General features: G+C 63.5%; 40 protein-coding genes. 17 read left to right on the top strand and 23 right to left on the bottom strand.

The genetic code is table 11. The annotated features are described in order from the left end of the window. Positions 1-203: hypothetical protein (locus OXK16_13165; protein ID MDE0376894.1), on the bottom strand; the 203-nt coding region annotated here is incomplete at its 3' end. Between the two features lie 377 nt (positions 204-580). Here OXK16_13165 and OXK16_13160 point away from each other — a divergent pair. The 6 genes from OXK16_13160 (at position 581) to OXK16_13135 (ending at position 6,320) form a co-directional block, all read left to right on the top strand. Next, positions 581-1,150: a hypothetical protein gene (locus OXK16_13160; protein ID MDE0376893.1), complete on the top strand. Its 570-nt coding sequence runs from the start codon at positions 581-583 to the stop codon at positions 1,148-1,150. Positions 1,151-1,513: 363 nt separating this feature from the next. Then, complete coding sequence (locus tag OXK16_13155) at positions 1,514-2,053, top strand: MarR family transcriptional regulator (GenBank protein ID MDE0376892.1); 540 nt, start codon at positions 1,514-1,516, stop codon at positions 2,051-2,053. Continuing rightward, the gene (locus OXK16_13150; GenBank protein MDE0376891.1) at positions 2,050-3,213 is read left to right on the top strand and encodes a Gfo/Idh/MocA family oxidoreductase; all 1,164 of its coding nucleotides are present in this window, start codon (positions 2,050-2,052) and stop codon (positions 3,211-3,213) included. Before OXK16_13155 ends, OXK16_13150 begins: the two co-directional genes overlap by 4 nt. A gap of 111 nt (positions 3,214-3,324) precedes the next feature. Beyond that, positions 3,325-4,053 carry a cysteine hydrolase gene (locus OXK16_13145; protein ID MDE0376890.1) on the top strand — a complete coding sequence of 243 codons (729 nt, stop codon included), beginning with the start codon at positions 3,325-3,327 and terminating at the stop codon, positions 4,051-4,053. Positions 4,054-4,069: 16 nt separating this feature from the next. Continuing rightward, positions 4,070-5,236: a M24 family metallopeptidase gene (locus tag OXK16_13140; protein ID MDE0376889.1), complete on the top strand. Its 1,167-nt coding sequence runs from the start codon at positions 4,070-4,072 to the stop codon at positions 5,234-5,236. Beyond that, on the top strand, positions 5,229-6,320 hold the full coding sequence (locus OXK16_13135) for a zinc-binding dehydrogenase (protein ID MDE0376888.1): 1,092 nt from the start codon (positions 5,229-5,231) through the stop codon (positions 6,318-6,320). Before OXK16_13140 ends, OXK16_13135 begins: the two co-directional genes overlap by 8 nt. A gap of 202 nt (positions 6,321-6,522) precedes the next feature. Here the strand turns inward: OXK16_13135 and OXK16_13130 are convergent, their stop codons facing one another. Next, complete coding sequence (locus OXK16_13130) at positions 6,523-6,822, bottom strand: HigA family addiction module antitoxin (protein MDE0376887.1); 300 nt, start codon at positions 6,820-6,822, stop codon at positions 6,523-6,525. Positions 6,823-7,200: 378 nt separating this feature from the next. Between OXK16_13130 and OXK16_13125 the strand changes: the two genes are divergently transcribed. Together OXK16_13125 and OXK16_13120 are read left to right on the top strand one after the other, a co-directional pair. Further along, positions 7,201-8,340, top strand: a complete 1,140-nt coding sequence (locus tag OXK16_13125) for a DegT/DnrJ/EryC1/StrS family aminotransferase (protein MDE0376886.1) — start codon at positions 7,201-7,203, stop codon at positions 8,338-8,340. 5 nt (positions 8,341-8,345) lie between these two features. Then, positions 8,346-9,179 (top strand): alpha/beta hydrolase, encoded by an 834-nt coding sequence (locus OXK16_13120; protein ID MDE0376885.1) that lies wholly within the window; start codon positions 8,346-8,348, stop codon positions 9,177-9,179. An 86-nt stretch (positions 9,180-9,265) separates the two neighbouring features. Here the strand turns inward: OXK16_13120 and OXK16_13115 are convergent, their stop codons facing one another. Then, the gene (locus OXK16_13115) at positions 9,266-9,670 is read right to left on the bottom strand and encodes a PIN domain nuclease (GenBank protein MDE0376884.1); all 405 of its coding nucleotides are present in this window, start codon (positions 9,668-9,670) and stop codon (positions 9,266-9,268) included. Further along, a complete protein-coding gene (locus OXK16_13110; protein MDE0376883.1) occupies positions 9,667-9,885 on the bottom strand; it encodes an antitoxin in 219 nt (72 codons plus the stop codon). Before OXK16_13110 ends, OXK16_13115 begins: the two co-directional genes overlap by 4 nt. Positions 9,886-10,051: 166 nt before the next feature. Here OXK16_13110 and OXK16_13105 point away from each other — a divergent pair, with 166 nt between their 5' ends. Then, positions 10,052-10,891 (top strand): alpha/beta hydrolase, encoded by an 840-nt coding sequence (locus tag OXK16_13105; GenBank protein ID MDE0376882.1) that lies wholly within the window; start codon positions 10,052-10,054, stop codon positions 10,889-10,891. A gap of 94 nt (positions 10,892-10,985) precedes the next feature. Beyond that, positions 10,986-11,819, top strand: coding sequence for an alpha/beta hydrolase (locus OXK16_13100; GenBank protein ID MDE0376881.1), 834 nt, complete (start codon positions 10,986-10,988; stop codon positions 11,817-11,819). 154 nt (positions 11,820-11,973) lie between these two features. Here OXK16_13100 and OXK16_13095 read toward each other — a convergent pair whose 3' ends face one another. The 15 genes from OXK16_13095 to OXK16_13025 form a co-directional block, all read right to left on the bottom strand. Then, positions 11,974-12,990 carry an SPFH domain-containing protein gene (locus OXK16_13095; GenBank protein ID MDE0376880.1) on the bottom strand — a complete coding sequence of 339 codons (1,017 nt, stop codon included), beginning with the start codon at positions 12,988-12,990 and terminating at the stop codon, positions 11,974-11,976. A gap of 260 nt (positions 12,991-13,250) precedes the next feature. Continuing rightward, the gene (locus OXK16_13090; protein MDE0376879.1) at positions 13,251-13,649 is read right to left on the bottom strand and encodes a PaREP1 family protein; all 399 of its coding nucleotides are present in this window, start codon (positions 13,647-13,649) and stop codon (positions 13,251-13,253) included. A gap of 11 nt (positions 13,650-13,660) precedes the next feature. Further along, the gene (locus tag OXK16_13085) at positions 13,661-14,011 is read right to left on the bottom strand and encodes a PaREP1 family protein (GenBank protein MDE0376878.1); all 351 of its coding nucleotides are present in this window, start codon (positions 14,009-14,011) and stop codon (positions 13,661-13,663) included. Between the two features lie 148 nt (positions 14,012-14,159). Then, positions 14,160-15,074 (bottom strand): DMT family transporter, encoded by a 915-nt coding sequence (locus tag OXK16_13080; protein ID MDE0376877.1) that lies wholly within the window; start codon positions 15,072-15,074, stop codon positions 14,160-14,162. 54 nt (positions 15,075-15,128) lie between these two features. Further along, positions 15,129-16,328, bottom strand: a complete 1,200-nt coding sequence (locus OXK16_13075) for an ABC transporter permease subunit (GenBank protein MDE0376876.1) — start codon at positions 16,326-16,328, stop codon at positions 15,129-15,131. Between the two features lie 14 nt (positions 16,329-16,342). Then, on the bottom strand, positions 16,343-17,119 hold the full coding sequence (locus tag OXK16_13070) for an ABC transporter ATP-binding protein (GenBank protein MDE0376875.1): 777 nt from the start codon (positions 17,117-17,119) through the stop codon (positions 16,343-16,345). A 16-nt stretch (positions 17,120-17,135) separates the two neighbouring features. Beyond that, positions 17,136-18,218, bottom strand: a complete 1,083-nt coding sequence (locus OXK16_13065) for an ABC transporter permease subunit (GenBank protein MDE0376874.1) — start codon at positions 18,216-18,218, stop codon at positions 17,136-17,138. A gap of 176 nt (positions 18,219-18,394) precedes the next feature. After that, positions 18,395-20,197: a hypothetical protein gene (locus tag OXK16_13060; GenBank protein ID MDE0376873.1), complete on the bottom strand. Its 1,803-nt coding sequence runs from the start codon at positions 20,195-20,197 to the stop codon at positions 18,395-18,397. Between the two features lie 190 nt (positions 20,198-20,387). Continuing rightward, the gene (locus OXK16_13055; protein ID MDE0376872.1) at positions 20,388-21,161 is read right to left on the bottom strand and encodes an SDR family NAD(P)-dependent oxidoreductase; all 774 of its coding nucleotides are present in this window, start codon (positions 21,159-21,161) and stop codon (positions 20,388-20,390) included. Then, on the bottom strand, positions 21,158-22,042 hold the full coding sequence (locus tag OXK16_13050; protein ID MDE0376871.1) for an ABC transporter permease: 885 nt from the start codon (positions 22,040-22,042) through the stop codon (positions 21,158-21,160). The genes OXK16_13055 and OXK16_13050 overlap by 4 nt, the downstream gene beginning before the upstream one ends. An 8-nt stretch (positions 22,043-22,050) precedes the next feature. Then, positions 22,051-22,983 carry an ABC transporter permease gene (locus tag OXK16_13045; protein ID MDE0376870.1) on the bottom strand — a complete coding sequence of 311 codons (933 nt, stop codon included), beginning with the start codon at positions 22,981-22,983 and terminating at the stop codon, positions 22,051-22,053. A gap of 120 nt (positions 22,984-23,103) precedes the next feature. Next, positions 23,104-25,062: an ABC transporter substrate-binding protein gene (locus tag OXK16_13040; protein MDE0376869.1), complete on the bottom strand. Its 1,959-nt coding sequence runs from the start codon at positions 25,060-25,062 to the stop codon at positions 23,104-23,106. A 147-nt stretch (positions 25,063-25,209) separates the two neighbouring features. Next, on the bottom strand, positions 25,210-26,229 hold the full coding sequence (locus OXK16_13035; protein MDE0376868.1) for an ABC transporter ATP-binding protein: 1,020 nt from the start codon (positions 26,227-26,229) through the stop codon (positions 25,210-25,212). Then, positions 26,229-27,623, bottom strand: a complete 1,395-nt coding sequence (locus tag OXK16_13030; GenBank protein ID MDE0376867.1) for a neutral/alkaline non-lysosomal ceramidase N-terminal domain-containing protein — start codon at positions 27,621-27,623, stop codon at positions 26,229-26,231. Before OXK16_13030 ends, OXK16_13035 begins: the two co-directional genes overlap by 1 nt. Positions 27,624-27,671: 48 nt before the next feature. Further along, positions 27,672-28,427 (bottom strand): SDR family NAD(P)-dependent oxidoreductase, encoded by a 756-nt coding sequence (locus OXK16_13025; GenBank protein MDE0376866.1) that lies wholly within the window; start codon positions 28,425-28,427, stop codon positions 27,672-27,674. Positions 28,428-28,714: 287 nt separating this feature from the next. Between OXK16_13025 and OXK16_13020 the strand changes: the two genes are divergently transcribed. Further along, a complete protein-coding gene (locus tag OXK16_13020) occupies positions 28,715-29,455 on the top strand; it encodes a 4'-phosphopantetheinyl transferase superfamily protein (protein MDE0376865.1) in 741 nt (246 codons plus the stop codon). A 1,154-nt stretch (positions 29,456-30,609) separates the two neighbouring features. On the opposite strand, the gene OXK16_13015 is transcribed toward OXK16_13020, so the two are convergent. Both OXK16_13015 and OXK16_13010 read right to left on the bottom strand, forming a co-directional pair. Then, positions 30,610-30,855, bottom strand: a complete 246-nt coding sequence (locus OXK16_13015) for an acyl carrier protein (GenBank protein ID MDE0376864.1) — start codon at positions 30,853-30,855, stop codon at positions 30,610-30,612. Between the two features lie 117 nt (positions 30,856-30,972). After that, the gene (locus OXK16_13010) at positions 30,973-32,709 is read right to left on the bottom strand and encodes a hypothetical protein (protein MDE0376863.1); all 1,737 of its coding nucleotides are present in this window, start codon (positions 32,707-32,709) and stop codon (positions 30,973-30,975) included. 247 nt (positions 32,710-32,956) lie between these two features. Between OXK16_13010 and OXK16_13005 the strand changes: the two genes are divergently transcribed. The 5 genes from OXK16_13005 to OXK16_12985 all read left to right on the top strand — a co-directional run bounded on the left by OXK16_13005 (position 32,957) and on the right by OXK16_12985 (position 38,746). Beyond that, positions 32,957-34,783: an AMP-binding protein gene (locus OXK16_13005; GenBank protein ID MDE0376862.1), complete on the top strand. Its 1,827-nt coding sequence runs from the start codon at positions 32,957-32,959 to the stop codon at positions 34,781-34,783. A 49-nt stretch (positions 34,784-34,832) separates the two neighbouring features. Further along, entirely contained in the window at positions 34,833-35,804 is a 972-nt protein-coding gene (locus OXK16_13000) for a branched-chain amino acid ABC transporter permease (protein MDE0376861.1), read from the top strand. Further along, on the top strand, positions 35,801-37,042 hold the full coding sequence (locus tag OXK16_12995) for a branched-chain amino acid ABC transporter permease (protein MDE0376860.1): 1,242 nt from the start codon (positions 35,801-35,803) through the stop codon (positions 37,040-37,042). The genes OXK16_13000 and OXK16_12995 overlap by 4 nt, the downstream gene beginning before the upstream one ends. 118 nt (positions 37,043-37,160) lie before the next feature. After that, complete coding sequence (locus tag OXK16_12990; protein MDE0376859.1) at positions 37,161-37,949, top strand: ABC transporter ATP-binding protein; 789 nt, start codon at positions 37,161-37,163, stop codon at positions 37,947-37,949. Next, a complete protein-coding gene (locus tag OXK16_12985) occupies positions 37,946-38,746 on the top strand; it encodes an ABC transporter ATP-binding protein (protein ID MDE0376858.1) in 801 nt (266 codons plus the stop codon). The genes OXK16_12990 and OXK16_12985 overlap by 4 nt, the downstream gene beginning before the upstream one ends. A gap of 343 nt (positions 38,747-39,089) precedes the next feature. Here the strand turns inward: OXK16_12985 and OXK16_12980 are convergent, their stop codons facing one another. Further along, positions 39,090-39,677, bottom strand: coding sequence for a hypothetical protein (locus OXK16_12980; protein ID MDE0376857.1), 588 nt, complete (start codon positions 39,675-39,677; stop codon positions 39,090-39,092). A 641-nt stretch (positions 39,678-40,318) separates the two neighbouring features. Continuing rightward, positions 40,319-41,503 carry a DUF222 domain-containing protein gene (locus OXK16_12975; GenBank protein ID MDE0376856.1) on the bottom strand — a complete coding sequence of 395 codons (1,185 nt, stop codon included), beginning with the start codon at positions 41,501-41,503 and terminating at the stop codon, positions 40,319-40,321. A gap of 502 nt (positions 41,504-42,005) precedes the next feature. Between OXK16_12975 and OXK16_12970 the strand changes: the two genes are divergently transcribed. Further along, positions 42,006-43,821: type I polyketide synthase (locus OXK16_12970; protein MDE0376855.1), on the top strand; the 1,816-nt coding region annotated here is incomplete at its 3' end.

The raw sequence follows: 43,821 nt of genomic DNA, 5'->3' as shown, positions 1-43,821 counted from the left end.
TCTTCTTTTTTTTTGTGGGGCCCCACCCCCTGGGGGGTGGCCAGCCCCCATGCGGTGTCCGGGTTGCGGCCCCCCCCCCCCCCGCTTTGGGGGGGGGGGGGGGGGGGGGTGTCGGTGGTATGGATGATCGACGTGCCGCTCATCGCGAGCGCCAGCACGATCAACAACACGATGACGAGGGCCATGACCCGACTCTTCTTCATCGCCCTGATGCTATCCAGGGTGACAACTCATCGGTGGTCCCCCGGTTTCGTGGAGTCAGCACTTGAATCAGTGGAGCGACGGGTGGGTGGGTGGGGGCTTGGGGGTACCATTCATTCTCCCGGAACCGTCCCCCGGCTCCTTTGTCTCTCGATGAACAGAAAGACACTGGCGGCTGTCTCCCGATGAACACAAAGACACAAGCGGTAGTGAAGCACCCGACTTTCGTGCGAAGTTTGTTCAAGACATCGGTTCCAGCCGGAGGTTTGATTACGGCTTATTAGCTAAACGTTTAGCAATCTATTAATATGTATGTCGTAACGTACACAGCCGGAGGGAGGGAGTGGTGATGAAACGAACACTAGTAGGCTTGGTCTTGTTGGCTGTGCTGGTCGGACTGATAGTCCCGGCAGTCGGCCAACCCGACACAGAAGCAGCCGAGCCGTTGAGCGGTGACCTCACCGTCACAGCCAACTTCGTTGGAGTGACGGTCGATGGGCATGTTCCTAACCCGACCGAAACAGGGTCCGTCACGTACACGCTGGCTGACGATGGCACATCCGAAGTTCTTTGGGCGTCCTCGGCGGATGCTTTGGAGGACGGCGTGGTGGCCCGGTGGACCGGAACCCTCACCGACTCGCAGGTCGGAGCCGCAAGGGACTACGTGCGTAGGGTCATCGTCTGCACTGTTGAAGCTGATCGGCCCACCTACAACGAGGACATCGACGGTATGGACTCGTCAGGGTGGCAGGTTTGCACAGGCAACTGGTACAAGCACAAGGTGAAGGGCTGGTTGCAGTACAGGTATGTGTACACATGGCGCACTGGCGACAAGGCCGATTCCGGCTGGGAGTACCAGGATGAGACTGTCCTGGCGTTACATGTCGAGGGAATGTCCCGGTGTGAAACTGACGGACTGGCGGACGAAGGCGAGAGGGTATGTGCGTAACCACTCTGGCGGTTCGGAATGGTCGTCAGCTATTTCACCGACTGCGAAAAAGATGCAGTGCTCCCCGTAAGGATCAACGGGGGACATGGGGGAGGGAGCCTGCCGAGGGCTCCCTCCCCCTCTTTTTGGGGGGCTAAGCCGGGGGTCTTCCGCATCGGTGCGCCAACTCTGACACCTGGCGCCTGGCGTGGTTGTCCGCACGCGGTGCGCCAACCTCCTGCGTGCGAGTCGGGTCGTTACGCCAACCGGTTGCTCTGTGTGTCGACATCGACAAACGATCCGTCGCGGGGACTGAGCTATCCGACGAGCACCAGTAGTAGATTGATTAACATACAACACCCAAGGATTCGGTTTCGAGCACTGATGCGGACGATAGAGGGGGTCAGGATGACGGACTCGATCAGGCCGGTTGGCGACGATCCGGTCGACTGGAAGATATCGAACTGGGAGCAGATCCTTCCCGGTACGGCATTCGACAGGATCGAGGCGGCCGCTCGGCTACTACAACTCGCTGATGCCCTCAACGAAGCGATGGACCTGATTGCCATACAGGAAGGCTTGGTCAACCAGAGCGACTACCAGGTCCTGTCGGTCCTGCGACTCGCTCACCACGAGGGGCGGTTGATGACCGCGACCGACGTAGCGAACAGACTCGATATGACCACCGCGACGATGGTGAACCGGGTCGACCGGCTGGAGAGGCTCGGCTACGCCGAACGCACTCCACACCCGACCGATCGAAGGGCGGCCGGACTTGCTATCACACCGGAAGGGACAGCGTGCGCCCAGCGCATGGTCCTGCGCCGTACCGAGGAACGGGAACGAAGGCTCGCTGTCCTGACCGACGAGGAACGCGCTGCTCTGACAGCGGTCCTGAGGAAACTCGCCACCGCGTGGGCATGACGAACGCACCCTCTAACCGGTCCGATGGCCAGAACAGCGCGGGTCAGCGGATCACCGGCGACCCTGTGCGGGTGGGAGTGGTGGGCGCCAGCCCTCCCGGGTTCGGCGATCGCGCCCATCTGCCGGCCCTGCAGTCCGCCCCCGGACTGGTCCTGGAGGCCGTATGCACGACCCGGGAGGAGACTGCCAGAGCAGCCGCCGACCGTTGGGGGGCCCCGAAGTGGTACGCGGGCATAGACGACCTGTGCAACGATCCCGAAGTCGACATCGTCACGGTGGCGGTCCGGCCCCGTTTCCACCACCCGCTGTCCATGGCGGCCCTTCGAGCGGGCAAGGCGGTGTTCTGCGAGTGGCCCCTGGCCCTCGACACCACCGAGGCACGGGAGATGGCTACGCAGGCCAGCCAGGATGGCATCCCGACCGCGGTCGGGTTGCAGGGCCGCTTCTCCCCGGCGATCGCCTGGGCACGCCGATTGGTGGCCGATGGCGCAGTGGGCAGACCCCTGTCGTTCGTGGTCACCCAGATGCTGTCCAAGTTCGATGTCGATCGCGACCGTGCCTGGCTGGTGCGCCATGAGGAGGCCAGCGGCGCCCTGTTCGTGGCCTTCGGCCATGTGATCGACTCGGTCCGTTACATCCTGGGAGAGGTGCAGAGTATCTCCGCTCGCCAGTTGACCCTTTCCCCTGCCGGGGTGTACACCGACGGCGGATCCTTCGAGTGGAAGACGGCCGACACCGTGATGGCCATGACCGAACTGGCAGGAGGCGTCGTCGGGACGGCCTATGTCTCCAACACCGTCTCGCCGCCGCAGGGCTATTCGCTGCGGATCCTCGGGGAGGAGGGGCAGATCCTGCTGGCGGCTCCTTCCTACTACCAATTCAGTCCCGTGAAGGTCTCGGTCGGCCCGATGGCGTTGTCGGTAGGGGGCGGAGAATCCGGACGTTTGGAGGAGGTCGAGATTCCCGCCGATTACTTCTCGGACACTCCGATCACGGAAGGACATTCTGCCTACAACGTGGCCAGGTCTCTCACCGATTTCGCTGAGTCGATCAGGGAGGGACGTCGTTTCCGGCCCGACTTCCACGACGGTGTGGACCTTCATCGTCTTCTCGACGCGGTCATGCTCTCGAGCCGCGAGGGCCGAAGGGTGACGGTGTAGATAGACCCTTTCCGGCGAGCCGTATACTTGGCGCCGGCCGGAGGTGGATCTGTTGCAGCAAGCAACTCCGTTCCGCATGAACCGGCAAGTCTCTACGAAAGGCTGAGAACCTTGGACCTGCACGACCCCTTCTACGACCTGTTCCCCCGACCCTCCTTTCCCTCCATCGAACCGGGGAAGACGGCGCTCCTCACCATCGACCTGCAGTATCTGGATGCTCATGCGGACGGGTGGATTGGCAGGATCGCCCAGGCCGCCGGCAAGCCGGAGACCATGCAGGAACGTTGGGACAACATCAACGGCATCCTTCCCAACGTGCGCCGGTGCCAGGACGCCTTCCGCGATGCGGGAGAGGAAGTCATCCACGTCCGGGTCGCCTACCGGACCGCTGACGGTCGGGACGCAGGTAAGGCATTCATGCCGTCCGCAGAACTCGAACCGGTACCCCGCGAGCCCTACGATGACGAGCTCCTGCCGGAGGTGGCCGCGCAGGGCGACGAGATGATCTTCTCCAAGACCTCCTCCAGCGTGTTCAACTCCAGCGCCATCGACAACGTTCTCAAGCGGATGGGGGTCAGCCATCTCGTGTTCACGGGAATCGTGACGGAGGGGTGTGTGGAACTCTCCGCCCGTGACGCAGCCGATCGGGGATACTCGGTGTCCCTGGTGTCGGATGCCTGCACGTCGTCCACCAGGGAACTCCATGAGAACGCCCTGGTGCGGATGACCGACGGGGGGTTCATCGCCTCCCGGACCACCGACGAGATATGCAAGGAACTGGAGAACCCCGAAACCCCCGCCATGCACCGTCCCGCGTCGATCCCGACGCCCACCAGTTGAAAGGAGCCGGTCTCGAATGGCTGAAGGCAAGCTGACCCACATTTCCTCCCCCGACGAGCGGGAGAGACGCCATCGCGTGCTGCGAGAGGCCATGGCCGGAGCGGGGATCGACGCGATGATCATCTGCAGCCGTGGCGACGAGTTCGTACGGGGCCGAGTGCAGTACGTGAGCGACATCTTCCAGTGGGCCGGGTGGGGTATGGTCGTCCTTCCCCAGAAGGGTGAACCCACCTTCATCGGCGATCCGCTGTGGGGCCTCTCCCGCGTGGCGCTGGTCAACTGGATCCAGGACTATCGGGCTACCCAGACTCCGGAGGTCGAGATCGCCGGGATCCTGTCCGACCACGGCATCTCCAGCGGAACCATCGGGATCGTGGGGCTGGCCGATATCACCTCCGCCGCCCACTACATGGCCTTCCAGAGGACGTTCGGAGGCACCGCCACCCTGGTGGACGCCACAGATGTCTTCGACGACATCAAGTCCGTCAAGAGCGGCGAGGAACTCGACAACCTCCGCGAGACATCCCGCATCATCCGCCGGGTGTTCGCCGGTCTGGAGGGCCACATCCGGCCCGGCACCAATGAGCGCGACGTGCTGGCCGAGGCTCACCGTCTGGTCCGCCAGCACGGCTGCCTGGACGGGATCGCCCAGATGAGCCGCCAGCCGTACCGTGCCTACACCTTCGGGATGGACGCCGAGATCGAGAGGGACGACGTCATCTGCATAGACCTGGAGTGGGGAGGTCCCTCCGGTTACTGGGTGGAAGTGCGGCGGACCTACTGTTTCGGCCGCCCTTCCGACCAGATCCTGCGGTACTGGGAGACCCGTCTGGAGACCCTGGACGCCTGCATCGAGGCGATGAAGACCGGTGACTCCTCCGAAGAGGTCATCGCCGCCCGGAACCGGGTCCATCGCAAGTACGGTCAGGGCGGCGAGGAGTCGGTGGCCTACACGGCGCACGGCATCGGGCTGGACTCGCACGAGCCGCCCTGGGTTCCGGGCAAGGAACGGGTCATGAAGACCGACATGGTCATCAACCTCCATCCACAGATCACATTCGAAGACCCGGATGAGGCCCTGGCCTTGGCAGGGATATGCGTTTCCGACAACGTGCGGGTCACCCCCGACGGCGGCGAGCGGCTCACCTACGACCGCGACATCCTGGTCGACCTGGATGCATAGCCGCGCGGCCCTGGTCGTCGAGCCGGGTCGGGTCGAGATAACCGGCATACAGATCGGTCCCCCCAGGGACGACGAAGTGATCCTCCGGGTCGAGGCGGCGGGCGTGTGCCGCACCGACTACAAGGTCTCGAAGGGCCTGCAATCGGGGCGGGAGCCCCGCTACCCCATGCTGCTGGGCCACGAAGGCGCCGGTGTCGTGGAGCAAGTCGGCAGGGGAGTGACCCGCCTTAAGGAGGGCGACCGGGTGGCGGTGGGATGCCGTGTCCCGTGTGGTTCGTGCTCGATGTGCCGCCGCAACGACCCTCGACGTTGCAATTCATCCTCCCCTAGCGCTCCCGAGGTCACGCTGTCTTCCGACGGGTCCACGGTCGAGGTTCCGATGGGCTTGGGGATGTACGCCGAGCGGATCCCCGTGGATGCCGGCGCTGCCTTCCAGGTGAGCGATGGCATGCCGATGACCTCGGCCTCCATGCTCGGTTGCGCGGTCATGACCGGTACCGGCGCCGTCTTCCACACCGCCAAGGTGTGGCCGGGCGCCACCGCCGCGGTGATCGGCTGCGGGGGGATCGGCCTCTCCACCGTGCAGGGTGCCCGGATGGCCAACGCCTCCAAGGTGATCGCGGTGGACATCTCCGATCTCAAGCTCGAGTGGGCGATGTCGATGGGCGCCACCCATGCGGTCAACTCGGCCGAGCAGGACGCCGTGGAGGCTGTGAGAGCAATAACCGGCGGTCAAGGGGTCGACTTCTCCTTCGAAGCGGTGGGAATGGCCGACACGTTGGAGCAGGCCTTGGCGATGCTGTCCTACGGGGGAGTCGCCACCATGATCGGAGTGCCACCTGTGGGTTCGGCGACCGATCTGAATCCGTCCGCCTTCTTCCGGAACACGTCGACGTTGATGACCACCCACGGAGGGGAGGGGATACCGGCCCAGGACTTCCCGGTGCTGGACTCGCTCTACCAGGCCGGCAGCCTCGACCTGGACTCCATGGTCACCCACACGATCCCCCTGTCGGAAATGGAGAAGGGTTTCGAGAACCTGGAAACGGGGTCCGCTCTGCGCACCGTCGTGGTTCCGGGCTGACCTCGCCGACTTCTCGAGGCAGAGCCGGTCATTGGTAGTTGGCGGAGGTTACAGCCTCGAGGACTGCTGCCACCCTTAGTTAGTTGAGGGACATGCCAAGCGATGACTCACGTCCTCCAGCGTCCTCGTCCCTTCATGATTGAGGGGCTGGTGCATGCTTCCAACCCCTGAACTGAAGGCCGAGACGCGTCGTGAACCGAAGCTAGACAGCGACGGGAGGCACGAACCTCTCGACCTCGACCTGTGTGCTGATGTTGTGGCGGGCCTGCCAGAGGTCGTATGCCATCTGCATACCCAACCAAGTCTCCGGGGTGGAACCGAACGCCTGCGCCAACCGGAAGGCCATGTCAACCGATACAGGGGAACTTCCGTCGAGCACACCGGACAGAGCCTCCTGGCTCATACCCAGTCCCGCGGCTGCGCGCGCAACGGTAAGGCCTAAGGGTTCGAGGCACTCATACCTCAGTATTGCCCCAGGATGTGGAGGGTCGTGTAACGCCAATCAGGTCACCTGCCTTCCAATCCTTTGTCGTTGAATGAAGCAATTCACTTCTCTCCTAGCCGTCCTCTCTAAGTGGTGGTAGTCGCATATGAATAACTGATTGATATACCTAAAACTTATACAAGTAGATAATCTTCAATTTTAACTGTATAACAACGTCAATATATCATACGTTCCGGGCTGTTGTCAAGAGAGACTGGTGGTCCCTGCCAGACTGGGCCGCTAGGCGCATCAGCGATGCGGACGGTCGCCCTACGCGGCTGACTCCGCCGATCCAAGCCTCGGCGAGTCGGACCGGGGTTAGGATTCCCGCCAGTGGTCTGCCTTCCAACCAGACCAGCAAACAACCTGACGGAGGAGCGAGCCTTGGTAGTGCCGATGAGCGATCTGGCTATGGAATACCGGTCTCTGAAGACCGAGATCGACGGAGCGGTGGCGCGTGTCCTGGCCAGCGGCAACTACGTGTTGGGCGAGGAACTTGAGGCCTTCGAGGAAGCCTTCGCCCACTACGTCGGGGCCAGGTTCGCCCTGGGAGTGGGTTCCGGTACCGCCGCCCTTCACCTCGCCCTTGCAGTGCTGAACCTGGGTCCAGAGGACGAGGTAATCACCGTCCCCAATACCGACAACCCCACGGCGTCGGCGGTGACCCACGCGGGAGCGAAGGTGGTGCTGGCCGACACCACCGCGGACACGTTCACGATGGATCCCGAGAAGCTGAAGGAGAAGATCACCCCGCGCACGAGGGTGATCCTCCCGGTCCACCTGTTCGGCCACCCTGCCGACATGGATCCCATCTGCGAGATCGCCGACCGCCACGGGATCACGGTGCTGGAGGACTCGGCTCTGGCGGTGGGAGGCGAGTACAAGGGCCGCAGAACCGGGAGCTTCGGACCCCTGGGATGCTTCAGCGTGGCGCCGGGGAAGATCCTGGGGGGGTACGGAGACGGGGGGATGGTGGTCACCAACGATCCCGATCTGGCGCAGCGGATCCGTGTGCTGCGCAACTACGGCCACGCTCCCGGCATGAGACTGTCAGGCAAGGACCTGACCGGAGGCACGGGCTGGGAAGTGTTGGAGGAGGGTTTCAACCAGCGGCTCGACACCCTGCAGGCCGCGGTGCTCAACGCCAAGCTCCAAACTCTGGAGGACCGGATTGCCGGACGACGGCGGGCTGCCGCCCTCTACCGTGAGATCTTCTCCGGGACACCGGTGACACCTGTCTACGAGGCGCCGTGGGCGCGCCACGTCTACTTCGCCTACAACGCGATGGTGCCAGCCGGCCGTCGTGACGAGGCTCGGGAGTACCTCGCGTCGCGAGGAGTCGCCAGCCGCCTGTACTACAACCCACCGTTGCACCTGCATCCCGCCTTCCGGTGGATGGGTCTCGGCCCCGGCTCCCTGCCCGTGGCGGAGGAGACCGCGTCACGGATGATCGGTCTGCCCTGCTTCCCCCAGATCACCGATTCTCAGGTCGAGGAGGCCGCCTCGAAGCTCCTGGAATTCTTCCGATCGTCTTGACCGGCGTGGCAGCATGGATCACTACACCGGACGGGGTGCGGATTGCCTACCACGAGGTAGGGGCCGGCGACCCGCCGATCGTGTTTATCCACGGCATCTATGGCAACCGGTTGGGATTCGGACTCCAGGAGGGTTACTTCGCGCCTAACCATCGATGTGTGGCCGTCGATCTGCGCGGCAACGGCGACAGCGACAAGCCCGACGAGGTCTACTCGATGGCAGGCTACGCCGACGACGTGGCCGCAGTGATCCGCCGGCTGGGCCTGGGGCGTTCAATCCTCGTGGGACACAGCATGGGCGGGCAGGTAGTCATATCGGTTGCTGCGCGACATCCCGAGCTGGTCGCCGCGGTGGCAAGCTTGGACTCGCCCAGCAACATCCCGGGCTGGCAGCGGCGCTTCCACGAACCCTTCGACCACCTGATGACCTTCGACGGGCCCTACCGGGAGGCGGTCCACATGTTCCTACGAGGCGCTTACCTGCCCACCGACGACCCATCCCACGTCGCAGGGCTGGAGGAGCGGCTGGCCGCGATACCCGACCATGTGATCGTACGGGCTTGGCAGGCAATGAGCGCCTACGACCCGACCGAGACGCTGCGCCAGATGAAGTGTCCCTACCTCTACATCGACTGCGGCCAGCCCGATCTCGACTTGGACCTTCTGCGTGAACTGTGCCCGCAGGTCGTGATCGGCAAGACGGTCGGCGCCGGGCACAAGGCGCTGCAGGATGTTCCAGACCAGATCAACGCCATGCTCAACCGATTCCTCCAGCACGCCGACGGGATCGCGGCCGAGATGATCCGCACCGGCGGAGTGTTCAGGTACAACTTCCCCTGAGTTGGTAGCTGGTGAGTGGTGATTGATTGTACTATTCTACATTGACTTTCCACTGACCACTGACCACCGGTCTACAGGACGTATTCCTAGAGGAGCAATCGCTCGACAGGTTGACCCGTGATCCGGGCGATCAGTTCGAAGTCCTTGTCGACGTGTAGAACGGTGAACAGTGACAGTTCAGCGGTCGCAGCGATCAGGAGATCGGGGATCGAAGGGGCTCGATGGTGGCCGACATCCGCGAGAGCCTGCTGCACATCGATGGCCCGGTTCTCGATAGAGGGCGTCAGGTACTCGATGGGCATGGCGCTCAACGGGGGTTCGGAAGCGCTCTGCCGGAGGTCGCCGGCCGAACGGGCCGAAAATCCGATTTCCAGTCGGGTCACTGTGCAGATACGAACCAACCCTCGCTCGATTCTCGACGCCCACACCGCCGCATGGGGACTTGTAACCAACCGTACGAGAGCCGACTTATCGATCAGCCATGCTGTCATGACCAGGCTGAGCGCATCAACTCATCATCTTCGAGATCGCGGAAGGTCTGCCGAAAGCGCCGCAGCGAGTCGACGCTTACAGCGCCGCCACGTTGTTGCTCGCGTTCCAGTACGCGTCTGATGTACTCCGCCCTGGACAGTCCGACACGCCTGGCGTTGGCTTCGACGATGGCGACGACCTCGTCGGGAACACCGCGGATGAGGATATCTGCCAAGACCAACCTCCGATCAGTGGATGATATCCTAGTATATCGTGGCTGGTGGCTGGTGGCTGGTGGCTGGTGGCTGGTGTATATTATTAGTTTATATTGAATTATACTGATAACCAACAACTGACCACTGATAACTGACCACTGACAGCCGACCACTATCCTCGCACCCATGACTCAGTTCTTCACGACCTCCGGCCGGATACGCATCGCCTACCACGAGGTGGGTGCCGGCGATCCGGCCATCATCTTCATCCACGGCGCCTACAGCAACCGGGGAGGCTTCGGTTTCCAGGAGGAGTACTTCTCGCCGGACCACCGGTGTATAGCGGTCGACTTGCGCGGTCACGGGGAGAGCGACAAACCGGACGAGCTCTACACGATGGACCAGCACGGACACGATGTCGCCGAGTTGATCCGCTACCTGGGCCTGGAGAACCCGGTGCTGGTGGGCCAGAGCATGGGCGGGCAAGTGATCATCGCGGCGGCCGCGCACTATCCGGACCTGGTGGGCGCCATCGCCAGCCTGGACTCACCCAGCAACATTCCCGGGTGGCACCAACGCTTCCACGGTCCCTACGACCACCTGATGCACAAGGACGGCCCTTTCCGGGAGACGCTCATCGCTTTTCTCAGCGCCGCCTACCTGCCGACCGACCACCCATCCCGGCTGGGGCAGATGGCCGAGCGGCTGGCCGAGGTTCCGGACCACGTCATCCTCAACAGCTGGCTGGGCAAGAAGGACTACGACCCGACGGAGACCCTGCGAGGGGTGCAGTGCCCCTACCTGTACATCGATTGCGGCCAGCCCGATGTTGATCTCGGCTTGCTCCGGGAGTTGTGCCCGCAGGTCGTGATCGGGAAGACGGTCGGTGCCGGCCACAAGGCTCTACAGGACGTACCGGACCAGATAAACGCCATGCTGAACCGTTTCATCCAGCACGCCGACGGAATCGCCGCCGAGATGGTAAGAACCGGCGGAGTATTCCAGTACAACTTCCCGGAAGCTTAGGTGTTGGGTGTTAGGTGTTAGGTGTTAAGGACTATCTATTCAGGATGTCCATTGACCGCTGACCGCTGACCACTGACCACTAACCTCCCATCTCATGACCGAATACTTCACTACTTCTGACGGTGTCCGTATTGCCTACCACCAGGTGGGTTCCGGTGATCCGGCCATCGTTTTCATCCACGGCGGATTCGGGAACCGCACCGGTTTTGGCTTCCAGGAGGAGTATTTCTCTCCTGACCATCGTTGTGTCGCAGTGGATCTGCGTGGGCACGGCGAGAGTGACAAGCCAGACGAGATCTACACGATGGAGGGCCACGGCGACGACGTTGCCGCATTGATCCGAGACATGGGGCTGGAGAAGCCGGTGCTCGTGGGCCAGAGCATGGGTGGGCAGGTGATCATCTCGGCAGCTGCACGCCATCCCGGGTTGGTGGGCGCAATCGCGAGTCTGGACTCGCCCAGCAACATTCCCGGGTGGCACCAGCGACATCATGGACCGTTCGACCACCTGATGACCGCCGATCAGGACTATCGCGAGACCCTGCGGAGATTCCTGATGGCTTCGTACCTGCCCACCGATGACCCATCCCGGGTAGGCACGATCGCCGAGCGGCTGGCCCTGGTCCCCGACCATGTGATCCTCAATGGCTGGAAGGGGATGATGGCCTTCGACGCGGGCCCCATCCTCTCCGCGGTGAGATGTCCCTACCTGTACATCGATTGTGGCCAACCTCATCTCGATCTGGACTTGCTCCGGGAGTTGTGCCCGCAGGTGGTGATCGGGAAACCGGTCGGTGCCGGCCACAAGGCTCTACAGGACGTGCCGGACCAGATCAACGCGATGCTGAACCGTTTCATCCAGCATGCCGACGGAATCGCCGCCGAGATGGTCCGTACCGGAGGGGTATTCCAGTACAACTTCCCTTGAGTGGTGGCTTGTGGCTTGTGGCTAGTGGCTAGCGGCTAGTGGCTAGTGGCTAGTGGCTTGTGAAACTCTAAAGTCTAGTAAGAAATGTTATAAACCTTTCTTGCCGCTGACCACTGACCAAACCACTGACCACTGACCACTGGTTCATCTTTGCCTACTCTTCCTCGTCGGGAGCAATTGGCCCGCCGACCGGAATCACCAACTCAGGCGAGTCATCGCTGCCTAGCACCCAAACGGTGTTGTTGCTTTGGGACAGGAACTCGACCTTCCGGTACTCCAGCAATGTCGGGGTCAGGCTCTCGTCGACCAGCCGGTTGGCCTCGGCGATGCCTCGTGCCCGTTCGATCTCGGCGTTGGCAACACCCTCCGCGGCGATACGGGCCGTCTCAGCGTCGATAGCCGCCTGGTCCCGTCGGAACTCCGCCTCCCGTGCTGCCTGCTCCGCCGCTGCCTTGCGGTCGATCGCCGCCATGACTTCGGGCGATGCCGACATCTCCCGTATCTGTACGTCTCTGACGATGACGAACGGGAACACTGCGGCTGCTATGGCCTGGGCTGAGCAGTCACCGATCTGTTCACGGCCGATGGTCCTGGCTTCCTCGAAGTTGAACCGGGCGATGCAGACGCGGATCGCGTCTCGGCTGATCGGTCTCAGCAACACCGCGCGGACCTGTTCGATAGTCCGGTACTCACGGTACGTGTCGACCGGTCCGGTCCCTTCCAGGTTCAAACTCCACAACACCGAAGCGTCCACGTCGACGTCCAGGTTGTCGGTGGTCTGGGCGACGACCGCGTCGGGCCCGCCACGCTCGCCTTCGTTCACGGTGTTGCTGTAGGTGGACTCCTGCTGGAGGCCGGGCATCTCGACCACACTGGCCAGTGGGTTCTTGATGTTCAGACCCTCTCCGAACACCCGTGTGGGCTTGCCGAACAGGACCTCCACTCCCGCATGGTTGGCCGGAATGATGGTGACGAGGGACGCTATTGCGAGGCCGACCGCAGCGGTTCCCGCTACCGCTGCGATGACGCCGATGAACACGGCGGTTCCCGCCAGATCCCGCTGCCGGTAACTATCGGTCTCCTTGCTGGCTCGCTTCCTGGTCCTGAGCCAAATAGTGAGCAATACAACCCCGACCACTGCTAGGACGATTGCGAGGATCGCGATGAACATGGGTTGGTTCCTTTCTGTAGTCCCGTGCCCGTTCGGCACTGGGTTGTGCTGTTATGTCGAATCGGGCCTGGAGCAGCAACCAGCCAGACGTTATAGCCAGTCGACGGTCTCGTGCGAATACGCGGTGGGCGAAGCCCGGGAGGCTATAAGTTGCCTGTCGGTCCACCTTCCGGGGGTTGCCGCGGGCAGCTCCTCAAGGCACTGGGCCAGCAGGTGCCGGGCAACTTCATGGTATGGCAAACGTCTGCATCGTGCATCTATCAACCGTCGCGCTGTTTGCCGGCTCGCGCCTGCTCCAGCAACGGTTCGAGCTTGTCGAGCAGATCCTTTACATCTGCCAGGCCCCCGGACACGTAGTCAGCGTCTCCCCAGTTCTCGTAGAAGTTCTGGTGTAGGGCGTTGGCCGTCGTGAAGCGTTTGCGGATGCCGTCGTCGCGGGTCTCCGTGACCAGATTTCCGACAACTCTGTAGAGGGCGGCGTGGCTGTCGTGTTTCCATCCGCGGTTGGAAGCGACGGCTTTGATCATCTGTGCGGCGGCGCCCCATCCTTTCTCCGATGCCTGCCGTGAGTCGCCTTCGGCTAGCTCCGCAAATCCCTGGACCAACAGTTGTCGGGCCGCCTCCTGGTATGTCAACGTCTGCATCGTGGTCCTCATCATGGCCTGTCCTGCTACAACAACCGTTCCAGCCTGTTGAGCAGTTGCTGTACGTCTGCGAGTCCTCCGGCTACGTAGTCGGCGCTGCCCCAGTTTTCGTAGAAGTTCTGGTGTAGGGCGTTGGCACTGGCGAACCGGTTGCGCACGTCGTCGTCGCCCGTTTCCTTGACCAGCCGGTCGATGACCCGGTAGAGGGCGGCGTGGCTGTCGTGTTTCCATCCGCGGTTGGAAGCGACGGCTTTGATCATCTGTGCGGCGGCGCCCCATCCTTTCTCCGATGCCTGCCGTGAGTCGCCTTCGGCTAGCTCCGCAAATCCCTGGGCCAACAGTTGTCGGGCCGCTTCCTGGTATGTCAAGGTCCGCATCGAGCCTGACCCCCCTGTGTTCATCATCGCTCATAGTCATTGTACATTATTTCTATCACTATGAGTTGTTGCACAATGTTCGAGCAAGGTAATAGGGGAACGTGTTGCCGACCAGGGGATACTCAACGGGACTGTTCTCCGACGAGAACTAACCGGCGATGGACATCACCAAACCGACCGCCACCAGCCCCACCCCTGTCCATTGCAGGTGGTGGAGTCGCTCGTGGAAGAAGATCACTCCGCCGACCACCGCGATCACCCGGCCGCTCTGGGAGAGGATCCCGATAAGCCAGGCCGGTGCGTAGGCCAGGCCGTACCCGAAGGTGACGAAGGAGACGGCGTCGATCAGCCCGACCAGGCCCAGCAGCCAACCATTGCGCCAGGTGATCTTCGATTGCCGCTTGTCCCAGTCCTCCAGCCGGGAATCCTTGCCCTCCCGCTGCCGGTTCTGGGTTATCCGGGCGATTATCACGAACAGCAGCACTACGTAGGCGACGGTGTAGAACCGCTGGGTGATGATGGTCCAGTTGGAGTCGAGCCCGTCACGGATGGGGATCTTGAGACCGGCGTTGGAGAGCGATCCCACCAGCACTGCGATCATGGCGAAGACCGGTCCCCACGTGACCAGCCGGATCCTGGCGCCCTTCTCGATGACCAGCGACGCCAGGACCGCTCCCAGGGCCGCAATAGGGATCCCGATCCATTGCACAGCGCTCGGCCTCTCGGCGAGCAACCAGTAGGAGTAGAGGACGGTTATGGCGCCCGATAGCGCGCTGATGGGGCTCACGACCGACACCGGACCGAGCCGCAGAGCCATGTAGCTTCCCAGGAACGACGTGGCAGCGGCCGCACCCAGGAGGCCCAGCAGGATGATCTGGTCCCTCGTGATCTCGAACGGCACGCCGATCACGAGCGCCCAGGCGATCATCACCACGAAGGCGATGGTTAGGGTGACCGTGGTGGAGCGCAGCACCCCGAAACGGCGGGCCACGACCGCCGTGAGCAGGTTGTTGACGCCCAGCGTCACCGCGGTGATCATCCCGAATACGGCCCCGATCAGCATGATCCGTGTCTTGGCCGGGTCACTGCCGTGGACTGAACCGGTTGTCGATTCGGACTACTCGCGAAGTTGGTCTCCGGCGCGACCGGCAGCGCCGGCTGCGCCCGCCACCTTGGAGATGTCCGTAGTGCCACTGACCCGTTGCGGCATCCAGCTGACCATCCGGTTGAACATCTGGTTGAGCAGGTAGAAGGTCAGGAGCGAGTAGAAGGCGACCACTATGGCCACGATAACCAGCCGAGCCGTGTTGGTTTCCTGAACCGCCGCGGCGGCCATGAAGCCCAGTCCGGTCGGGAAGCCCAGGAACTCGGCGGCGATAGTCAACGACCACCCGAGCCCACCGGCCAGCAAGAGCGCGGTGCGCAGCTCCGGCATGGCGCCCGGAACCACCACTCTGAGATAGGTATAGAACCGCGAGGCGCCCAGGGTTCGGGCGCTCTCGATGTACCGGTCGGGCACGTTGGCCACCGCGTTCATGGTCGCCACCACCAGCATCACCCACACCCCGAAGCCGATGAAGAGGGTGGTGGCGCGGAGGTCGACTCCCAGGGCGAACTGCATCCAGGGAATCGCCGCCAGCAACGGGATCATTCTGAGGAAGTTGAACGGCGCCCACGAGATCTGCCGCAGGGCGGACCAGTAGGGAAGGGCAAGACCGGTAACCAGACCAGTGATCAACCCGACACCCAAGCCGGCCACCAGCCGGGACAGGGTCATGAAGGAGTGAAATCCCAATGCCAGGAACACAGCTGTCCAAGTCCTCGACTCGGCACCTTCGATGGCGGGGAACGGCGCTAACTCTCCGAACTGCACGGTCAGTCCGGCAAAGCTGAACCCCCCGAACAAGTCCCAGTTGCCGGACAGTCTGTAAAGGGCGTTGTAGATGATGTAGTCGAATCCTGGCACGAGCGGATGTTCAAGAGTCCCCTTGGGTGCGATGTACGACACGATCTGCCAGCCCACCAGCAATACCGCCCAGGTGATGAAGAAAAGAGGATTGTTCTTCACGGCGTTCAAGATGCGCTCGGGCAGACGGACAATGCCCTTCCCGATCCTGATGACCGCTGCGGCCGACCTTCGGTATCGGAAGACGAATGTGTAGGCCCACCACAGGACAACCCAGAAGGAGATGAATTGCCAGGTGAGATGGAGTGTGCCCTCTTCGAACTGCCAGTCTCCAAGCGACGAGAAGGCGAGGACGACCAGACCTGAGCCGAAGATCCAGGCGGCCCATCCGACCCAGAATAGGATCCTCAAGAGTCTGGTGAGGCTCAAACCTGGGTCGCTTCCTCTTCGGTGATTCCCAAGTGGGCCAGGATCGTCTTGGTGATATCCACCGCGCCGGCACTGGCTCGCACATCTTCATCACGGGGGCGTGGCAGGTCGACCGGGATGTCATCGACCAGTTTTCCTTCGGCCAGGAGGATCACGCGGTCGGCCAGGATCAAGGCCTCCTCGATGTCGTGGGTCACGAAGAAGATGGTCTTCTGTGTCTCTTCCCACAGGTCGAGGAGCACGTCATGGAGATTGCGGCGGGTGAAGTAGTCGAGGGATCCGAAGGGTTCGTCCATGAGGATCACATCGGAGCCGACCGCCATGGCTGCCGCCAGCGCCACCCGCTTGCGCATACCTCCGGACAGTTCCCGGGGCCACGAGTCGGCGAAGTCGGTCAGCCCCACCGCGTCCAACCAGTGGGCGGTTGTGGACTTTCGTTCCTCGTCGTCCACCTTGAGGGCGCGGAGGCCGAACTCGACGTTATCGCGGACGTGAAGCCAGGGAAAGACGGTGTCCTGCTGGAACACCATCGCCCGGTCGGCGCCGGGCCCTTCGACCACCGTGTCTCCCAGCCTTGTCTGGCCGGCGGTCGGAGGTTGAAGCCCGGCCAGCACCCGCAGGAGGGTGGTCTTGCCGTGGCCGGAACGCCCGACCACGCAAACGAACTCGCCGGGTTGGACTTCGAAACTCACATCGTGGAGGGCGTTGACCAGTTGGCCGGACCGGTGCTCGAACACGCACCACAGGCCCTCGAAGCTGACGACTCTTGACATAGCTGTTCCTCCTTGTCTACAGCCCTAGTCGGCGGCCAGCCTCGGACCACCTGGTCAGGTAACGGATGACTACCAGCAGCATCGCATCGACCACCACCGCGAGAACTCCGTAGAATGTGATCAACGCCACGAGTGCTGACGGGGCTTGGAGTTGGCCGATCAGGAACCTCCAGATGTCGATCAGGTGGCCTCCGCCGACCTGTATTCCGAGCACCTCGACCAGGACGCCCAAACCCCAGGCACCCGCCAGCGCGATGCGGAATCCTCCCGCGATCTCGGGAACCGTGCCGGGCAGGTAGACCCAGCGGAATATCGAACCAGGTGTTCCGCCCAGGGTCAGGGCCGACTCCACGATCCCGACGGGAATGTTCTCGGCAGCCCGCCGGCTGAAGAAGTACATGAGCAGGGTCGTGTAGAAGGTCACCAGGCCGATCGTGGTCATGATCGGCACCTCTACACCGAACCAGATGACGAAGAACGGTGCGGCGATGAAGATGGGGGCGGTTCCGAAGAAGGAGGCGATCGGCGTGAATACCTGGGCGACCTTCGGGAACACGAGGCTGGACAGGCCGATCGCGAGACCGGCGATGGTGCCGAACGCAGCGCCGAGCAGGATACGGATGATCGTCACGATCAGGTGAATGCCGTAGCCATAGCAATAGTCGGGTAGCTGGCCGATCGGAACCGGCAGAGGGCCACCGGTCAGGGCAGCGGTGTCAGACGTGTACTTCCATCCCATCAGGCTCGAGGCGACTTGCCTGAAAGGATTGTTGACGTTTGCCGGGTGAAGATCGGGGCAGGCGTGGACGAACTTGATCCTCATGTCCTGGCTGGTTCCAAGGTTGCTCCAGAAGTGGGCTATGGCGCCTTCCTCCCGGAACAGTCCCCACACCCCCTGGAGTATGTCCTGGAAGGGACCCACCGCGCCGAATGGCGGAGGGATGTCGTAGTGCCAAGGAGATGCCTCGAGGGAGAGCAATACCCAAGCAACGAAAAAGAGGGTTATTCCTATCGCAATATAGACGATGCTGGCAATTCTGCGCCGTCTCTTTTCTCGTTGTGCCTTGGCTCTCACATCGAGAACGTCTGTGGAGGTCATCGTCACTGGATCTCAAGCCCCTTTACGTAGTGGCGACTGACGGAGCGCTCTTGGGAGGGTGATCTGGTTGGTCTCTAGTCCACAAGCCAACGCGGGGCCGGATGGCGATCCGACCCCGCGTCGGTCCTTCTCACTTGCCTGCACCAGGCAAGTCACGTTGTCTTCGGCGGATGAGACTAGCCGATCAGGGCCGCCTCAAGGAAGCGAAGACTGTCGTAGAAGTTGTAGTTGTCGTAGAGGGCCTGGGCCTGGTCGATCAGAGCCTGCTGGCTGGCCGACAGGTCCATGCCGCTCGCCCGAGCGAACAGGTCATCGGAGCGATCCTGCATGCCCTTGAGGTCGTAGTAGATCTCCTGGGCCAGCAGGAACTCTTCCAATCCCGCCTGAGTGTCGTAAGTCTCGGACAGGACTCCCCTCGCCTTCAGAGCCTCGATCTGGGTGCGGAACACCGTCTCGGGGTGGTAGCTCGGCAAGCTCAGATCCCACAGAGCTTCCTGGTCTTCCCAGTTGAAGGACGGATCGATCGTATCCCAGATCACCCCGATATCCTCAGGTTCCATGGTGATGCCGCGCTTCTCGTTGATGATGTTGGCCTCGATCTCCCAACCCGTCTCCTGGACCGCGGGATCCTCGAGATAGGCGAGAATACGGTTCGCCATCGCGACGACCCGATATGCGAGGTCCTTGTTCTCCTCGACCCATTCGCGGCGAGCCAAAAGGCCGGTGCCACCAACGGTGGACGAGGCGATCGCGGTCTGCTGTGACAGGGCGTCGTGCTCGTACATCATGGCGAAGTTGATCAGCGGATCCCACCCGTTGCGCATCATCTGCACCAGGGTCGGAGCGCCATAGGGCATGGCGAACTCGATCCGGCCCGCTTGTGCGGAGAGCTGCACGATGGTCGGGTCATCCACGTACACCGGAGTGGAGTAGTTACGCCAGTCGTTGGTGGTGATGCGGATGGGCTGCGCGTTTCCGGCGTCATCAAGTACCGGAGACCCGTCCCGGCCTAGGAGGACCAAGGGGTTGCCTTCGCCGTCCAGGGCCGGAATGTCCTCGACTACGTCCTCCCACCACTGGGGCAGGTAGGCGAAGAAGGCATCCGAGTACTGGGACTGCGTCGTGCTGTGCGGCGGGATATGGACTTCCTTACCGACCAACTGCTGTACCGCAGCCGTGGCCGCCTCCGTGAAGCTCATGCCCTCGTCCATGAACTCGATTGCCGTCTTGGCCTCGCTGTCCGGGGCCACCAGGATGGCGTAGCCGACGTAGATGTCAGCAAAGTGGATGGGCGGAATGGTCTGACCGAAGGTCTCCAGGGTTCCGAAGACGCCAGGGACCCAACCCTGCGCAACATCGCCGTCACCACGCTCCAACCAGGGAACGATCTCCTGGGAGGCGGTGAAGTAGTGATAGGTCGGCTGGTTAGGAGTGATGGTGATACCCCATTCCTCCCACCATCCCAGCTCGATCGGGATCTGCCAGTAGGCAAGGTCGGCGCAGCAGGGGTAGATGCCCATGCGAACCTCGGCGGCACGGATCTCGGGTGCCTCCACCATCATCGACTCGGCCAGCGCCATCTCGGCTTCTTCGGCCATCATGGAGGCTTCTTCGGCCTTCATCTCGGCTTCTTCGGCCATCATGGAGGCTTCTTCGGCCTTCATCTCAGCCGCTTCCAAAGCCGCTTGTGCCTCTGCGTCGCCCGCTTCGGCAGCGGCCATGGTGGCCTCCAGATCAGCCTGCGCCTGCTCCAGGGCGGCCTGGGCGGCAGCTGCTTCGGCGGCGGCGTCGTCGGCAGCAGCCTGGGCGGCTGCGGCAGCGTCAGCCTGCGCGGCGGCGTCGGCGGCAGCCTGGGCCGCGGCAGCCTCGGCAGCGGCCGCAGCAGCTTCGGCTTCCTCCGCGGCGCCGTCGTCGCCACAGGCCGAGGCCAGCAACGCAAGGACGGTCATCAGTACGATGACACCTGCAAATCTCTTCATTCGGGCTTCCTCCCGTTCGCTTGCTTGTCGTGCCAATGGCACACGAATCCAGAGTGACGTGCGTCGAGCCTGCAACACTCGGACCACATATATCACTCGGACCACATATATATAGCGAATGGAGCCCTCGAATCGCAAAGCAGGCACAGTTTTCCTCAGGACTGCGCGATCGGAGCCCTTGCAACCCCAGCTAGGCAGGGGTTCGCAACTGCGAGGTCAGGCCTCCGTCCACGACCAGGGTGTGGCCGGTGACGAACGAGGCGTCTTCCCCGGCCAGGAACGCCACGGCCCCGGCGATGTCGGACGGATTGCCCCGGCGGCCCACGGGATGCAACGCCGAGACCGAAGCGGCGAATTCCTCGACGTTGTCCAGGGTTGCGAGGACCCGCTCCCATGCGCCCGTGTCGATGAATCCCGGCGCGATGGCGTTCACCCGTATACCGAGCGGTCCCAGTTCCAGGGCAAGCGTTCTTGTGAGGCCTATCAGACCGGCCTTGGAAGCGGTGTAGGCAGAATAGTTGGGAAAGGTGTACCAGGCCATCACCGAGGCGATGTTGATGATGCTTCCCCCGCGCGAACGCTGCATGACTCCGGAAGCGGCCTGGGCGGAGAAGGCGACGCTGCGCAGGTCCACGGCAATGCAACGGTCCCAGGCCTCGACGGTCATCTCGGAGAGCGGCTCGTTGTAGTCGAGCCCTGCGTTGTTCACCAGCACGTGCAGGGCGTCCCAGCGGTCCGCAACCGCCGAGACGATCACCTCGAACGCATCGGGTTCCCCAACGTCGACCTCCAGGAAGAAAGCATCGGCTCCCTTGCCAGTCAGACGGTCTGTCACGCGCCGGCCGCCGTCCGCGTCGATGTCCACTACCGCCACCCGGTACCCGTCGGCGGCCAGCCGCAGGGCGCAACCCCGCCCTATTCCGGAGGCGGCGCCGGTCACCACGGCCACTCTGTTCGCTGTCATCTGATCTGCTCTCCTTTGGATCTCGGATCCAGCACATCCCGCAAGCCGTCCCCCAGCAGGTTGGTGGCGAAGACGGTCACGGCCAAGGCGACTCCCGGGAAGACGGCCATCCACCAGGAGAGGGCTATGAACTGGCGACCGTCCTGGATCATGGTTCCCCACTCAGGACTGGGCGGGGGAATTCCCAGCCCCAGGAAGCTGAGCGCCCCTCCGGCGAGGATGGCCCCGGCCACATGAATGGTCATCATCACCAGGATCGGCGGGATCACCCGGTGGATGATGTGGCGGAACATGACCCGCAGGTCCCCGGCGCCGATGGCGATGGCCGTCTGCACGAATGGCGCCTCCTTCGCCTGGATGACCTGACCCCTGGCCATGCGGATGTAGAAGGGGATTCCCGAAAGTCCGAGGGCGAGGGCGATACTCCACAGGCCGGGACCCAGAACGGCTATCACCGTGAGGGCCAGGAGGATGGGGGGGAACGCCAGGGCGATGTCCACGAACCGGGTCAGCACCAGATCGGCCCACCGTCCGTAGTAGCCGAACAGCATCCCGAGCGTGGTACCGACGACCGACGAGATGAGCATGGGCGCCACACCCATTACCAGAGATGGCCGCGCTCCGTGGATCACCCGGCTCAGCACGTCCCGACCGAAGTGGTCGGTCCCCATCAGATGCGCCCAGCTGGGGGGCTGCAGGGCGACGTCGGGGTCGGTGTCCACCGGACCGTAGGGGGCGATCCAGCCGGCGAACAGCGCGGCTGCCAGTACTACGAGGAAGAGCGATCCTCCCACCAGGACCGAGCGGTGGGAGATCAACCTCCGCCAGATATGGACCGAGGTCTGCTCCAGGGGGACGGGAGCCGGGGCGGTGTCCAGCATGCCGGTCCTCAGGCCGTGCCCAGCTTGACGCGGGGATCGAGGAACTTGTAGAGGATGTCGACGACCACGTTGATCACCACGAAGATCGAGGCAAGGATGAGGATCGAGCCCTGCAGCACGGGTAGGTCACGGCGCAGGATGCTGTTCACCACCAACTGGCCGAGGCCCTGGCGGGCGAACAGCATCTCGATGACCACCGCAGCACCCAGCAGGTTCCCGACCTGGAGCCCGATCATCGTCACCACCGGTACCAGGGCGTTGCGCAGCCCGTGCCGCCAGGTAACCCGGCGGTCGGAGGCGCCCTTGGCCCGGGCGGTGGCTATGTAGTCCTGTTCCAGCGCATCGATCAGGCTGCTTCTGACTAGCCGAGCCAGCACCGCCGCCTCGGCGACACCCAACGCCACAGATGGCAGCACCAGCCCGTCGAATCCCCCGGAACTCAGGGCCGGGAACCATCCCAGGTTCACCGCAAACAGAAAGATGAGCATGAGCCCCAACCAGAATTGCGGTACGGACAGTCCCAACACCGCCGTTCCCATGGCCATGGTGTCGATCAAGCTGTTGCGATGCCGGGCCGCCACCACCCCGAGGGGCACCCCGATGAGGATCGCCACCGTCATCCCGGCGGCCACCAGAATCAGCGTGGACGGAATCTGCGCGCCGACCAGGGAGAGGACGCTGCGGTCGGAACGGGTCGAACGGCCCAGATCTCCCTGAACCAGTCCCCATAGGTAGTCGCCCAACTGGACCAGCAGCGGCCGGTTGAGGCCGAGGGCCTCTCGCATCTGCAGCTGCTGCTCGGGACTGAGCTTCGCTCCTCCGGCCATGACGGCCGAGACCGCGTCTCCCGGCACCAACTGCATGAGCAGGAAGATCAGGACCGCCGCCCCGATCAGGACCGGGACGGTCAGGGTCATCCGGCCGAGGACGTACCTCAGCACTCCTCGGACCGCCCCGGCCGTGACGGCAAGGTGTGCGGCAGGGTGCTTTCAGCCCTGCCGCACACCGGGGCGCCGATCGGAAACGACACCCTCAACATGCCCGGTCTTCAAGTCAAGCTCTTACTGGCTGAGCGAAGCACCTCCGAAGTACTTGTAGAAACCGGTTCCGTCGACCGAGAACCCGCTCAGGTCGTTCGAGAACGCCGTGAAGAAATGCAACTCGATGATCGGGACTATGTAGGCCTGATCCATGATGTAGCGCTGCACCTGGGACAGGATATCGGCCCGGACCCCCAGGTTCGTCTCCACCGACGCCGCATCGAGTAGGGCGTCCAACTGCGGATCGTCGATGTGCCCGACGTTTATATTGCCCGGTCCAATCGACGTGGAATGGAAGTCCCGCCGGAGGGTGGCGGGCGATCCGAACACATCGCCCATCGAGGCGAGCTCGTAGATGGTCTCGCCGGTCCCCTGGAAGTAGCCGCCGCCCTCGAGCGTGATCACCTCGGCGTCGAAACCGATCTTGCGCAACTGGTCCTGCAACAGGGTCACCCATGGGTTCCAGCTGCGGTTCTCGATGATGCGGGCCCGGAGGGTCTCGCCGTCCTTGCTCCGGAGGCCGTCGCCGCCCAGCGTCCAACCCGCCTCGTCCAGCAGCTGTGCCGAGAGATCCGGGTCGTAGGGGTAGTAGGTCTCCACGATCGGGTCGTACTCGGCGAAGTCGCTGGAGAGCGGACCGTAAGCCCTGGGCGCCTTGCCGAAGAACACCAGCTTGACGATCTCATCCTGGTCGACCGCGTGCAGGATTGCCTTGCGCACCCGGATGTCCGAAGTGGGCGAGATGGCCGGGCTGATGTAGTTGACCTGCGGCAGACCGGGGAGTGAGAAACCTTCCACGGTCACCCCGTCCAGTTGCTCCAGGGGTGCGATGTTCTGGAACGGGACCAGGTCCAGGAAGTGGATCTCCCCTGTGGACAGGGCCGCGGTGCGGGTCTGGTCGTCCGGGATGAAGCGGAAGATCAGGCGCTCGGCGCGGGCCGGTCCGGTGGTTCCGTAGAAGGAGAACTCACCCCAAGTCCAGTCCGGGTTGCGAACGAGGGAGATGTGGCTTCCCTCCACCCACTCTTCGAAGATGAACGGTCCGGTCCCGATCGGCTGCTGGCCGGCGTCGTCACCCAGGGCCTCCACTGCCGCGGCGTTCGTGATGGCCGCTCCGGGAGCGGCGAGATCGATCAGGATGTCGGGCACGGGCGCCGAGAAGACCAACTCCACCGTGTGGTCGTCGATGACCACGGTGTCCTGGTAGTTGGTGGCGATCAGGGCGGTCTGCGATCCGGAGACGTCGCCCTTCATCCGGTCGAAGTGGGCCTTCACCACCTGGGCGTTGAGCGGATCACCGTTGTGGAAGGTGACCCCCTCCCGGAGGTTGAAGCGCACGCTCATGGCGTCGGGGCTGAGACTCCAACTGGTTGCCAGGCCGGCGTGGATCTGCCTGCCCTGGCCCAGGATCACCAGCGTCTCGTAGATCTGCGCCACAACCGCCTGGTCGTTGACCGTGGTGGAGGCGAAGGCGTCCAGCTGGGACGGCTCCTGGTTGGTCCCGAACACGATCGTGCCGCCGCTCATCAACTCCTCGACCTGCATCTGGGCTTCTTCGGCGGTCATCTGGGCTTCTTCGGCCGCCATCTGGGCTTCTTCGGCGGTCATCTCGGCTTCTTCGGCCGCCATCTGGGCTTCTTCCGCGGTCATCTGGGCTTCTTCGGCGGCCATCTCGGCATCGGCCTTGGCAGCCTCGGCTTCGGCCAGCGCAGCCTGAGCGGCCTCGTCGCCTTCCATGGCCTCCGCGGCCGCCATCTGGGCGGCTTCCAGTTCGGCCTCGGCTTCGGCCAGGGCTGCGGCTGCCGCATCGGCGTCGGCCTTGGCGGCGTCGGCCTCGGCCTGGGCCGCGGCGGCTTGAGTTTGCGCCTGGGCGGCCGCCTCGTCCGCGGCGGAAGTGTCCTCCTCGCCACCGCACGCGGCTGCCAGCATGGTCAGGACCACGAATACGGTGACCAGAGACCTACCGGCGAGTCTCTTCATCATTTGCTCCTCGGTTTGCCAGTCTGTAGGGGTTCACCCCTCGAGCATGGTGATCCCGCCCGCACCCGGCCGGCAGGGCCACCTAGGTGAACATAGCCCGGCGCCGGGGGGTCGGCAATTGGCGCGGGCCGGAGTCGTGGAGGTACTTCAGGCAGTTTCCGAGATAAAGTGGCAGGCAGCGGTGTGGCCGGATCCCAGAGGCGCAAGGTCGGTGATCCGGGCCCGGCACTCGCTCCTCCCCCCCGAAAGGAAGCACCTGGGGTGGAAGGCGCATCCCGGGGGTCGGGCAGCCAAGGTGGGAGGGGTGCCCGGGATGGGCGCCAACCGTCCCAGCTCTCCGTCCAGGCGGGGGAGGCTGGAGAACAGCCCGATGGTGTACGGATGGCGGGGCCGCTGGAAGATCGTCTCCACCGTTCCGGTCTCGACGATCCGCCCGGCGTACATGACCGCCACCCGGTCCGCCACCTCGGCGATCACCCCCAGGTCGTGGGTGACCAGGATCATCGAAGCTCCCGTGGCGCGGCATCCGGCGGCCAGCACCTCCAGCACCTGGGCCTGGATCGTCACGTCGAGGGCTGTCGTCGGCTCGTCGGCGATCAGGACGGACGGCCGGTTGGCGATAGCTATGGCGATCACGACCCTCTGCCGCATGCCGCCTGACATCTCGTGGGGAAACTGGCGGATACGCTCTCGCGGGTTGGGAATGCCCACAAGTTCCAGCAGCTCGAGGGCCCGCACACGGGCTTCGCCACGCGAGGCACCGTGGATACGGAGGGCCTCGGAGATCTGGTGTCCCACCCGCATGACCGGGTTCAGTGAGGTCATCGGATCCTGGAAGACCATGGCGATCTCCTCGCCCCGGACGATCTCCAGTGCCGTCTCGGAGAGTTCCAGCAGGTTCCTCCCGCCGTAGAGGACCTCACCGGCGGTCACGCGAGCGCTTTCCGGAAGCAATCCCATCAGGGAGGAGACCGTCACGGTCTTCCCGGAACCTGACTCGCCCACCACGCCCAGTATGTCGCCGGGGTAGAGGGTGAAGCTCACATCCTCGACCGCAGGCAGGATTCCCCCGTGCGTCTGGAACGAGACCGAGAGTCCGCGCACCTCGATCAGTGGCGAGGTTACGTCTCTGCCGCGGTCGGGAGGCAATGTGAGGTCGGTGGTCATCAGAGGGCCAGGTCGGAGATCAGATCGCGGGCCTCTCCTTCTAGTACGGATGCCGCTTCGGACGTGAATGCGGTGGCCCACTCGGGTTCGTAGCCCCCGCGGGCGAACTCCTCCGCGGTGGGAACGTACCCGGTCACTCCGTTGGTGTATCCGGCCATGTGGGTGAACTCGAAGGGTGACGCATCCCGGACCCGTACCCCGATCTCCGAGAAAGGCTCGCCCGGAAAGCCGACCAGCGCGACATCGTCGATGCGGATCCCGTGCAGGGTGGTGTCCAGGCTGCTCCTGCCTCCGCACAGCCGGGCCCAAGCCGCGCTGATCAGGGCCCGCCGGGCGCGGTAACGGGCGTCGAGCACCTCCGCCTGCGGGACCCCGGAAGCCTGGAGATCCAGGAAACGCCGTGACAGTTGCTCGGCTTCCGCCTGCGCTTCCCGGGGAGGAGTGGTCCGCCGGACCGGCATCTCGATGGGCCGCTCGATTACCCTGACGACCGGTTCGCGGTCGGGGAGCGGATCGTCCACCCACATCCCCAGGGGAGCTCCTGACTCGACGATGCGGTCGAAGCGGCGCCGGGTGGGGCGGGTGCGGATCCGGGTGAACACCTTGGCGGCCTCGGCCCCGAGCCTGGTGCCCATCCGATCCGCTGCTCCGAGATCGCCGGTGAGCGCCTCGGTCGTCATCATGTTGCCGGCACATCCTTGCAGGTAGAGGCAGGTGGCGCCGGTCAATTGCTCCACCACTCGTTTGGTGACCCCTGGGAAGTCGGGACTGATCAAGCGGTTCTGGAAGGCCAGCACGATGGGATGGGCGGCGTAGCAGACCAGTGCGGCCAAGGGCTGCTCGTCGGTGTCGTCGAAGCGGACGACCATCACCGTCGGGTCGCGGAACCCGTCGGGGTCCTGGCCGACTACCACCGAACCGTTGGGTGCCCTGAGCCGGCGGTTCACGGCGATGGAACTCTCACCCCAGCCCGCCGCCATCCGAGCCGGACGGAGAGAACTCCTGGCCTGGTGGACGGCGCCGAGCGTCTGGGACCAGACCGTCTCCCGGTATCCGGCCACCAGTTCCGATCCGGCGCGCCCCGAACGGTCTCCCAGGAAGTTCGACCACACCGGCCCGGCATGGGTGTGAGTGAAGGAGACCCGGATATTGGCCGGATCAACCCCCAGCACGCCGGCCACGTCGGCGCGGATGCGGTCGGAGTCCTCGACGGTGACGATCATCAGGTCGTAGTCGAGGATGGCGACCGTGTCGTTCTCGCCTTCCACCAGCAGCACGGTCACCCAGAGATCGAGATGGACCCCCTCGGCCCTCTCGTGTACCTGGGCTCCCCATCCGGCGTGCTCAATCCCTACCGGAGGGGTGATGTTGCCGCGTCCGACTCCCACTCTCACGAAGTCTCTCCCAGTCTGGCTAGGAGGAGGTTAATGGAGTGGGAAGGATCACTCCGGTGGCCAGTCGAGCTTTTTGGCGCACAACCCACCGTCCACCTTGAGGGTTTCGCCGGTGATGAACCCGGCCTCCGCCGACAGGAGGAAACAGACCGCCGCAGCCACCTCGGACGTATCGGCGAAGCGCTGCTGGGCATGGAGAGCGTCGGCCTCCGGTTTGGACAGCCGACCTCCCTCGATGGCCGAACGCGCCAGGGGAGTGTCTATGTATCCGGGCGCCACCGCGTTGACCCGGATCCCTAGGTGGGCCCACTCGGTGGCCAGGCTTCTGGTCAACGAACTGACCGCCGCCTTGGTGGCGGCGTAAGGAGCGCGTAGAGGCCATCCGAAGAACTCGGCCACCGAGGAGAAGTTGACGATCGACCCGCCGCCGGCCTCCATCATCATCTTGCCGGCCGCCTGGCACCAGTAGAACGTTCCTGACAGGTTGATGTCCAGCACCTTCTGCCAGTCCTCGGGGGCGAACTCGGCGCTCGGCCCCGCCAACTGGATACCGGCGCAGTTCACGAGCGACCGCACCGCCCGTCCCAATTCCCCGATCTGCTGCTTAGCCCGGCGTACCGAGTGGTGATCGGCCACATCGCAGACGACTTCCGAGATGCGGTCTCTCCCGTGATCTCGGATCAGCCGGGTGGCGTGGCCGGCCTGCAGATCCACGGCCGCGATGAGGACGGCGGGATCCCGGGCGAGCAACTCCTCGACGACGGCCGAGCCGATCCCGCCTGCCGAGCCGGTGACTATCGCCACTTCGGGCGCCGAATCGGCGACTATGTCGACGGTCCCTTCTGATCCCCTTCAGCCATGGCCTGTTCGATCTGCTTGGCCGGATCGGCAGTCATCCAACCGGGCGCTTCGGCCATATCATCTCCCTCCACTCTTCCGGACACTCTTCCGCCGGGCTGTCCCGATGGAGGCTAGTGGTCTGTCCGAAGAGTGACTCGGTGTGTCCTCCTGGCCGGCAAGCTGCGTTCGCGGTTGTTCGGTGACCGCTAACGTGCGGGAGAACTTTCCCTGTCCCTGCAAGGGGTGCACACTTGAGTACCGACATAGGTGCGTGGTCGAAGGTGGCCGCAACCACCGTGACCGGATCGTGGTGGACGCCGTTCGCCCGATTCGAGGAGACGGTGGTGCTGCATGTCGATCTGACCGCCCACGAGGACCGGGAGGCCGAGGCCGTGGCACTGCTCGACGAGGCGGAGCGGGCCCGATGGTCCGAGTTCCGGTACCCGGGTCCCCGGAGGCGGTTTGCTCTGTGCCGTGCGGCCCTTCGGGCGATCTTGGGGGAACGGCTCGGTTGCCCTAACGACCGTCTGACCTTCGTAACGTCCGACCACGGCAAGCCGTACTGCCTGGTGGCTGACGAGCCCGCGCCCATAAGTTTCAACGTCAGCCACAGCGGTAGCCACGGGTTGATAGCGTTGGCAGCCGAAGGCCGCGTCGGGGTAGACGTAGAGGAGCGATCCAGGCGTCGGTATCTCAATGGGTTGATCAACACGGTGCTGACCCGGAAAGAACGATCCGAGATTGAAGGTCTCCCTCACGAGTTGCGGCTGTACTCCTTCTTTCGATTCTGGACGATCAAGGAGGCAATCATCAAGGCCGTCGGTGCGGGCCATAGCCTGGACGTATCGAAGATCGAGACGCCGACGTCAATCCGCGGCGGCGCCAGAGCGAGTATCTTTGAATCCCCGTCCGTGCCTGGAATGAGGTTCTGGGTTGAGGATGTGGGAAACGAAGACTTCGCAGCGGCTCTCGCGTATGAGATACTCCCGTGATTCGGAACCCGGTTCCTCCGGGGGGCGACCCGGATCTGTGTGTGGATAGCAACTGGCCAATGGCTCGTTGTACACCAGTATCCACGCGAGATGAGAATGCGACTGCCTGCCCTCCTCGGCTGTCACCACGGAGCCGGACTTGAGTAGAGGGCAGGACAAAGTGTGGGAGATTCCCGAGCCGAACTCGATAGAAGATGTTCGTCTGGAAGATGGAACACATGTCACTCTACGTCGTCATGGAAGATCCTCAGGTCAGCGACTCGTAATGAGCCACGGTAACGGACTGGCTATTGATCTTTACTTACCGTTTTGGGGACTTCTTATCGACGACTTTGACATTGTAGTATATGATCTGAGGACCACGGTTGGAATGAAGTAGGGCCGATCAAGTATCACAATTTGCCGACCTTCGTCAAAGACCATGACGCTATCATGAACACAATTGACATAGTGTACGGGGACAAGCCCAGGATTGGAGTCTTTCACTCTGTATCGGGCCTGATTAGCCTTCTATCCCCAGCTCGAGGTGGGGACTTCGCAGCAAGAATTCTGCTCGATCCACCTCTCTGTACTCCCGGCAGGAGTTACGAAGAGTTCGACACAGCTGCTACTCGGACAGCGGCAATTGCTCGCCGCCGTACGGACCAGTTTCGATCTTACGATGAGTTCGTGGACCTGATGAGTTTCTTTCCGCTATTCCGTCAAGTAGCACCCGCAGTTCTTGACCTTATGGCAAGGACAATTCTCCGCAAAGACAGTAATGAGGGATTCTATACTCTCAGATGTCCACGAGATTATGAGGCACAGATCATAGACTATGCCAGTTCTTATTCGGTACTAGTTGACTTCAGCACATTGGCCAGTCCCACCAAGGTCATAGGTGCCGATCCATTAGTGCCCTATTCATACTTGCCCACGCTGGACCTCAGTGACATGCTGAGCGTTGACTATGACTTTCTTCCGGATACAACCCACTTTCTTCCACTTGAACAGCCGGAAGCATGTGCGGCCATAGTCCGGGAATTCATTAGCTCAATAAGCACGGTATAACCTCACCGCACAGGAGAGGTTCACTTGCTCATCAAGTAGAAGACGTATCAGTCCAGAACGACATCACGTCCGCTAGCGAACTTCACCAGACTGGCTCTTGAAGCTCAAGCAGCCTTGCCATCTAGGAAGTTCACGACCTCGCTCAGAGTCTTGAGGGAGGTGCATTCCTCAACGGTGAAGTCAACATTGAACTCTCTAGACACCAGTTTGGCCAGAGCAACAATGTCCATTGAGGAGACTCCGGAGTCGACAAGGCTGATGTTCAGGTCGTCAGGGATATCAAGGGCTTGGCCATCTACCTCGATGTTGTCGTTGACCAGGGATGTGAGTCGTTCTGCGGTGGAAGCCATCGATACTGCACCTTTCTTGGTTGCGCCGCTGCTGAGACGGGATGATCGTAGGCGGATGCTACACCAAGGTCAACCGGCAGACGACCTCTCCGGGTACGCGTCGGGCACGGGTCCAACCTAGGCCCTGTCGACTCGGACAGTGACGACGTCCATCCCGTGGAACTTCTGGTGGCGGACCGATGAGGCGTAGTGCCGCAAAAGGCGGAAAGACATCTCGCGGTCGTCGAAGACGTCGATCTGCTCGTCCAGGTAGGCAAGGTGGTCCTCCAGGTTCTCGTCTACGAACACGGCAAGGAACTCCATCTCCACCGAGGAAGCGGAGCCACGGGCGTTAATGGTCAGCCGCGGCGCGGCGTCCGACTCGTACTGGTTACCGGGCTGCAACAAGCAGAGCAGAGTCTCCTCACCTGCTGAGCACAACCGCTCGGTTGCAGTGTCGTCCCAGGTGTGTCGGGCTGCGAGGCCGCGAAGCAGTTTGTAGATGGAGGGCAGCGACTTGGTCTCCAGTAGCCCCTTCAGCCGTATCGGCCGTCTTCCGAATACCTCCATCGACATCGTCATCAGTACCGCGACGAGCGCTCCCACCGTCATGCCCGTATCGAGCGAGGCGGCCCACGCGTCTCCGAAGAGCCGAGCGAAGAAGCCGTGGTACTCCACTCCGACACCGATCGAGAAGGCCAGGGCCACCACCAGGGTTTTTCGCTGGTCGAGGCCTTCCTGCACGACGGTTCTCATGCCTTCCACGAACAGCAATCCCATCAGAAACAGCAGGTAGGCACCCATGACCGGACTCGGAACCGCGATCAATGCCGCCGTGACCTTGGGTAGAAAGGCAAGCGCGACGAGGATCACCCCGACTCCATAGCCGACTCGGCGGGCGGCGACCCCCGTGAGGTTGATGATTGCGGCGCTCGATGCCGAGTAGGCGGTGGTAGGTGGTGTCCCGACAACTCCCGACAGCAGCACACCTGCTGCGTTGGTGTTGAGGACACCCTGTATCACCCGATAGTCGGTCGTTCCCGGTCGCCGCCGTGACACCTGTTGGATGACTACCCCATCGCCGACGATCTTGATGCCGAGGACAAGGCTAAGGATCACGAAGGCAGGGAGAAGAGCCCAGAAGTCCGCACCGGGTGTCAACACCAGTCCCGGTAACTCGCTGCCGGGAAGACCCAACCAGGGTGCGTCGATGACACGCCGCACATCGTACAGACCGAACGGGGCCGAGAGCGCGCACCCCGCCGCGATCCCGATCAGCGACGTCCAGATCCTCCATGAACCCCTTGCGAGGAGCACCATGGCCGAGGTGACTACCAGGGTGACGGCGGCTACCAGGGGGCCCGCTGCCGGAAGTGCGCCGACGGGCACCTCCTGGAACCGGTCGAACGCCAGGGGAAGGACCGAGACCACGATCAGCATCAAGACCGTTCCCGAAACTACCGGGGTGACGATCCGGCGCAGAGACGGTAGCCATGCGGCTAGCGCGAACTGGCAGACAGCCGCAAGGACGGTGAGCGTGGCCAGCAAGCCGGGACCGCCTGCCTCCAGAGCGATCAGCGAGATGGCGATGTATGACGGTGTGGCACATGTGATGAGTAGATGTCCGGCACCCAGCCGTCCGACCCGACCGGACTGCATTGCGGTGGCAAGGCCACCGATCACCAGGGCGGCGAAGACCGCCCACTCGAGGTAGGAATCCGCCTGGTTGGCCGAGCGAACCGTGATCGCAACGATGACGACGGTCGGCGCCAGCACGAGCACGACCGACTGCAGCGCGACGCTGAACGACACGAGGGGTGGGCATGCGTCGTCGGGTTCGTAGCGGATGTGGTCGTTGATTCGGGCCGTCTCCATACCTCCTTGCTCACCGGATCGGGCGCGAAGCTCGGACTCCGGTACCCGCCGTCCGCGGCCGATGATAGGCCCGAGGGAGCAGGTCGGTCGCTCCGTATCCGTGCTCACGTAGCCGGAAACACCAGCGGACCAGGCAAGAGAAACCTGTACGACTTGGTAGCCTTCGGCTGGTTCCTGCGATGTCTACTTAGAGGGGCAGACGCTGACCGCTGTAGTCGAAAGGTATCAATCTCCCTCACCGGTGTCGGTGTGCAAGACGCTGCCGACGCACGTCAGGGAGCGTGCTCGGACCAACCCGGACTCGGTGGCCATGCGCGACAAGAGGTACGGGATCTGGCGGGAAGTCACCTGGGGCTCCTACTGGGAACAGGTGGTGCAGGCCGCGCATGGTTTGCTGGCGCTCGGAGTCGATGTGGGCGACAGGGTCTCGATCCACTCCGAGGACCGCCCTGAGTGGCTGGTGCTGGACATGGCCACCGTAGCGGTACGAGGCATAACGGTGGGGCTGTATCCGACCAATCCGGCGGCAGAGGTACAGCACCTGCTCGGGGATTCGGGAGCCTGCGTCCACCTGGCCGAGGACCAGGAGCAGGCGGACAAGTTGATCGAGGTCATCGAGGCGCTGCCGTCGGTTCGGACCGTTCTACACGTCGAGCCACGAGGGTTTCGTGCCTACCGGGATGATCCCAGGTTCGTGTTCTGGGACGAGTTCCTCGAGCTCGGACGCAGCCACCGAGCCTCGAACCCCACCGCGGTCGAGGACCGGATGGCGCAGGCTTGCCCCGACGATGTGGTGACTCTGGTCTACACGTCCGGTACCACGGGCCCTCCGAAGGGGGCGATGCTCGACAACGCCAACGTCGCGTACTGCGTCGAGACGCTGATCCGTAGCGGGGAACGAATGCCGGATGGGGTTGCCCCGGGACCGTCGGACCAGATCCTCACCTACCTGCCTCTGTGCCATGCGGCGGAGAGGATATTCTCGACCTGGACATCGGCCGCGGTGGGTACCGTCCTCAACTTCGCGGAGTCCATCGACACGGTTCCCGAGAACCTCAGGGAGGTCCAGCCGACCCTGTTCTTCTCTGTGCCCCGCATCTGGGAGAAGATGCATGCGTCGGTGCTGATCAGGAGCAGGAACGCCACCTGGTTCAAGCGGGTTTGCACTTCAATCTGCCTGGCCCTGGCCAAGGCTGTCGGACGGCAGCGGATTCGGAACGGGGGCCGGCACACCTTGCTGAGCGCGTTCCTGTTCGCGGTGGGATATCCGCTGGCATTCCGGGCGATACGGGAGAGGATCGGGCTACGCCGGTGCCGCTGGGCCGCTACCGGGGCGGCGCCCATCGCTCCCGAGCTGATCGAGTTCTTTCATGGCCTGGGCGTCAACCTCTACGAGTTGTACGGAATGACCGAGAATACCGCGGTCGCCACCGCCAACCTTCCCGGGCGTATGAAGTCGGGAACCGTGGGTGAGCCATATCCGGGTACGGGCGTGCGGATCGATCCGGACACGGGCGAGGTTCAGACCAAGCATCCGGCGGTGTTTCGGGGTTACTGGAACGATCCCGCCAAGACAGAGGAGGCGTTCACCTCCGACGGTTGGCTCCGTACGGGGGACGTGGGGGAGTGGGTGGACGGTACCCACATAAGGATCGTGGATCGGATGAAGGACATCATCATCACGTCCGGCGGGAAGAACATCTCCCCGTCGGAGATCGAGAACAGCCTCAAGACGTCTCCCTACGTCAAGGAGGCAATGGTGATCGGGGACCGCAGGAACTACCTGACCGCCTTGATCGGGATCGACCTTGACACGGTGGGGGACTGGGCGACCCGCCACAACATCCCGTACACCACATACAGGGACCTGGGGGAGAAACCGGAGGTCGTCCGGTTGGTGCAGGAAGTGGTGAACCGAACCAACGCCAAGTTCGCCCGGGTGGAGAACATCAGGAAGTTCCGGCTGATCCCGAAGGAGCTCGATCATGAGGATGGTGAGCTGACCGCCACCCAGAAGCTCAAGAGGGCGGCAATGGGAGAGATGTTCGGGGAGTTGATAGATGGCATGTATTAGTGGTGGTTTGTGGCTTGTGGTTCGTGGCTTGTGAACGGGTAGCGGACGAATGATGGGAGCAGTCCTCTCGCTTGGGGTCATCGCTCAATCCGGGCCGAGCCAGTTCCTCGGGACAATCGTCAACGGTGTCTCGCTCGGCGCCATCTACGCGTTGCTGGCGATGGGTTTCGTCATCATCTTCAAGGCCACGCAGGTCGTCAACTTCGCGCACGGGGCCCTTGCGACCCTGGGGGCTTACTTCACCGCGGTCGTGGCGGTCGACCTCAACTTCCCGGGTCGTTATATCCAGGGGTCGCCGGTGTTGGGATGGTCGATCTCGGTCATGGTTGCCCTGGTGCTGTCGGCCCTGGTCGGCATGCTGCTGGAACGGATCTTCGTCCGGCCCATGGTGGGGGAGGAGTTGTTCTCGCTGGCGATCATCACCCTCGGTATGCACATCGTCCTGCTGACGGTCGTGACCGATCTGATCGGACCCGATCCGCGATCGATCGCCGATCCATGGGGAGACGCAAGGGTGGAGCTCGGGTTCGTGATCATTCCCCAGACCCAGATAGCCCAGTTCGTCGCGGCGATAGCCCTGATGTTGCTGGTGGGCCTCTTCTTCCGCACCCGCACAGGTGTAGCGATGCGCGCCACCGCCTTCGATCAGGAGGCCGCCCGCGCTCAGGGGATCAACGTGGGAAGGATCTTCGCCATAGCGTGGGCGATCGGGGCGGTGCTGGCCACCGTAGGGGGAGTGTTCGGATCGGTGTACCCGCGCCGCGTGGGTGTCTTCCCGGATACGGCTCTTCTGGCGATGCGTGCTTTCCCGGCGATCATCCTCGGCGGACTCGACTCGGTAGGTGGTGCGGTGATCGGAGGGTTGGTGGTGGGGTTGGCCGAGTCCCTCGCCGGGAGCTACCTCAACCAACCGCTGTTCGGCACCGGCTTCAGCGGGATCGTTCCCTACCTGTTGATGATGATCGTTCTCTTCGTTCGCCCGCACGGCATCTTCGGGACCGGAGAAGTGAGACGGATATGAGAGGGCGACCGCTCCTCCACACCTCCTACGCCCGGGATCAGGCAATGATGCCGACGGCTACCAAGAAGGCGGTCCTAGCGGTGTTCCTCGGCCTGGCCGCGCTGGCGCCGTTCGCCTCCCGCATCCCCCTGTATCCGGATTTCCTGGGCGACAACGACTGGATGAAGCTACTGTCGCACGTTGCCATCTTCGGCATCGGGGCCCTGGGGATCAACCTGCTCACCGGGGTGGCCGGCCAGGTATCCCTCGGCCACGCCTTCTTCATGGGTGTCGGCGCCTACGTGGGGGCGGTGTTCGGCGCCCCCACGGGAGATCTGTGGGGATTGGGACTGCCGATGTGGATATGGCTGCCGATGGCGGGTGTGGTGCCTGCCTTGATCGGGATCCTGGTGGGTCCGGCCGCGGTGAGGGTACGCGGTCTGTACCTGGCTTTCGCCACCCTCGCGCTGGTATTCATCGGCGAGTGGGCCTGGCGCAACCTGACCTTCATCACCGGCGGCTCCTTCTCGGGGCGCAGCTTCCCCGACTTCCAGTGGCGGTGGTGGAAGGAGGAGGAACCGGTGGTGGACTTCACCACCGACTCGGTATGGATGGGGTACGCCGTGAGCGAGGAGGCCAAGGTCTACCTGATGATGGTGGCGTTCCTGGTGGTGGCGACGCTACTCGCAAAGAACCTGCAGCGGACGCGGACCGGACGTGCCTTCCAGGCCATACGCGACCGGGACATAGCGGCGGAGGTGATGGGCGTCAACGAGTTCCGCTACAAACTGATGGCCTTCGGGATTTCCTCCGGCTTCGCAGGGGTGGCGGGCGCCCTGTTCGCATCGTTCGTGGGTCGCCAGATTCCCGAGACCTGGGATCTGTTCCTTTCGGTGGAGTTCCTCGCCATCATCCTCATCGGCGGAGCAGGGACCGTGTCGGGGGCTCTGATGGGATCGGCCTTCGTGGTCATCCTTCCCCGCCTCGTCCAGGACTTCACCGACGCGTTGAAACAAACCATCGTGGGGGGAGAGGGTACGTTGGCCGCGGTCGCCGATGTGGTGGTCGCGGTCTCCGCCGACGACTCAGGGATAGTGCACACGCTCCCCGGGGTGGGTCCCGGACTGTCGGTGTTCCAGCTCAATCAGATCCTGTTCGGGCTGCTGATCATCCTCTTCATGATCCTCGAGCCGCTGGGTCTGTACGGGATCTGGGTGCGGGTAAGGAACTACTGGAGGGGATGGCCATTCACTTACTGAGGCTCGGGGAGTCACGCATGACACTCCGCAAGGGCGGATGGGCGGCGAGGAGGCGTACGACGGTCCGTCGCGTCCATCCCCGGGTCGTTCCCGCCACCGAGGGTTGATCGGGTGAGCAGTGCTTGAGGTATCGAACCTGGAGGTCGTGTACAACGACGTGGCTAGGGTGCTGAGGGGCATCTCCCTCGAAGTGCCCGAAGCTCGGATCGTCGCCCTGCTCGGGGCGAACGGTGCGGGCAAGACCACCACCGCAAGGTCGATCACCGGTTTGCTGGATGTACACGGCGGCGAGATCACCAAAGGCTCCATCACCTTCGAGGGTCGGGACATCACGCGGACCCTGCCGTCGGCGCGGGTGAGGATGGGGATCAGCCAGGTCATGGAGGGGCGCCGGATCTTCGTCGAGATGACGGTGGAGGAGAATCTTGCGGCCGGGGCCTACACGGTTCGTGACCGGGAAGCTGTCCGGAGGTCCTTCGAGCGGGTTATGGACCTGTTCCCGGTCCTGGCGGGGCGGCGCCAGCAGGTAGCGGGCTACCTGTCGGGGGGCGAGCAGCAGATGCTGGCGATCGGCCGAGCCCTGATGCAGGCGCCCAAGCTAATGATCCTCGACGAGCCCTCACTCGGCCTCGCGCCCCGCCTGGTCGAGCAGATGGCCGGAATCATCGTGGAGATCAACCGTCAGGGCACAGCGGTCCTGCTCATCGAGCAGAACGCGCATATGGCTCTCTCCGTAGCCGACCACGGATACGTCATGGAGACCGGATCCATCGTCATGGACGACGATGCAGGGACCCTCCTCCGGGACGCCGACGTCCAGGAGTTCTACCTGGGACTTAGGTCCGGGGAGCGCAAGTCCTTCCGGGATGTCAAGCACTACAAGCGGCGCAAGCGGTGGTTGTCGTGAGCTATCCCGGCACCGGCTGCCCATTGCTGGAGGTCCAGGATATAAGCCTGTCGTTCAAGGGGCTGGTGGCGTTGGACGGGGTGTCGTTCGGCGTCGCGCCGGGCGAGTTGTTCTCCATCATCGGGCCCAACGGTGCCGGCAAGACCTCTGTCTTCAACTGCATCAACCAGGTCTACCGGCCACATCGGGGAACGATCCTATGGAAAGGCTCGCCTCTGATGGGTCTGAAACCCAACCAGACCGCGGAGAGGGGTATCGCCCGCACGTTCCAGAACATAGAACTGTTCGCGCACATGACGGTCTTGGACAACATCCTCACCGGTCGCCACGTACGGATGAGCCACGGCTGGGTGGCCGGCGCCCTCTGGTGGGGGCGGGCCAAGCGGGAGGAACTGGAGAACCGCCTCAAGGCCGAGGAGATCATCGACTTTCTGGAGATCGAGCGATGGCGCAAGCATCCGGTGAAACTCCTTCCCTACGGCATCCAGAAGCGGGTGGAACTGGGCCGGGCATTGGCAATGGAACCCGAACTGCTGCTTCTCGACGAACCGGTGGCGGGGATGAACCTCGAGGAGACCGAGGACATGGCCCGGTTCATTCTCGACATCCAGGACGAACTGGGCATCACCATGATCCTGGTCGAGCACGACATGGGCTTGGTGATGGACATCGCCGACCGGGTGATGGTGCTCGACTTCGGTCGCAAGATCGCCGAAGGCCTCCCCGCAGAAATACAGAGGGATACCGACGTGATCCGCGCCTACCTCGGCGAATCCAGGTCAGACATACCCCCGTAATCGCGCTCGACACTTGTCCCCGGCGCGGCATCCCGATGAAACCAGATCAGAACATCCATGCGGTCCGAGATCTCGCTGACCCGTTCGGCCCAGCGGTCCCAGCACTGGCGGGTATCAAGGGGTTGTCCACTCTCGGCGGCGGGTTGGAGCGGGGGGTGGCCGTGTCCTGGTGCGTATCTGGCCTTCGGTGGATGCCGCGCAAGGCTGTTCCGATTGCCGCGGTTACCCGTGCAGGTGTGCGCCGGCGCTCAGATGTCTGGCGGGACCGCATCAGCGAGGTTCTACCACGGCGCAATCACCGCGTCGGAACCGCCTAGCGCAAGCCCCTGTCGGCTGGTTTCCATCACGATGGCACGACCGGCGTGAGGGTGAAAGTGATCCGGTCGTAGTACAGGCGGGTGAGGCCCTCGAACCCCGAGTCGGAACCCACGACCAGCCATACGCTTCCTGCGCCGTCTGCCTCCACCGTCACCGGACTGTCAAGGTTGTCGAGCGTCTTGATGCGAAACTCCCCGGCCACGACGCCCGGACGGGCCACGTTGCCGAGCACCGCCATCTGCGAGCCGCTCCGGGACTGATTGCCCTTGTCTATCGTCATCCGGAGATGGCCGGTGCGGTCGGTCTCTACCTCCGGCTCGTTGGTGGAAGCTCCCGCCTTGACATACACGCTCTCGCCGGGGGAGCCGCCGATCCCGACCATGCCTTCCGCCACATTCGTGGCGACATCGACTGCCACCGAGACGGTGTAGGAGGCCGTTGGGGTCAGGCCGTCCACCCGTCGCTTCAGATACATGAACAGATCGTCGCTGCGGTTGTGTCCCTGGATGTAGATGCCTGCGCCGTCGAGATCCTCGGGCAAGGCGCGGTGCCCGCTGTCCAACTCGTAGATCGACTGGTCGTAGTCCGCGGGAAGATCCGCGAAATCGACCACCCAACCCTCGGCGTCGATCTCGAATGAGAAACCGAACTCGATCGGCCCTGGGCCGGGTTCCGGAACTTTCCCGCCGGTGTCGGGCGCGTCGCCCGCGGGCGCAGTCGTCTCGGGTGTTGCGGTTTCCGGAACGTTTGGCTCTGGTGTTGTGGTTTCCGGAACGTTTGGCTCGGGTGTTGTGGTTTCCGGAACGTTTGGCTCGGGTGTTGTGGTTTGCGGAAGGTTTGGTGCCGGCGTGCCGGGCGCGCAGGCCGCGATCGAGAGCGCTACCAGTGCGACAATCAGCCGCAGCCTTCGCTCCTGGCGCCGAGCTGCCGCTGATCCTCGCTGCACCGACGCTGAAGTGGTCGAATCATTGATCGGGGCGTTGACTGTGCGGCGTAGCCGACGGCGTGGTGACGGCATCAGAACAGGTTAACGCGGAGGCGCGGCGAGATAGTGAGGCCAGGCTTCCACTGTGTGGCCGGGCGCCCTTCACACCAACCACACCGCAGGTCCCCTACCGACCCGGGGTATCAGCCCGCCTGCCATGAACACGATCCAACCTATTGCTAACTAGCGTTTACTGGGCACTGGCCATCTACGGGGTGCGCGTCTATTGGCACAGACGTGGCTGTCGGTGAAGTCTCTGGACTCTTCTATCACAGAAATGGTCCGTCTCGCGGGAGGGCCTGGTAACCGCCGTTCGGATCGCGCCGCACTACGAGATTGCCGGCGTCGAGTTGTCTGTGGTGGCGGCGGCAGATGGCCACCAAGTTATCGACATCGGTGGGTCCGCCGTCGCGGTGCCACTCTTGGATGTGGTGGAGTTCGCAGCGATGCATGGGTGCGCCGCATTGGAAGCATCCCCCATCGCGGACTCCCACCGCGAGGCGTTGGGCGGCGTTGGCGAGGCGTTGGTTGCGTCCCAGCCACAGGATTCGACCGGCCCGGTCGTAGATCATCCCTGCCAGTTCCGTGTCCGGTGACAACGTACGGAGAATCTCCCGTGGGACGGGTCCCACCCCGATGATCTCGCAGCGTCCCCGGGGCTTGGTTCCGTCCACCACTCCTTGTTCGGCGAGGATGATCACCTGGGTGGAAGCCTTGGCCTTCGGACCCGTGCTCTCGCCCAGGATCTCGCCGGTGTCCGGGTCGAGGTTGGTGAACAGTTTGACGAGAGCATCGGCCATCCGCTGCTTCGGCGCGCGAACCTTGTCGGGGTCTCGCCCGCCGGCGCTGTCACTGCGGAGCAGTTCCAGGTAGTGGGCGTCCACGGCTTGCTGAAGGTGGGCGAACTGGGTGGCAGTTAGCTTGGCGAACAGCATCCCCATCCCGGTTTTCGGGTCTACCCATAGTTTCGCTTCTCTGGCCCGGTGTTGGCGTTCCAGGATGTCGATCCCGGCTTCGATCAGCTTCCGGTTGGACCAGTCCCGGGCCTTGCGGGCGAACCCGTCAGGTCCGGTCCGGGCGGCTTCCTCCAACAAGGTCGGATCGGAGTTGACCGCATCGGGTCCCACCTTGTCCGCCGCGTCGGCCATCGACTTGGCATGGTCGACGGTTATCTCTCCCTCTGCGAGGGCTCTTGCGACCTTCGGCAGGTCCGGAAGCCGCTCTGCGACCTTGGCCATCCGCTTGGCGTCCCTCCCCGACAACCGCGAGTTCCGCTTCAGGACTCCAACGGCGTCCGTGTTCGGGTTGGCAACGGTGGCTTGGAGGGTGAGGTCGCATATGTGCGAGGACAGCCGAGTTTGGAGGCGTCCCAACAATCCCAGCGCTTCTTCGGGGTGGTGTCGGGAGGTTTCCTCGGCTACGAAACGGTCGAGGTGGTCAACGAGTGCGGACATCCTTTGGCCGGCGTCGCAACCCGCGGCGCCATTGGCCGGGTTGTCGGGCCTCTGGGCGGTGTCCCTACAATTGGCTGTAGCGAACATTCGTTCGTGTTCCATGATCTAGTTATATCAATGGCCTGTGACAGTGTCAACCCCCGAATATCGTTATTCACGCCTCAAGTCGGAATAACTCTGCTCCACAAGGTCGAATCTAGGCCTATTCCTGAAGGCTCGAGATCGGAAGGGGTCTCGTCGATCTTCGATGCCGGACGGACATCCTCGTTAGCGGCGGACTACTCCCGATCACAGGACAGCACGCAGGCAAAACGCTTTTGCCATTGATCATCCGCTGGCGATAATTGTCCGTAACAGTCCGCGCGAGTATCGCCCCTCGGTTCAGGAGTAGAGCCCATGACAGTGAAGGACTTCACCGGCCCTTCGACAGGAACCAGCCTCCCGAAATGCAGGTGGAGGACGTGAGGTCTTCCAGGCCGGACAGCCGATTGCGATCGTGGGCATGGCGTGCCGGTTCCCAGGCGCCAACAGCCTGGAGTCCTTCTGGCAGGTACTGACCGAGGGCCGCAACACCGTGACCGAGGGCATCCCAGGTTCCGGTGGAGAACGCCTGGCCGATCTGTTCGACGACCCCGAGCAGAACGAGGCATGCCGTTTCGGTGCCTTCGTCGAGGGGATCGACCGGTTCGACGCCGGCTTCTTCCGCATCTCTCCGGTCGAGGCGGAACTACTCGACCCGCAGCAGCGCATGATGCTGGAGGTGAGTTGGCAGGCTCTCGAGGACGCCGGCATGGACCCGGCCCGGCTGAGCGGGACCCGCACCGGTGTCTACACCGGGATCAGCAACGACGAGTACCGGATGATGGTCGTGGACTCGCTCAAGCCCAGCGAGGCGGCCGGGTGCCTCTACGCCCTCAGCGGGACCAACCTGAACGGCGCCAGCGGGCGGGTCTCCTACGTCCTGGGCCTGATGGGGCCGGCCAAGGCGGTCGATGCGGCCTGCGCCTCGTCCCTGGTGGCGGCGCACGACGCGGTGGCGGACCTCCAGCAGGGCAAGGCGGATCTGGCCATCGTGGGCGGCGTCCAGGCCATTCTCAACACCCGGATCTACGAACTGAGGGCGGACGCGATGATGCTGTCCCCCGACGGGCAGTGCAAGACGTTCGACGCCTCCGCCAACGGTTACGTGCGGGGTGAGGGTTGCGGCGTCGTCGTCCTGAAACGGCTCAGCGAGGCGGTGGCCGACGGCGACCGGGTCTGGGCGGTCATCCGGGGTGCGGCGGTGAACCACGGAGGCGCCAGCACCGGCCTGACGGTCCCCCACACGCCCGCCCTCGAACAGGTGATGGAGACAGCCCTGTCGGATGCTGGCGTCCGTTCGTCGGAGATCGACTACCTGGAGGCTCACGGGACCGGGACCTCGGTGGGCGATCCGATCGAGATCGATGCCGTGGCCAACGTCTTCGCAGCGGAACGCCGGCCCGGCCGGCCCCTGCTCATCGGTTCTGTCAAGACCAACATCGGCCATCTCGAGTCGGCGGCGGGCATCGCCGGATTGATCAAGGCGGCGCTGGTGGTGAACCGGGGCGTGATCCCGAAACACCTGCACTTCCACGATCCCACCCCCAGCGTCGACTGGGATCGGCTACCCCTCAAGGTCACCTCCTCCCGGATGGACTGGCCGAGCGATTACCCGGGCCCGCGGCTTGCCGGGGTGAACTCCTTCGGGATATCCGGGACGAACGCCCACCTCGTGGTGGAGGAGCATGGCGACCCGGATGGCGAGCGCGGCCGGGAGCACCGAGCGGCGGGCGCCGTGCAGGTCGTGCCGGTGTCGCTGCCGCCGCCGGTGGCCGGTATCCCGTTGCCGGCGGAAAGCCTCGGTGATCGCCGGACGCGCCTCCTACCCTTGTCGGCCAAGTCGGGGAAGGCACTCGGCGAGCTTGCGGAGGGATACCTGTCCTGGCTCGATGACCGGACCGCCGGGTCGAGCCTGGCAGACATGGCCTGGACGGCGGGTATCGGCCGCAGCCACTTCGACCACCGGGCCGGCCTCGCCTTCACGGATGTCGACTCCTTGCGGGCCGGGCTGGCCGCCCTGGCGGAGGACGGCGAGGGCCCGGAGCCCCGGGCCGCCACCCGGGTGGCCTTCGTCTATACCGGGCAGGGGAGCCAGTGGGCCGGCATGGGCCGGGACCTGTACGAGAGCGAGCCGGTGGCGAGGGCGGTGCTGGACCGCTGCGAGGACGTATTCCGCGAAGCCAGGGGAGCCTCGCTGCTCGACGTGATGTTCGGCCGACCGTCAGCGGAGGGGGACC

The organism is bacterium, assembly GCA_028821235.1.
Classification (GTDB): Bacteria; Actinomycetota; Acidimicrobiia; order Spongiisociales; family Spongiisociaceae; genus Spongiisocius.
This window is presented reverse-complemented; position numbering and strand designations above follow the sequence as displayed.

Excerpts from the sequence above, each read along its gene's own strand:
- OXK16_13100 (MDE0376881.1), top strand. The coding sequence starts at position 10,986 with ATGACCGAATACTTCACTACTTCTGACGGTGTCCGTATTGCCTACCAC.
- OXK16_13135 (MDE0376888.1), top strand. The coding sequence starts at position 5,229 with ATGCATAGCCGCGCGGCCCTGGTCGTCGAGCCGGGTCGGGTCGAGATA.
- OXK16_12995 (MDE0376860.1), top strand. The coding sequence starts at position 35,801 with ATGAGAGGGCGACCGCTCCTCCACACCTCCTACGCCCGGGATCAGGCA.
- OXK16_13010 (MDE0376863.1), bottom strand. The coding sequence starts at position 32,709 with ATGGAGACGGCCCGAATCAACGACCACATCCGCTACGAACCCGACGAC.
- OXK16_13150 (MDE0376891.1), top strand. The coding sequence starts at position 2,050 with ATGACGAACGCACCCTCTAACCGGTCCGATGGCCAGAACAGCGCGGGT.
- OXK16_13015 (MDE0376864.1), bottom strand. The coding sequence starts at position 30,855 with ATGGCTTCCACCGCAGAACGACTCACATCCCTGGTCAACGACAACATC.
- OXK16_13125 (MDE0376886.1), top strand. The coding sequence starts at position 7,201 with ATGAGCGATCTGGCTATGGAATACCGGTCTCTGAAGACCGAGATCGAC.
- OXK16_13085 (MDE0376878.1), bottom strand. The coding sequence starts at position 14,011 with ATGCGGACCTTGACATACCAGGAAGCGGCCCGACAACTGTTGGCCCAG.
- OXK16_13080 (MDE0376877.1), bottom strand. The coding sequence starts at position 15,074 with ATGCTGATCGGGGCCGTATTCGGGATGATCACCGCGGTGACGCTGGGC.
- OXK16_13090 (MDE0376879.1), bottom strand. The coding sequence starts at position 13,649 with ATGATGAGGACCACGATGCAGACGTTGACATACCAGGAGGCGGCCCGA.
- OXK16_13040 (MDE0376869.1), bottom strand. The coding sequence starts at position 25,062 with ATGAAGAGACTCGCCGGTAGGTCTCTGGTCACCGTATTCGTGGTCCTG.
- OXK16_13070 (MDE0376875.1), bottom strand. The coding sequence starts at position 17,119 with ATGTCAAGAGTCGTCAGCTTCGAGGGCCTGTGGTGCGTGTTCGAGCAC.
- OXK16_13065 (MDE0376874.1), bottom strand. The coding sequence starts at position 18,218 with ATGACCTCCACAGACGTTCTCGATGTGAGAGCCAAGGCACAACGAGAA.
- OXK16_13095 (MDE0376880.1), bottom strand. The coding sequence starts at position 12,990 with ATGTTCATCGCGATCCTCGCAATCGTCCTAGCAGTGGTCGGGGTTGTA.
- OXK16_13105 (MDE0376882.1), top strand. The coding sequence starts at position 10,052 with ATGACTCAGTTCTTCACGACCTCCGGCCGGATACGCATCGCCTACCAC.
- OXK16_13050 (MDE0376871.1), bottom strand. The coding sequence starts at position 22,042 with ATGCTGGACACCGCCCCGGCTCCCGTCCCCCTGGAGCAGACCTCGGTC.
- OXK16_12975 (MDE0376856.1), bottom strand. The coding sequence starts at position 41,503 with ATGTCCGCACTCGTTGACCACCTCGACCGTTTCGTAGCCGAGGAAACC.
- OXK16_13155 (MDE0376892.1), top strand. The coding sequence starts at position 1,514 with ATGCGGACGATAGAGGGGGTCAGGATGACGGACTCGATCAGGCCGGTT.
- OXK16_13140 (MDE0376889.1), top strand. The coding sequence starts at position 4,070 with ATGGCTGAAGGCAAGCTGACCCACATTTCCTCCCCCGACGAGCGGGAG.
- OXK16_13115 (MDE0376884.1), bottom strand. The coding sequence starts at position 9,670 with ATGACAGCATGGCTGATCGATAAGTCGGCTCTCGTACGGTTGGTTACA.
- OXK16_13000 (MDE0376861.1), top strand. The coding sequence starts at position 34,833 with ATGATGGGAGCAGTCCTCTCGCTTGGGGTCATCGCTCAATCCGGGCCG.
- OXK16_13055 (MDE0376872.1), bottom strand. The coding sequence starts at position 21,161 with ATGACAGCGAACAGAGTGGCCGTGGTGACCGGCGCCGCCTCCGGAATA.
- OXK16_13060 (MDE0376873.1), bottom strand. The coding sequence starts at position 20,197 with ATGAAGAGATTTGCAGGTGTCATCGTACTGATGACCGTCCTTGCGTTG.
- OXK16_13035 (MDE0376868.1), bottom strand. The coding sequence starts at position 26,229 with ATGACCACCGACCTCACATTGCCTCCCGACCGCGGCAGAGACGTAACC.